Annotated in this window: 22 protein-coding genes (1 of these 22 running past the window's edge); 20 read left to right on the plus strand and 2 right to left on the minus strand. The window is 35.8% G+C overall.

The window, feature by feature from the left end; genetic code table 11:
* The 4 genes from OCV82_RS10170 to OCV82_RS10185 all read left to right on the plus strand — a co-directional run.
* On the plus strand, positions 1-1,653 hold the final stretch of the coding sequence (locus OCV82_RS10170) for a hybrid sensor histidine kinase/response regulator transcription factor (protein WP_154044273.1). It extends 2,388 nt beyond the left edge of the window; 1,653 of the gene's 4,041 nt are visible here — the last part of the coding sequence; its start codon lies beyond the left edge, outside the window; it ends in the stop codon at positions 1,651-1,653.
* 143 nt (positions 1,654-1,796) lie between these two features.
* Entirely contained in the window at positions 1,797-2,156 is a 360-nt protein-coding gene (locus OCV82_RS10175) for a cupin domain-containing protein (RefSeq protein WP_239469090.1), read from the plus strand.
* A gap of 24 nt (positions 2,157-2,180) precedes the next feature.
* Positions 2,181-4,088 (plus strand): prenyltransferase/squalene oxidase repeat-containing protein, encoded by a 1,908-nt coding sequence (locus OCV82_RS10180; RefSeq protein ID WP_154044294.1) that lies wholly within the window; start codon positions 2,181-2,183, stop codon positions 4,086-4,088.
* Positions 4,089-4,153: 65 nt separating this feature from the next.
* Positions 4,154-5,218 (plus strand): aldose epimerase family protein, encoded by a 1,065-nt coding sequence (locus OCV82_RS10185; RefSeq protein WP_262543464.1) that lies wholly within the window; start codon positions 4,154-4,156, stop codon positions 5,216-5,218.
* 44 nt (positions 5,219-5,262) lie between these two features.
* Here the strand turns inward: OCV82_RS10185 and OCV82_RS10190 are convergent, their stop codons facing one another.
* A complete protein-coding gene (locus OCV82_RS10190) occupies positions 5,263-8,256 on the minus strand; it encodes a polysaccharide lyase family 8 super-sandwich domain-containing protein (RefSeq protein WP_154044276.1) in 2,994 nt (997 codons plus the stop codon).
* 223 nt (positions 8,257-8,479) lie between these two features.
* Between OCV82_RS10190 and OCV82_RS10195 the strand changes: the two genes are divergently transcribed.
* The 13 genes from OCV82_RS10195 to OCV82_RS10255 all read left to right on the plus strand — a co-directional run bounded on the left by OCV82_RS10195 (position 8,480) and on the right by OCV82_RS10255 (position 32,426).
* The gene (locus OCV82_RS10195; RefSeq protein ID WP_154044277.1) at positions 8,480-9,577 is read left to right on the plus strand and encodes a chondroitinase family polysaccharide lyase; all 1,098 of its coding nucleotides are present in this window, start codon (positions 8,480-8,482) and stop codon (positions 9,575-9,577) included.
* Complete coding sequence (locus tag OCV82_RS10200; RefSeq protein ID WP_154044278.1) at positions 9,550-10,935, plus strand: polysaccharide lyase family 8 super-sandwich domain-containing protein; 1,386 nt, start codon at positions 9,550-9,552, stop codon at positions 10,933-10,935. The genes OCV82_RS10195 and OCV82_RS10200 overlap by 28 nt, the downstream gene beginning before the upstream one ends.
* A 288-nt stretch (positions 10,936-11,223) precedes the next feature.
* Positions 11,224-14,388 carry a SusC/RagA family TonB-linked outer membrane protein gene (locus tag OCV82_RS10205; protein WP_394802656.1) on the plus strand — a complete coding sequence of 1,055 codons (3,165 nt, stop codon included), beginning with the start codon at positions 11,224-11,226 and terminating at the stop codon, positions 14,386-14,388.
* Between the two features lie 17 nt (positions 14,389-14,405).
* On the plus strand, positions 14,406-16,103 hold the full coding sequence (locus OCV82_RS10210; RefSeq protein ID WP_154044280.1) for a RagB/SusD family nutrient uptake outer membrane protein: 1,698 nt from the start codon (positions 14,406-14,408) through the stop codon (positions 16,101-16,103).
* Positions 16,104-16,230: 127 nt separating this feature from the next.
* On the plus strand, positions 16,231-18,231 hold the full coding sequence (hepC, locus tag OCV82_RS10215; RefSeq protein ID WP_154044281.1) for a heparin-sulfate lyase HepC: 2,001 nt from the start codon (positions 16,231-16,233) through the stop codon (positions 18,229-18,231).
* A gap of 8 nt (positions 18,232-18,239) precedes the next feature.
* The gene (locus OCV82_RS10220) at positions 18,240-19,616 is read left to right on the plus strand and encodes a sulfatase family protein (protein WP_154044282.1); all 1,377 of its coding nucleotides are present in this window, start codon (positions 18,240-18,242) and stop codon (positions 19,614-19,616) included.
* 107 nt (positions 19,617-19,723) lie between these two features.
* Positions 19,724-22,645, plus strand: coding sequence for a chondroitinase family polysaccharide lyase (locus tag OCV82_RS10225; RefSeq protein WP_154044283.1), 2,922 nt, complete (start codon positions 19,724-19,726; stop codon positions 22,643-22,645).
* Complete coding sequence (locus OCV82_RS10230) at positions 22,642-25,077, plus strand: glycoside hydrolase family 95 protein (RefSeq protein ID WP_154044284.1); 2,436 nt, start codon at positions 22,642-22,644, stop codon at positions 25,075-25,077. The genes OCV82_RS10225 and OCV82_RS10230 overlap by 4 nt, the downstream gene beginning before the upstream one ends.
* 223 nt (positions 25,078-25,300) lie before the next feature.
* Positions 25,301-26,599: a DUF4995 domain-containing protein gene (locus OCV82_RS10235; RefSeq protein ID WP_154044285.1), complete on the plus strand. Its 1,299-nt coding sequence runs from the start codon at positions 25,301-25,303 to the stop codon at positions 26,597-26,599.
* A 143-nt stretch (positions 26,600-26,742) separates the two neighbouring features.
* Positions 26,743-28,359 (plus strand): sulfatase family protein, encoded by a 1,617-nt coding sequence (locus tag OCV82_RS10240; RefSeq protein WP_154044286.1) that lies wholly within the window; start codon positions 26,743-26,745, stop codon positions 28,357-28,359.
* 82 nt (positions 28,360-28,441) lie between these two features.
* Entirely contained in the window at positions 28,442-30,070 is a 1,629-nt protein-coding gene (locus OCV82_RS10245) for a CehA/McbA family metallohydrolase domain-containing protein (RefSeq protein ID WP_262543468.1), read from the plus strand.
* A gap of 11 nt (positions 30,071-30,081) precedes the next feature.
* A complete protein-coding gene (locus OCV82_RS10250; RefSeq protein WP_154044287.1) occupies positions 30,082-31,044 on the plus strand; it encodes an ROK family protein in 963 nt (320 codons plus the stop codon).
* Between the two features lie 113 nt (positions 31,045-31,157).
* Positions 31,158-32,426, plus strand: coding sequence for a sugar MFS transporter (locus tag OCV82_RS10255; protein WP_154044288.1), 1,269 nt, complete (start codon positions 31,158-31,160; stop codon positions 32,424-32,426).
* Positions 32,427-32,489: 63 nt separating this feature from the next.
* Here OCV82_RS10255 and hepB read toward each other — a convergent pair whose 3' ends face one another.
* Positions 32,490-34,832, minus strand: a complete 2,343-nt coding sequence (gene hepB, locus OCV82_RS10260; RefSeq protein ID WP_154044289.1) for a heparin/heparin-sulfate lyase HepB — start codon at positions 34,830-34,832, stop codon at positions 32,490-32,492.
* A 359-nt stretch (positions 34,833-35,191) separates the two neighbouring features.
* Between hepB and OCV82_RS10265 the strand changes: the two genes are divergently transcribed.
* Genes OCV82_RS10265 through OCV82_RS10275 form a run of 3 tightly spaced genes read left to right on the plus strand, consistent with a single transcriptional unit; the run spans position 35,192 to position 41,527 of the window.
* Positions 35,192-37,051, plus strand: a complete 1,860-nt coding sequence (locus OCV82_RS10265) for a hypothetical protein (RefSeq protein WP_154044290.1) — start codon at positions 35,192-35,194, stop codon at positions 37,049-37,051.
* 30 nt (positions 37,052-37,081) lie between these two features.
* A complete protein-coding gene (locus OCV82_RS10270) occupies positions 37,082-39,274 on the plus strand; it encodes a hypothetical protein (RefSeq protein ID WP_154044291.1) in 2,193 nt (730 codons plus the stop codon).
* A 21-nt stretch (positions 39,275-39,295) separates the two neighbouring features.
* Positions 39,296-41,527 (plus strand): FimB/Mfa2 family fimbrial subunit, encoded by a 2,232-nt coding sequence (locus OCV82_RS10275; RefSeq protein ID WP_154044292.1) that lies wholly within the window; start codon positions 39,296-39,298, stop codon positions 41,525-41,527.
* Positions 41,528-41,737: the final 210 nt, after the last annotated feature.

Raw genomic sequence — 41,737 nt, forward strand, 5'->3', positions numbered from 1 at the left:
ATAGCTCTTGTATTTCGTTATTTCTGGGTAAAAAAGCAAATGGAAAATAGATTGATTATGGAGCATAATGAAAAGCTTCATCAGGAAGAAATTAATCAAATGAAACAACGATTTTTTATTAACATTTCTCATGAATTACGTACCCCTTTGACATTAATAATATCTCCTGTTCAGGAAATGAAGATTAGAACCACAGATAAATGGATGAAGGAACAGTTAGGGTTCGTAGAGAGAAATACTAATAGATTATTACATCTTGTAAATCAGTTGATGGATTATAGACGTGCTGAGCTAGGAGTGTTTAAATTAAGAGTTTCAAAAAGAGAAATATATTCAGTCGTTAAAGATTGCTTTTCTTTTTATGAGAAATTAGCTCGTTCTAAATCGTTGAATTATAATTTTATTTCAGATTTAGAAGGTGTAGATGTTTGGGCTGATGAAAAATATGTGGAGATTATTATCAATAATCTTTTATCGAATGCATTTAAATATACAAAGGAAGGGAGTATAACTGTTAATTTGTCGTTGAATGATAATTTTCTGATATTGAATGTAACAGATACAGGTATTGGAATACCGCTTAATAAACATAAAAAGATATTTGAACGTTTTACCCAACTTGACTCTACTTGTATGGGTAGTGGTATAGGTTTGTCGTTGATTCAAAGATTGGTAGAATTGCATCATGGTAAAATTGAACTTAACAGTGAACCAGGCAAGGGTAGTTCTTTTTCTATATATATACCTCAAGATAAATCTGTTTATGCTGAAATAGAATTAGCTGAGAATACGTATGAACCAGAACAGCAATTACATTTTACTAATACAAAAGATGAATATTTTGTTGATTCAGAAATGGATGAATTAGTAATAAATGACGAATCAGATGCTTCTTCCAGAGGAACTATTCTTATAGTTGAAGATAATGAAGAAGTTAGACAATATCTTAAATCTGGTCTTTCTAAGGTTTTTAATACTTTGCAGGCCGAGAATGGAGAAGTGGCACTTGAAGTATTGAAATGTAATGATGTAGATATGATTATAACAGATCTTATGATGCCTGTTATGGATGGGGTAAAACTCTGCAAAGCTGTAAAACAGAATGTGTCAACCAGTCATATTCCTGTTATAATTTTATCAGCAAGAACTGAATTGTCTGATCAAAAAGAGGTTATGGCATTAGGAGCTGATGATTATATAGCTAAACCATTTTCTTTATCGTTACTGACAACAAAGATTCAAAATATAGTACGAACTCGTCGTCGTATGTTAGAGCATTATTCTAAAGAATTAGATGTTGAACCTGAAAAAATAACTTTTAATGCCTTGGATGAAGAATTATTGAAACGGGCTGTTGAAATAGTTAAGAATAATATGGATAATTCGAGCTTTTCTACAGAAGACTTTGCAAGTCAGATGAATATGAGTCGCTCTAATTTGCATTTAAAACTGAAAGCCATAACAGGAGAGTCTGCTATTGAATTTATAAAGAAAATAAGATTTTCTGAAGCATGTCGTTTGCTTAAGGAAGGACGATATAATATTGCAGAGATAAGTACAATGGTAGGTTTTAGTACACCATCATATTTTGCTACCAGCTTTAAGAAATATATTGGGTGCCTTCCTACTGAATATATAAAACAACAGAAATAAACTATATATTCAATATATAAAGGTTTGATATTTTAATATTATAATTCTAATAGAAAATGAAAAAGTTATTTGTTTGTTTAATGGCAACAATATTGCCAATGGTGTGTTTTTCCGCGGTCGAAAATGTAAACAATGGTAGTGATATGAAGAATAGTACAATAAAAAAGACAAGAAGTGTCGATTATATTCTGGATAAGGATAAAGAATGGGAACCTGCTGGAGAAGGTGTTACACGTAAGATTATGGGCTATGATGGTCAGGTTATGCTGGTTAAGGTTAAATTTGAAAAGGGAGCTGTAGGAACACCACATGCACATTATCATACACAAACTACTTATGTAGCAAGTGGTAAATTTGAATTCGATATAGAAGGTAAGAAAAAAATTGTGTCAGCGGGCGATGGTATATATATCGAGCCTGATGCGGTACATGGATGTGTATGTCTTGAACCAGGGATACTTATAGATTGTTTTTCTCCTATGAGAGCTGATTTTCTTAAATAAAAAACGGTTTATGTTTTCGTGATGATGAAAAGGCAGTTAACTGTAATATTGATGGTGTTAATATCTTTTGTCTTATACGGTAATAATGTAAGTAGCAATCTGACAAAAGATAAAATTAATCTTGAGGCAGAGACTCTTCTTCAAGAATGGGTGGATACATTATTGACATTACAATATGAATCAAAGTATCCGACTTTAGATGGTGGCATAATTTGTCCTGCTTGTGCTCGAATACATGGACGTATAGGCGATTTCGTACTTCCTTTAATGTATATGGCAGATAAAACAGGAGATGATAAATATCTGAATGCAGCAAAACGATTAATAAAGTGGATGGAAACGGTACGTCAGCCTGATGGATCATGGATGAATGATGTAAATGTATCTGATTGGAATGGGACAACAGTATTTTTTGCAATTGCACTTGGCGAGGCTGTAAAATATCATGGTCATTTGTTGGATGAAGCGACACTTGATACGTGGAAAAAGTATTTGGAGTCTTCTGGTGAGTTTATTCTTAATAACAGATTTATATATAGTCGCAAACGAGAAGGTATGCGTAATATGAATGTTAATTATTCAGCTTCCGCTACTTATGCCTTGTATTTGCTTGGTGATATATTTGAAAGAGAAGATTTTAAGAATAAAGCAAAAGAAATTGCATTCGATTTAAGACAGTATTTTACTAAAAATGATTGTTTCCTTTTTGGTGAAGGTCCAAATATAACAAGCGAAACGAAGAATGGATGCCGTCCCGTTGATTTGTTATATAATGTTGAGGAATCTTTACCTAATATGGCACATTATGCTCTTTTGTCAGGTGATAAAGAACTTGAGGAATTGATAGTGAAATCAATGAATACACATTTGGAGTTTATGCTGCCTGATGGGGCATGGGATAACAGTTGGGGTACACGTAGTTTCAAGTGGACTTATTGGGGTGGACGTACTAGTGATGGCTTTATGGGTGGATATGGTTTAATGTCAACAAATCATCCAGAGTATATGGAGGCGATATATAGAAATATAAAGCTTTTAAGGAATGCTACACATAATGGATTACTTTTTGGAGGACTGCATTATAATGATTTGAATATTCAACCTTGCATACATCACACTTTTGGGCATTCAAAGGCCCTTACTTCGTTTTTGGAATGTAAAGTGGGAATAAGTAATGAAGCTGTAACTTTGCCAAGAGATAAAGAATATGGGGTAAAATTTTTTAAGGATATAAGAACATGGCTTGTATCCGAAGGACAATGGAGAGCTACTGTTACCGGATATGATGCTGAATATAAGGTTAAAGGAACTCATCCTATGGGGGGAGTATTGTCAATGTTGTGGCATGAAAAATTCGGACCTATATTTGCTTCCACTACTAATATGTATAAAATGATTGAAGCGCCTAACATGCAGCATGTAAATCGTAAATATATAGTTGGTGGAAGTCCACGACTGGAATTCATAAAAGATGGGAAGCTGTATTCAAACCTGGATGATTTGGATACTGATGTTATTTATACAAAATCAGATAATAAACATATATTTAAAATTAAAACTCATCTGGTTACATGTGAACAAGAGTCTCCTTCGCAAGGAGTCACACCAGTGGATATTACTTATATATTTGATAAAGAAAATATTATAATAGAAGCAGAAAGTACGGTAGATGGTGTAAGCCTGGTATTACCAGTTATTGCTTCTAAAATAAATAAAACATCTTTGCATAATAATAGATGGATATGTAATGGTAATAATTCTGATCTGGAAATAAATGTCTTATCCGGTAGTTTATCATTAATGCCTGTTGACCCTGATGGAAGAACCTTTAATCCGGTTCCAGGTTTTGCTATGGTACCATTGAAAATCTCGTTTAACCGAGGAAGTAGTAAAATCTCTGTATCAATAAATGTATGTGATAATATAAAATGATAATAAGTATAAGAAATCATATTCTCACCTTATTTGTGATATTCTGTTCAGTAAGTACCGGATGTGTGAATTCCGATAAAGTTAGAAATGTTACGGTTTCCTGTATAGATACAGTTTTAATTGATAATGATACATTGTTCCAGTATGAAATGATAAATTCATCTGGAATGGTTATCAGGCTTACAAATTATGCAGCAGCTCTTACAGATGTTTCTGTACCAGACAGGAATGGTAAAATGGAATCTGTGGTTTTAGGTTTTGATTCTATATCTGAATATACCAAGCCTAATCCGAAGTATGGAAGTACAGTGGGACGTTATGCTAACAGAATAAAAAATGCTGAGTTTGAGTTAGATGGAAAGCATTATATATTGGAGAAGAATAATAAAGGGATACATTCTATACATGGTGGAAGCAAAGGCTTCAATCTAAGAGTATTTGATGTTTGTGATATCTCTTGTGATACAAATAAAGCTACGATTGTTTTTGCTTGTAGAAGCCCTCATTTAGATGGAGGATTTCCAGGTAATTTGGATTTTTCAATATCATATACTTTGACTGATAATAATGAAATAATCCTGAACTATGAAGCACATACAGATGCGCCAACTGTAGTAAATTTTACGAACCATAGTTATTTTAATTTATCCGGATGTAATGAAAATGTATTAAGTCATAATTTTTATATAAAGGCAGATTCGATGTTGGTCACCGACAGTGATGGTATTCCAACAGGTGAGATTGTCTCTGTAAAAAAATCAGATTATGATTTTATGCATTATCGTAAAATATCTTTTCCGTTGTCTGATGGTGAGTATAAATACGACACTTCGTATAAGTTAAGCAAGACAGATGGAGAATTATCACTTGCGGCTATAGTAGAGCATCAGAAAAGTGGTCGTCGTTTAAAAGCTTATACCACTGAACCTGGAATGCAGTTCTATATTTCAAATTCTGATATGAAACGTTGGATAGGTCATGGAAACAAAAGATATATGCAATATGCAGGATTCTGTTTGGAAATGCAGCATTTCCCTGATTCTCCTAATCATTTAAATTTTCCTTCAACTGCTCTTTATCCGAATCAAGTATATAGACAAATAACGATATATAAATTTGAGACATTTTAAAGGTCGATATATTTTATCGGCCTTTAAAATGTGTTCATTTATGTTTATTTGGGTATTTTTATTGTTATCGGTGCTGCTGCATATAAGTCTGATTGATATTTGTATTTTATTTCATCTCTTATATCCGGTATTTCAGCAATCACCTCTGTCATTTTTCCTATACGTTTTATACTTACGGTTTCCCCTTCCATCGGATATATACCACCTAGTTGATATTTATATATACCTTCAGTCAATTTCATATTTGTTATAAAACGTATCGTTTGTTTCTTTCCATCAGGTTGTGGATTGCCAATACTTAATGTCCACTCATTATTATTTTCTTTTAGCATTATCATGGCTACATCGTCTGATTTTATTTCAATACTGTTGAGCTTGACTTTTCCTGGCTTGAAAAAAGAAAATTGATATATGTTTTCTTTTGGAGAATAAAGTCCATGAATAGAGTCTGCTAATAAGAATGAGAACTCCTTTCTAGTATCATCTAATATTTTTCCCATTTCAGTTTCTTTTACATTCGGTATTTGCACGAATATATACTGATTGTCGTATCGAACTTTTCCTGGTTCACGGCCATGATCTACTGAAATTATAAAGTTTGGTGTTTCATCAGATATACTTTTGTCTGTTATGTTGATGAATTTACCTGATTGAATATTAATCTTGGTTTCTTTTCTAGGAAATATTAGATATCCTTTTCTACCTGCATGAAACCAACAAGGTTTGCTTGTATTAAGAGTCATGTTTATAGATTCGTCTGGCATTATTGTTTTAGTTTTTCCGTCTATATTCCAAGATAGTTTGTCATATAATTCTGTTTGATCTATAAAAGTATTTATATTGTTGCCTTGTCCTTCTCTTATTCTTTGTATATTGTTACCAAGAGCAACAATCCTGTCTTCTAAAAAGTAATATGATTTTAATGCAGTGGCAGAACTGTATTTTTCTTTGGGTAGATGATGATACATTGCCATACCATTATTCCCATCAGATAATACTCCGGCAATCTTGTTGTTTCCGGCTAATGAAGCTGCTGCACCTCCTGATTTTGGCATAGGATCGTTTCTCCATTCTTCGGTAAGACCTGGTAATGCATGCCAGTCCATATTTGATAAGACCTGTTGGTCGTATTCGTCTCCTTTAACTTTTACTTGTAGTATTCCATATCCGGCATGCCATGATTTTCTTATTTTACTGAAATCTTCCGCACCAACTGTCCTTTCTGATTTTAGTTTTACTGATGCGTAATAAGGCTTTTCATTTTTCCCCCTTCGATGAACTAGAAACTCATTAACCCAGTAAGCGTCTGTACCCGAATATTCGAATTGTCCCTTTTGTATGTTGGCATTTAATTGTATCAAAGAATCCATTCCTACAATTTTTGTATCTTTACTTCTAGCTATATTTAAATTATGTACAGCATCGTTATAAGTATTTGATACAAACTTAGTTAAATCACTTAAAAATGTTCTGCCTGATACAAGAAAATCCATTTGTCCTTTATAAAATAGTTTTGGATAAACATTTAATAATCTGTCAAGCTGAAACTGATAATTTTTACTGTCTATTCTATATCTTGTGTCCTTAAAGAATGAATATCCGTTGCTGCATTGTGTAAGTAATTCAAATCCATATGCAACCATGGCGGCATCAGTTCCTTTTCCTATATGATGTGATATGGTCCCATCAGGATGAAATCCTGACTGACGATAATGATGTGAAGGGATACAGAACTTTGTCATCCAATAACTTACGTCTTTAATAACTCCTGAAGGTGACCAACCTGGTGACAGACTAAAGTCTTTGAATGGTTTGTCATTATAATAGCTGGAGTACCAGTATTGTACGTATGTCATAGGACGATTATAGTCAGCCCAAATGATAGGTAATGCTAACATCGTACGTGATCTGTGACCAAGGTTTGCATCTGCCCATGCTCCAGAACTATAGTTGGGATCTATAATTTCACCCCATCTGGGATTATTTGTTATTTTTCTCCTTTCCTTGACAAGGGAAGTGAAAATTTGAAAATAATTGATTAAGTTTTCATGTAATTCAATATATTGTCTATCGCCTTTGTTTATACCTTCAATAATATCTGGCATTAAAGTAAGTATCGGAAGCAGCATAGAATCTGTGAATCTCCATTGGTGTTCAAAATTATTATTTTGTCCTAACTTATAATAAGGTAATAAACTTGCTCCATCCCCTGTATATTTACCTATTGGCTTATTATTAATTATTACTTCATTTCCTTCAATTGGCACTGCAGAAACATAATTATTGATAGTCTTAACAAGGATATCTTTAAGTAGGGCATGTCTTTCTGTATCACCATTTATTCCATATGTTTTGGAGTGATAGTATGCATATCCTAAACTTCCTATTTTATCGACAATATTTATCCATTCGTAGTCGATTGTTACATTCTCCAGTTTTTTACCCTTGTATATAGCCGAGGCATTTATATTGGGGTATTCGTAAGGCTTCGCATCATAACATTTAAACCCTTCGAATCTACCATTATTCCTTATTAATTCTTCAATAAGTTTTGCTACTTCAGCATCTTTGATTTTCTTTTCTCCGTATGTACGTGGGGTATCTGGTGCTGTTTTCATATATCTTTTATAAAAAAGATCCCATAGCGTATTATTAAGAATGTTTATGGTAATATCAAATTCATTTATGACTTTATTGTTGTCTTTCAAAGCTACTGACAAAATATATGATTTTTCTTTTTTACCTGTATTCTTTTTTTCTTTTACGAATAAAGACCCTTTTATTCGTCCTTTTTTGTCGAATGTTGTTTTAATACCAAACAAGTCGTTTTCTTGTTTTATAATTTCAAAATGATAAGATGTTGGAATCTTATTGAAAATGACATCTTTATTCCTTTCTATGTGTATTCCTCCTATAACAGGTGTACCTTCAGGACTGTTTGTCCTGATGTCAAAATAATCGGCAAAAATAGTTTCCTGTGATTTAATACATTTGACTCCTATAAATATAAATAGGAAAAATAATAAAAGTTTTTTCATGGTTTTGTGGCTTATGTTTTTTTATTGAACTTTTTGCAAATATATGAATGATGGGTATAAAATTCTTTTGTTAATTGGCTTAAAGTTGTAGATTGAACAAAATTCAGATTATTCTGTAAAAAAATGATAGTTTCATTTTTATTATTCTGTAAAATAAAATATATGTTTGAAGTATTTTTTTATTGGTATTTGTACTTTTGGAAAACATCAAACAGTTATATTTATGAAAGTTTTTAAGTTTTTATTAGTGTCAATTTGCATATTATTTGCAACAGAAAGCGTGTCTCATCCGATTGATAGTATTGCTATAAAATATCGTGATTGGATATTAGGCAGTGATAATATTGATTATACAAAGCCTTTGGTAAAAGAACGATATGATGCAATAGTCAGACAGGCTGAAAAGGCTATGTCTAATTATGAGAAAAAGGTATTGTTGGTTACAGATAAAAAGTTTGATTTTGTAAATGATAAGAAATCTTCTTCTGAATTTATTTCGCTTGTTCCTGAAACTCTTTTCCCGCTTGTTATTGCTTATAAACTTACTGATGGTGTAGATGGAACAAATCCTTATTACAAGGATAAGAACACTTTAGACAAAATCATAGAGATTTATGAAAAACTGCATAGGAAAGGATGGGTGAAAGGGCTTCCTATAAACATAGATATAAAACGTTATGAAACTGATGCATATATTGGACTGGGTGGAAGTATAGCATTGAGTTATCTCACTTACGGCATTTCTACTTTCTTGATGCAAGATGAATTAAAGGAGAAAGGTCTTTTTGAACGTGAACTGGATATGTTACATTGGATTACACGCTTTGTTGGACCGGAATTTGATAATCCTGTTATGTGGAAAGAATCCGGCTTTAATACTGATGCGGTACGTTCATTGATGAATACCAAATTATGTTACATTCTGTCATTGCCTTCTGAACATCCTGATAGAGAAAAGGAAATGATTTATTTTAAGCGTTTCCTTGATAATGCTCTGGAGATAGCACCGAGTTTTGCAGATACAATTAAACCTGATTATGTAGGTTATCACCACAAGAATATGTATGCAAATGCTTATGCTGTAAACAGTTTTCATGCAGCTGCTATATATGTTTATATATTAGATGGTACGCCTTATGCTGCAGATAGAGAGAGCATAGAAAATCTTTCTAATGCATTGCTGACTAATCGTATATACGCTCAGAAGTATGATATTCCAAGAAGTGTTTCCGGACGTTTTCCTACCAACTTGTCAACTCTAGTACAGAATATTCCCGCATATGCATTGCATATATGGCTGCCATATATGATAATCCATTAAAAGATGAACTTGAAGCTACTTTTATGAGATTATGGGAACCAGAATGTGAAGTCTTTCATAAAAACTTTGTACAAGATGTAGCAAGTAGAATAAGTTATTTTGCATCAATGGGTGCAATTGAGAGAACTCTTGAACTTGCAGGAAAATCTGTTGAACCAGAGAACGATCCAAATGGGTTTTGGTTTTTCCCTTACGGAGGTTTGACGATATATAGACAAAAAAATTGGATGGTGTCCTGGAGGGGTACAAGTAAATATATTTGGGATTTTGAGGGACCGATAAATAAAAAAAATGAGTACGGACGTTTCAATGGTACAGGTGTACTACAAATATATGCAACCGGCAAACCTGTTTCGGCTGTAGCAAGCGGATATGGAGTAAAAGGTTGGAACTGGAGCTCATTGCCAGGAACCACGACTTTGGATATTCCTCATGAAAAATTGCCATCTAAAAAGCATCGTCAATATTCTTCTGTCAATTTCTTGGGAGGAACGCGTTTGGATGATAGTTGTGGTGTGAGTTCGTTTACGTATGCTGATAATCTGAGTTCGGTGAAGGCTAATAAAAGCGTTTTTTTCTTTGATGATTATATTTATGTCCTTGGTACGGAATTAGAAAGTACGGGTGAACATTATATGTTGCAGACAACTGTTGCGCAACTTAGTGTTAAAGATGATAAATCAAAACCATATTTAAACGGTGATAAATACGTTGATCCGTATGGACACGCTTATTATTTTGTTAACTCAAAAGGGGTGATTGCTGAGCGTAAGCTGCAGACAGAACCTTTGGAGTCAAAGAGAGGTGTGAGTAAAGGATATTATGAAACGTGTAAAATAAACCATGGTATTAATCCATGTAATGAATCTTATGCATATGTTATAAACGTGAATGGAGGTATTAAAGGAGCGGATGAACTTTCTGATTCTTATTCTCAGAAATTCAAACTTATACGTTCTGATAAAATAGCACATATCTTGTTATATAAAGTTAAAGGAAAAAAAGGTTATGCAGTTCGAGAGGCTGGAATAAACTTGCAAGACGATGATATATTGAAAGTAAGTACCCCCTGTATATTGGCTACGCAGAAGAGTGTCAACGGCTACAGAATTGCTGTATCGAATCCTGACATGAATCGTTTTGATGAAAAAATTGATTATGCGCAATCATCGGAAAGAAAATATCATTTTGCCGATAGCAGATCTGCTCCTGTCATTATTTATGTTAAAGGATATTGGAAACTGAAAGAAGAACAAAAGGATGTCCATTTGATTTCGCATGACAAAAATACTACTAAAATTTGTTTTGACTGTGTTGGTGCACGTACCATAAGTACGGAGTTGATAGAATGTAAGTAAGGAAAAAGCTTTTGTTATTTCAAGTAAAATGGATTGTCGTTTTAATTGAAACGGCAATGGATTTTTGCTTGAAACTATATAGATTTAAAAGATGTAGATATTTTTGATGTTTTATTCGACAAATTTAATATTATAGAATGATAATAATCGTCTAATTGGGACAATATTAAAGTCTGTTTTGTGGTGCTGTTTGTATTTTTGCATATGACAAAATCAAAATAATTAATTTAAACCTTAAAATTATTATTTATTATGAGTTGTTTTAAAAGATTTATTTTATTATTTTTTATGGTAACTTTGGGCGTATCTTTATATGCGCAGGTTACGGTTACCGGAAAGGTAACAGATGCCGATGGCTATGAAGTTATTGGCGGTAGTGTGGTTCTAAAAGGATCGCCAACTGTTGGTACTGTTACAGATATGACAGGTGCCTATTCTTTAACTGTTGATGATGCCTCTAAAGCGGTGTTGGTGTTTTCTTATGTCGGCATGCAGACGCAGGAGGTGAAAGTTAATGGTAGGAGTGTTATTGATGTTCAATTAAAAGCAGATGCGGTTCTTCTTGATGAGGTCGTTGCAATTGGTTATGCAACAGTAAAACGTAAAGATTTGACAGGTTCTGTGTCTTCTGTAAATAGTAAAGAACTTTCAAAGGTTCCTACTAGTGATATTACTCAGGCATTGGCAGGACGTATGTCAGGTGTGCAGGTTATGCAGAGTGAAGGAACTCCAGGTGCTTCTATTTCAATTCGTGTTCGTGGTGGTATTTCAATTACTCAAAGTAATGAACCTCTTTATATTATTGATGGTTTTCCTAGTGAAGACGGTATGTCAACATTAGACCCTGCTGAGATTGAAACTATTGATATTTTGAAAGATGCCTCGGCTACAGCAATCTATGGTGCCCGCGGTGCGAATGGTGTGGTAGTGATTACTACCAAAACCGGCTCAAAAAGTGGTGGTAAAACAACTGTAACGTTTGATTCTTACGTTGGCTTTAAGAAAATTGCAAAAAAACTTGAAGTCCTGTCTCCATATGAATTTGTAAAACTTGATTATGAACGTAAGGTTTATGATCAGGCTGATACGCAAGAATCTTGGGATAATGCGGTCCAAGGTTTTGAGGAAATATATGGAAAATATAGTGACATTGAAGCTAATTATTTGAATCGTAAAGGAATTGATTGGCAAGATCAGACTTTGGGGCGTACTGCTTTAACTCAGAATTATCGTGTCGGTGTTTCTGGTGGAAATGAGAAACTTAACTATAGTATGGCTTATTCTTACTACGATGAAGAGGGTGCAATGGTTTATAGTGGAAGTACTAAGCATAATATTTCATTTAATATTAATAATAAAGTAAATGATCGCCTGTCTGTTAATGCCCGTATGAGTTTTGACCAAATGCGTATTGAAGGTATGGGTACATCTGAAGGTGGAGACAGATTTAATAAGATGCAGCACATACTTCAGTATCGTCCTACAATTGGTATTAATGGTAATGATATCGATTTGTTAGGAGACGAAGACCCTCTTTTCGTTGATGATACAGGTAATGTAATGCAGAACCCATTATTGTCAGCAGCTGAAGAAACAAAGGATCGCGAATATCGTACTTTCCAGGCTAATGGTGGTTTTACATTTAAGATAATAAAAGGACTTTCATTCCGTAATACTACAGGTATGCGTTATCAAACTCGTAGAAATGATATTTTCTATGGTGATAAATCGGTAACAGGAAAGCGTTCAAGTATTAATGGTAGCATTCAGAATGTCGAGAATGGTAGTTTCCAGACATCAAACGTTTTAACATATAATTTTAAGAAGAGTGGACATGATTTTACTGCAATGGCAGGTCATGAATTTGTTAGTAAATGGACACGTAGTTTCAAGGCAGTGGCTACAAACTTTCCAAATGATGAGATTGGCTTAGGAGATCTTTCGTTAGGTTTGCCAGGAACAGCAGAATCTTCTGTAAATTATGATGATAAATTACTTTCATTCTTCGGTCGTGTGAACTATGGCTATAAAGACAAGTATCTGTTCACAGCTTCAGTACGTGCTGATGGGTCTTCTAAATTCGGTAAGAATAATAAATGGGGATATTTCCCAGCATTCTCTGCAGCATGGCGTATGGCTGAAGAAGATTTCATTAAAGATTTGAATGTTTTCTCGGATTTGAAGTTACGAGTAGGTTATGGCTTGGCAGGTAATAACAGAATAAACAGTTATCAGAGCCTTGCAATTATGGGTTCTGTCACATATCCTAATGGAGATTCGACACAATCGGGCTATGTCTCAAATCAGGTGCCAAATCCAGATTTGAAATGGGAAGCTAATAAAACATTTAATCTTGGTTTGGATTTAGGATTTTTAGATCAGCGTATAACTATATCTCCTGAATTTTATATTAATAGAAGTAGTAATTTGTTATTGGCTGCAAAGTTGCCAGAATCATCAGGTTATTCTTCTATGGTAATAAATGCAGGTGAAACTGAAAATATGGGTGTTGATTTGACTATCAATACAACAAATATAATGACGAAGGATTTTACATGGAATACTTCTGTGACATTCTCTCATAATAAAAATTCTGTAAAAAGACTGACTGGAGAAGAAGTACAGCTCTGGGAAGCAAGCTTTGGATATGATCAGAATACACATATTATTGGGGTAAACCAGCCTCTTGGACAAATGTATGGATATGTGACTGATGGTATATATCAAGTAGAAGACTTCAATTACGATGCTGCTACAAATACTTATACTTTGAAAGACGGTATCCCATACATGGGAGAAAAAAGTAAAGTTCAGCCAGGTATGTGGAAGTTTAAAAATCTTGATGGTAGCGAGGATAATAAGATTACAGAAGATGACAAGACTGTGATTGGTAATGCTTATCCTACATTCTATGGTGGTATAAACAATAATTTTACATATAAAAATTTTGATTTGAGTATTTTCTTGACTTATAGTTTCGGAAATGATGTTTTCAATGCAACAAAATTGACTAATACAAAGACAGCACTTGATAATAAGAATGTATTGGCTGTATCAAGTAGTGAGAATCGTTGGGTATTGGTGAACGATGAAGGTCAGTTAATCTCTAATCCTGAAGAATTGGCAGCAATTAACGAAGGAAAAACTATAGCTTCTATAGTGGATAATGAAATAGGTGATACATATATTCACTCATGGGCTGTAGAAGACGGTTCTTTCTTGAAATTAAGTAATATAACATTGGGATATACATTCCCTAAAAAAATGTTGAGTAAGATTGGAGTATCCAAGTTACGTCTTTATGCTACAGGAAGTAACCTTTTGACTTGGACAAAATATTCCGGTTTCGATCCTGAAGTTTCTACAATGGGTAATGGATTGACTCCAGGAGTGGACTTTGGAGCTTATCCAAGAAGCCGTTCGTTTGTTTTTGGTATAAATCTTGCTTTCTAATATAAAAATGAATGACAATGAAAAATTATAATATAAAGTTTTTTGCACTGAGTGTGCTTGTGAGTATGGGAGCAGTATCTTGCAGCTTGACAGAAGAACCAGATTCATATTATGAAAAAGATACATTCTTTAGTTCCGAAGATAAGGCTAAACTGGCTGTAATAGGTGTGTATGACTGCTTGTCCACAGGAAATCATTATGGACAGTTTGAAATGGCAATGCCTGCTTCCGATGATACGTATTATATTCAAGGAACCGGTACGGATAATACCCGTCGTGATATAGCTCATTATATGGTTAAAACTACCAATACATGGGTAGCAGATTTGTGGAAATATAAATATCAGGGTATAGACAGAGCTAATTTTGCCATAGCTAATATAGAGGCCATGTCAGGATATAGTGAAAATGAAAGATTACAGTCATATGTGGCTGAAGCAAAATTTTTGCGTGCTTTTTTAAGTCTGGACTTAATCAAGTATTGGGGTGATGTTCCATATAAAACAACTTATACCGGAGGTTATGATGATGCTTTTCAGCCTCGTGTAAGTAGAGAAACGATATATGATTATATAATTCAAGATTTGGATTTTGCGAAGAATCATCTACCTGCAGTGGGCAGTGTGACTTCTCCTGAAACTCCTGATCAGGTTGCAGCTCATGCTCTCTTAATGCGTGTTTATTTGCAGCGTGCAGGCTATAGTTTGCAGATGGATGGAAAACTGACACGTCCTTCTGACGATTTGAGAAAATCTTATTTTGAAGCAGTGATTGATGAATGGACTGCCATAAAAGAAAAAGGTGGTCATGGTTTCTATGATGGTGGTTATGTAGAATTATTTAAATCATATTCTGCAGGTATATTGAATAATAAAGAAAGCCTATGGGAGATTGCATTTAATCCAACTGGTAATAGTTTTAAAGATAATGCTGGCTTTTGGGCTACATATAATGGTCCGCTTGTGGATGCTCCTGGATGTAAACCTACTGAGAATACAGAATTTATGGGACGTGCCAATGCATTTTTCAGAGTCATGCCAGAATGGAAATATTTCTTTGAATCTACTGATGAACGTAGTGACGTAATGGTTGTTGATTATCAGCTAAAATGGGATAAGAATTTGTATAATCATAAGAAAGTATCTAAAGGAGATGATGCAGGAGAAAAAAGAGACCCTGCCAACTGGTATCCCGGCAAATGGCGTAGAGAGTGGATGCCGCTAGGATTTATTGATCCTAATGTGACAGGAGTCAACTATTGTCCTTTGAGATATGCTGATGTAGTGCTGATGGCTGCAGAAGCTTATAATGAAACTGGAAACTCGCCTGAAGCATGGAATTTGCTTAATATGGTTCGTACACGTGCAAATGCTACTCCTGTTACATCTCTTCAAGAGTATAGGACAGTACAGCCTAACTTATATGACTTGCCTTTCTTTAATGGTGGCGGTGCTGATGATTTCCGTACAGCTCTGTATTGGGAAAGGGGGTTTGAATTGGCTTTCGAAGGACAAAGAAAATTTGATCTTATTCGTTGGGGCATCTTGGGTGATGTCTTGAAACTTTTCCAAGATAATATGGATAAAAAGTTAAAGGGAAAATATGTTGCCGGTGAGAATTTTGTGAAAGGCAAACATGAGTTATTCCCTATTCCATTGGGAGAAATACAAGCAAATCCAGCATTGGAAGGTAAAAATAATCCTGGTTATGAATAATTAATATTATAATAGTTAGGTATGTAATAATGATTAGGTGAAGCTCTGTTTTTAGGTGATTGTAATTCTTGATGAATAGAATTTATACCTTAAAAGCAGAGCTTCTAAACTTCTTAATATGTAAAAAATGAAAACTTTAAAATATATAATTGCAATATTGTTTCTATCTGTGCCTTTTTGGGCAAATTCCCAAGAATTAAGAAAAGAAGTTTTTGAAATGTTGGATTTGAATTATCCGGGGTTGGAACAAGTAAAAGCTGCATGTGATAAACAGGAATGGGAAAAAGCATCTTCAGCATTACTAGATTATTATCGTAATCGTACGTCTATAAAGCATCCTGATATAGATTTGAATAACATCAAAATAACAGCAGAAGAGCAAAAGTGGGCAGACGATGCTCTGGAACATACTTTTTTTGTTCATAAAGGATATCAGCCTTCGTATAACTATGGAAAGGATATAAATTGGGAATATTGGCCTGTTCAAGACAACGAATTACGTTGGCAGTTGCATCGTCATAAATGGTTTACTCCTATGGGTAAAGCATATAGATTATCCGGTGATGAAAAATATGCCAAGGAATGGGTATATCAATATATGGATTGGATAAAAAAGAATCCTTTGGTGGAAGTTGAAAAGGAAGTATTTGATAAAGGAAGTGCTGGTGAAATCAGAGCTGTGGAAGATAATGTAAGGTTTGCGTGGAGACCATTGGAAGTAAGTAACCGTTTGCAGGATCAAACGATTCAGTTTTTACTTTATCAAATATCTCCTTCATTTACTCCAGAATTCTTGACTGAGTTTTTGGTAAATTACCATCGTCATGCTCAGTATATAATGGGAAATTATTCAGAACAGGGAAATCATTTGCTTTTCGAGGCTCAACGTATGGTTTATGCGGGGACATTCTTTCCTGAATTTAAGGAAGCTTCTGTATGGAGACAAAGTGGTATAGATATTCTTAACCGAGAAGTAAAAAAACAGGTATATTCAGATGGCGGACAATATGAATTGGATCCTCATTATCATCTTGCCTCAATTAACATCTTTCTGAAAGCTTTACGCATGGCTGGAATGAATGGTTTCCGTAATGAATTTCCTCAAGAGTACGTTGATATAATGGAGCGCATGATTGAATTTTATGCTAATATTTGTTTCCCTGATTATTCTAATCCTTGCTTTAGTGATGCTAAATTAGGTGATCCGGAAGAGGAAAGACGTAATTATGAAGAATGGTCAAAAGTTTTTCCAGATAACGAATGGATAAAATATTATGCAACAAATGGTACAGAGGGTAAACCTCTTCCATATTTGTCACATGGTTCTTTGGCTTCAGGTTTCTTCACATTTAGAACCGGATGGGAAAATGATGCCTTAGTAATGGTTGTAAAGGCTGGACCGAAGGGAGAATGGCATTGTCAACCAGATAATGGTACATTTGAATTGTGGTTTAACGGAAGAAATTTATTCCCTGATAGTGGAGCATATGTTTATGCCGGTGACGAAGAGGTTATGAAATTACGTAATTGGTTCCGCCAGACTCAAGTACATAATACTTTAACTTTGGATGGAAGGACTATTGATACGACAGAATCTGTAACAAAACTATGGCAGCCGGAAGGTAATGTACAAATCCTGGTAACTGAAAATCCTCATTATGAAGGGTTAAAACATCGCAGAACTGTATTCTTTGTTGATGGCAGTTATTTCGTTATAGTAGATGAAGCTGTGGGAGATGCAAAAGGTACAGTTAATTTAAATTATCAGTTGTGTGAGGGCAATGTAAAGATTGATTCGAAAAATAATATTTTGACAACAGATTTTAATGATGACAGTAACGTGAAGTTGCAGTGCTTTTCAGAACATAAAATTTCTTTGAGAGAAAAGGAAGGATGGCGTTCTGTTGTTTATCGTAAAAGAGTTCCACGTACAGCTGTTGCATTTGATGTTGAAAAGAAAGATTCTAAACCGATACGTTACATTACTGTGATTACTCCATCAAAATCGAATACTGCTTATCCTGATATTAAGGCTAAATTTGTGAATAAAGCATTTAATGAAAATGGAGTAAAAGTGAAGGTAACAGTAGATGGAAAGACTAAGGTTTTGGAAAGTAATATAAAATAAGAGTCACTATGAATATTAATAATAATGTATTGTTGTTGCCATTGTTCTTGTCTGGAATAAGCTCCATGACTGCAATGGCACAACAAAGACCTAACATAATTTATATTTTTACGGATCAACAGACAGCCTCGGCCATGAGTTGTACCGGAAATCCCGATTTGAAGACTCCAAATATGGACAGGTTGGCAGCTAATGGTGTACGTTTTGAGAATGCCTATTGTTCTGCTCCGTTAAGTGGCCCTTCCAGAAGTGCCATGTTTACAGGACATTATCCAGGAACTACCGGTATGCTTCGCAATGGTGCCAATATGCCTGATTCGATTAAAAAAATAACCTTAGGAACTTTGATGTCTGAAGGAGGATATGATTGTGTATATGGAGGTAAATGGCATATACCTGTTCTGGATATACCAGACGGCGAGTTTGGATTTTCCCAACTTCATCCTCATACAGATAATGGATTAGCCGAAGCTTGTGTGAAATATATTTCCCAAAAACATGACAAACCTTTCTTCTTAGTCGCTTCTTTTGATAATCCCCATAATATATGTGAATATGCAAGAAAACAGAATTTACCTTATGGTAATATTCAAGAGCCTGATACTAGAGATTGTCCAGGATTGCCTGTCAATTTTGCCAAAAATCCTTACGATGCAGGAGTGATAGAATACGAAAAGAGGAGTAATTTTAATGTCTATCCATCAGTTGATTATACTTTAGAGGATTGGCGAAAGTATCGTTATGTTTATTATAGGTTAGTAGAAAAAATAGATAAGGAAATAGGTAAGATTATTGATGCCATTGATGATAAGAATCTATGGAAAAATACAATTGTAATTTTTTCCAGTGATCATGGTGATGGTATAGGAGCACACAGTTGGAACCAGAAATCTGCATTATATGAGGAAGTCGTAAATATTCCATTGATAGTTTCTTTGCCTGGAAAAAAACATGCAGGAACAGTTCTTCCACAGATTGTTAATAATGGAGTAGATTTTTTTGCTACAATATGTGATTTTGCCGGTATAGAGTGTCCAAAATCATCAGATGGAATATCATTCAAAACGGTTTTGGAAAACGGTACTTCATCCTTTAAACACAAAGAATATAACGTAACAGAGACTCTATTTGATGGTGGCACTACCAGAGGATGGGCATTGCGTACGGCACGTTATAAATATGTGATATATGATAAAGGTAACAATCGTGAGCAGATGTTCGATATGATTAATGATAGGGGTGAAATGCGTAATCTTGTGGTTGAAGAAGCTTATCACGAAGAATTGGAAAGTTTGCGTGATTTGATGGACCAATGGATGAGGAAGAATAATATTAAACCTTCAAGAAGACGATTGAATGACGTGCCTGAGAGGGCAGATAGATAATTTTTATATAATTTCTTCTGAGTTCACTTTTAAGTGGACTCAGAAGATTATGAATAATTTAATATTAACCTTTTATCTACTTTTGTAAGTGTACTAATGTCTTGATTATGTTGCAATTAAAATATTTATTCTGTTTTTTATTTTTTACTTTGAGTATTGTTCCGAAAGTTATGGGACAGATATATTCTTTTGAACAACAGGAATTACCTTCAAACTTTAATATTTTTAATGGTAAGCTGTTTGTCTCTAAAGATAAATTTAAATTAGGTAAACAATCATTGCGAATTGATTGGAAATCTGGAGCAAAGCTGGTTATGTGTTCACCTATAGGTATAGATAAGGCTTCAGATAATAAAAATGGCGGTGTAACAGCTTGGATATATAATACTAAGTCTATTAGTTCTACCGCCGTTTTTGTTTTTAAAGACATTGATGGTAAAGAAGTTGGACGCTCTGATTTTAAACTTGGTTTTACAGGATGGAGATGTTATTGGCAACAGTTTCATGATGATATTGGTATAGACAAGAGAGTTCAAATAAAAGATGTTGAGTTAATATTTCCTGATATCGAGGATGGCGGGACTGTTTATATTGATTTTTTAGAGTTTAGTCCAAATGTATCTTGGCAGAAAATGTCTGATGCTCAATATAATGTAAATAGAACAGATTTCAGTTTGATCCCTGATTTTATGCTTTATAGAAATTCGGAAGAAAAGGTTAATAATGTCATATATGCCAATGATAGTGATATAGAAATTATTTCTGATAGATTAACAGACTGGTATCTTGGCAATAATATACTGTCTAAAGGCTTGTTTACCGATATAAGAGAGAAGAGTGAATTTGAGTTTGTTTCGGAAGGGTTAAAATTGTCGGAAAAAATAAAAGTTAATTACTCATCAGACGGTACTCCAGTTGGATATCCATTGTATCCTATGTGTTCACCTAATAAAATTGATGGTGAAAAAATATATCAGTTCCGTAATTTCAATGAGAAAATACTTTTGCCTTTGGCATTGGATTTCAGAAAGAATAATAATGAGGAGAGCCTTAACAAAATAAAATATATTTATGACTGGTTTAATGATCAAGGTTGGGCTGATGGAAGTGGTTTAGGAACCTTGTGTTTTGAAAAGTTGAGGAGTTCTGGGTATTTTCATTCATTTTTTCTTGTTAAAGATAAATTGAATGATAATGTTTACCAACGTGAGTTAAATACTTTATATTGGTTTACTATGTTTGGAATATGTTATAACCTTCCTGATCATGCAGGTGAGGTAGCAGATAATCTTCGTGCTTTGGCAATTCCTAAACTGATATATGCATTGTCTGTTAAAGATAAGCATAAACGTCAAATAGCATTGACAGCTTATAAAGCTTATATGGATAATGCGTTAGGCATTGCTCCTGGCTTTTTCGGAACTTTGAAGGCGGACTTCTCTGGTTATCATCATCGTGGCGCTTATAATAGTGCCTATTATCCACATGCATTGTATGCTGGTGCGCTGATAGCATATTTATTGCATGATACTCCTTATGCTTTGTCGGAAACTACTGTTGATAATTTGAAGAAAGGATTACTAACTTTTCGTTTCTTTAGTGCCAACCTTGAAATTCCGTCTGGTACAGTAGGACGTTTCCCTATGAAACAAGATGTATTGCAAGATTTATTGCCTGCATTTGCTTATGTTGCATTATCTTATGATAAACCTGATACCGAATTGGTCGCGGCTCTAAAAAAAATAATGAATAATACAGAAAATAGAGGTAAGATTATGGATTATGCCCGTACTGTAAATTCTAATCTTGCTTATACTGCAACTTTAGGTGAAATGAAGCTGTTGGAAAAAGTTGTCTCATTGAATATTGAAGCAGAAGGTGATGTTAAGGGTAATCTGTTCATGCCATATTCAGGGTTAATGGTCATGAAGGAAGCCAATTTACATTTTAATGTAAAAGGTTTCAGCCGTTATATATGGGATTTTGAATCTTCTGATAAGGAGAATATTAAGGGAAGATATTTGTCTTATGGTCAATTGGAATATTTTGATTTGAAAAATAAAAAGAAATCATTTAATCCTGCAGAAGAAAAATTTAATTGGAATTATATCTCCGGGACTACGGTAAAGGTTCTTTCAGATAATGAACTCATTGATCGTGGAGGGGGAAGTTCTGGACATCGACATTTTTCTGATGAAACTTTTTTGGCAGGTGTCGATGGATTTGAAAATGTATCAATGTTTTCTTTTAGAATGCATGATATTTCCTATGATAGCTCTTTCAGAGCAAATAAATCAGTTTTTTCGATAGGTGATTATATACTTTGTTTAGGTACAGATATACAGAATAATGATGATAAGCATAATACAGTAACAACAATATTTCAGTCTTTTGATAAAGCATGGAAAGAAAAAATAGATAACGGTTGTATATTGGGTGACGCATCTTTATTATATGCAGTTAAAAGTGGAGATGTTGTACTGGATAGAGACGGTAATCATTCTTGTGCTTATATACAGCATGGGAATGCTCCTGAATTATCCGGATATGAATATTATATTATAAAAAATCAAGATAAAGCTTTAGCTGAAAAGTTACTTACACGAAAATCTCCATTAGAAATTATTTCTAAAAACAATGATGCCCATATAATCCAAGATCATAAAAGAGGTGTTGTTTGTGGAGCATTGTTTAATATAGAAAAGGAATATGTGGATCTTATTGTTAAAAAAGTAAATATTCCATTAGCTTATATTTTAAATGATGATGGCAATAATATTAATCTGTCATTATGCGAGCCTGATATGCGTAGAGCTTCAAAAGAGCACATGGGATTACTTACTGAAGATGATGTTATACAGGAGGAGAAACCTTTTGATACTAAAATCGTTTTGAATGGAATTTTTAATATAGAATGTAGTCAGAAGAAGGTTGACGTTTCATACAATAAACAGAGGAATGAAACTTATATAACAATATCTACAATACGTGGTGAAAATTATAATTTGATACTAAAAAAACAATTATGAAATTAACAGTACGAATTTTATGCTTATTTATTGCACTTTATTCACTTGAAGTAGAGGCTGATAATCTTACATTATGGTATAATACTCCGGCAAGTGCTTGGGAGGAAGCTCTTCCTGTGGGTAATGGACGTTTGGGAGCTATGGTTTTTGGATATACAGACTGCGAACGCATTCAGTTTAATGAAAATACATTATATAGTGGCGGCCCTGAAAAGTCATTTGATATATCGGTACAATCGAAACTGAATGAAGTGAGAAGATTGTTGGAATCAGGAAAAAATAATGAGGCTGACAGTATTATTCAGAATCAGTGGATAGGTAGGCTTAATGAGGCTTATCAACCTTGTGGAGATTTGTATATTGATTTTAAAGATAAAGGAAATATAACAGACTATGTGCATAGTCTTGACATGGCAAAGGCAGTTGTTAAGACTGACTATAGGATAAATAATGTACATGTAAAAAGAGAAGTTTTTGCTTCTTATCCAGCACAGGCAATTATAATTAAACTGTCGGCGGAAAAACCGATTTTAGATTTTGATGCATATATCTCTTCAGAACATCCTTATAAACTTGTATCCACCGACAATAATATTTATATCAAAGGACAGGCACCGGCTCATGCCCAGCGTAGAGATATTGCTCATATGAGGACTTTTAAAACAGAGCGTTTACATCCTGAATATTTTGATTCTGAGAAAAATGTCATCAGAGAAGAACATATAATATATGGTGACGGATTGGATGATAGAGGAACTTTGTTCGAAGCATGTTTGGATGTATTAAGTCACAATGGTAATGTTTTTATTGAGAATGATACATTGAAGGTTGATGCATGTAGTGAAATTGTGTTTATGATATATGCTGCAACAAGTTATAATGGCTTTGATAATAGCCCTATGATGGCAGGAAAAAATCCTCACAAACTAGTACAATCTGTAATGAAAAAGAATGAGGGAAAGAATTATGATGAATTATATAAAGAACACATCTCAGACTATACAGCGCTCTTTAATCGTGTTAGTCTGGAATTACCGGCATCTGATAAACAAAAATCTTTGCCTACAGATGAACGCTTAAAGAGATTTCATGAAACAGAAGATCAAATGCTATTGGCTCAATTGTTTCAATTTGGTCGTTATCTTATGATTTCAGGTTCTAGGCCTGGAGGGCAACCTTTAAATTTGCAAGGTTTATGGAATGATAAAAGATTGCCTCCATGGAACTCAGGTTATACATTAAATATAAATCTGGAAATGAATTATTGGCCTGCAGAGGTTACCAACCTTTCTGAATGTCATATGCCATTATTTAAATTTATTGAGGAAATATCAGAGAAAGGTAAAAGAATAGCACGTAATATGTATGGCCTTGATGGATGGGTCATACATCATAATATTTCAATATGGAGAGAAGGGTATCCTTCAGATGGTTATGTCTATTGGTTCTTCTGGAATACATCAGGTGCTTGGCTGTGTAGCCATATTTGGGAACATTATTTATATACTGAAGATAAAGAGTTTTTAAATAAGTATTATGATATACTTAAAGGGGCGTCTGTATTTTATTCCGAATGGCTTGTTAAAGATAAGGATGGCCGATGGGTTACTCCAGTGAGTACATCACCTGAAAATGCCTATATTATGTCTAATGGATTAGAGGCTTCTGTTTGTCCAGGTAGTACGATGGATCAGGCGCTTATTAGGAATTTGTTTGATATAACAATCAAAGCTTCTAAGATATTAGGTATTGATGAACAATTCAGGTTTTTGCTAAGAGATAAAGTTTCAAATATGGCTGGTTATAAGATAGGAAGTAAAGGACAATTGCTTGAATGGGACAAAGAATACACTGAGAAGGAACCTAATCATCGGCATGTCTCACATTTATTCGGTCTTTATCCTGGATGTGAAATAACTTCGGATAAAGAGGATATATTCAATGCAGCACGTAAATCATTATATGATAGAGGGAATAAAACAACAGGTTGGAGCATGGCTTGGAAGGTGTCTTTGTGGGCACGTTTGTATGATGCGTCAAAATCATATGAAGCATTGACTAATTTGGTTAATTATGTAGACGTAAATAAGAAGGCTGAAAACAGTGGAGGTCTTTATAGAAACATGTTGAATGCTTTGCCATTTCAAATAGATGGAAATTTCGGTGTTACAGCTGGTATTGCCGAGATGTTATTGCAGAGTCATAATAATAATATTCATTTATTGCCTGCTTTACCTAAAAGCTGGAAGAATGGTGAAGTGAAAGGTTTGAAAGCAAGAGGTGGATATACGGTAGATATTAAATGGAAAGATGGTAATCTTGAATTTGCAAAAATAAAAAGTGAAAATAATAAGAATATAAGTATATGCTATAATGGTAGGATTCAATCTCAGAAGTTTAAAAAGAATGAGGTAAAAATAATAATATTTTAAAGTAACTAATATATAGATTTTATGTACTAAAATAACTTTTTACAAGTGATTATTTGTGCTGACATGTATTAATAGGACATTATTGATATAAAATTATACATATTTACAACTGAAAATTGTTTTGAATGTGTTATCCAATACATTATTGAAACGTGCTCCTTTACAAAATAATTAGATTTGTAAAAGTTAAAATGATTACTTAAAAAAATAATAATTCATATACATGATGCGAATGAAAAGGAACTTTTTTATCGCTGCAACGGCAGCATTGGTAATGGCCTCTTGTGGAAACACACAGAAGGCAGACAATAATGAATGGATAGATAATGCTCTTGATAGAGCTACGTCACAATTGTTACTTACTGCTAAAGAAGTTAGTGGTACTGGCATGCAGCCACGTTCTATCCATGTTGGCTATGATATGGATTTTCTAATACGCCAATTGGAGAGAGATACTGCTACATTTGTTGATTCTTTACGTAAGAAACCTTCTCCTGAGATGGAAGGTAAACGTAGGTTGTGCCGTATATATGATTGGACTAGCGGCTTCTTCCCTGGGACACTGTGGTACGCATATGAACTTACAGGAAATGAAGAACTGAAAAATGAAGCTGTTCAATATACTAACCTTTTGAATCCTGTGAGATATTATAATGGAACTCACGATCTTGGATTTATGATAAACTGTAGTTATGGAAATGCACGACGTCTTGCAAAAAATGATACAATTGATGCTGTAATGATTGAAACTGCCGATAATCTTATTGGACGTTTTGATGAGAATATATCTTGTATCCGTTCTTGGGATTTTGGAACTTGGAATTTCCCTGTAATCATAGATAATATGATGAATCTTGATTTGTTATTTACGGTAAGTAAGATCACAGGAGATCCTAAATATAAGGAGGTTGCAATAAAACATGCAGATAAGACCATGGCTAACCATTTCAGGCCTGATTATACTTGCTGGCATGTGGTTAGTTATAATAATGATGGTAGTGTAGAACGCAAACAAACACATCAGGGTAAAAATGATGATTCTTCTTGGGCGCGTGGTCAAGCATGGGCTGTATATGGATATACTGCATGTTATCGTGAAACAGGTGATAAGAAATATCTTGATTTTGCAAAGAATATTGCAGATATGATAATGAACCATGTAAAAACTGAAGATGCAATACCATATTGGGATTATGATGCTCCTGTTACAAAGGAAACGCCACGTGATGCTTCGGCTGCTGCTGTTACAGCTTCAGCATTACTTGAAATGAGTACAATGCTAGATGATGGAAAGGTGTATTTTGATTATGCGGAAAAAATACTGAAAAGTCTTTCGTCAGATAATTATCTTGCAAAAAAAGGTGAGAATTGTGGCTTTATCCTTATGCATTCTACAGGTTCGTTACCTAATGGTTCTGAAATAGATGTACCATTGAATTATGCAGATTATTATTATTTGGAAGCTTTGCAGAGGTACATGAGCCTGAAAGGTATAAAGTTTGCTAACTGTAATAAATGTTGATATGTTAATTTATGGCAAGGTCAATAATTTAATTTGACCTTGACGATAACATATTTTTGTTACTTAAAATCTTTTTGATTAAATAATTCACCATTACTAATAAAAGCAGGCAAGGAGTAGGCTTGCATATTAATCATTTAAATATGGGAAATATAATATTTAAAGCTTTTTGTTTATCAGTAGCGGGTGTCACAGTGACGGGTTGTAGTAAAAAAGAACATGAAGATAACAGACCTAATATAGTTTTTATAATGACTGATGACCATACTACCCAGGCAATGTCTTGTTATGGAGGAAATCTTATACAGACCCCTAATCTTGACCGTATAGCCAATGAAGGAATACGGATGGATAGATGTTATGCAACAAATGCTTTATCTGGTCCAAGTCGTGCCTGTATTCTGACTGGAAAAATGAGTCATATAAATGGATTTACGGATAATGCAAGTCGTTTTAATTCTGATCAGCAGACTTTTATAAGCCTTTTACATGACAATGGTTATCAGACAGGTATTGTTGGTAAGTGGCATTTAATATCAGAACCAAAAGGTTTTGATTATTGGAGTATTTTGACAGGACAAGAAGAACAGGGTGATTATTATGATCCGGATTTTAATGAAAATGGTGAAAAAATAGTAGAGAAAGGTTATGTGACAGATATTATAACAGATAAAGCTATAAAATATATAGACGGAGTGGATAAGAAAAAACCATTTTGTCTTATGTTTCATCATAAGGCTCCGCATCGTAACTGGATGCCTGCTCCACGACATTTAGGTATATTCAACAATACCGTTTTTCCAGAACCTCAGACCTTGTTTGATGATTATAAAGGAAGAGGAAAGGCATCAAAAGAACAGGATATGTCTTTGGAAAAGACATTTACTGAAGATTGGGATCTTAAACTTCTTACGAGAGATGAGATGCTAAGAGATACTACTAACCGTTTATACAAGGTTTATAAGCGTATGCCTGAAGATGTTCAGAGAAAATGGGATGAAGTATATGCCAAAAGAATAGAAGAATATCGCAAAGGTAATATGAATGAACGTGAACTTGTGAGTTGGAAGTATCAGCAGTATATGCGTGATTATCTTGCTACTGCAATGTCTGTAGATGAGAGTGTTGGGCGACTGATGAAGCATCTTGAAGATATAGGAGAACTAGACAATACTATTATTGTTTATACTTCAGACCAAGGTTTTTTCTTGGGTGAACACGGATGGTTTGACAAGCGATTTATGTATGAGGAAACACGTATGCCACTGATAATCCGATATCCGCGTTCTATAGAGGCAGGAAGTGAGAGCAAGGCTTTGTGTATGAATATTGATTTTGCACCTACTTTTTTGGATTATGCAGGTGTGGAGATTCCAAAGGATATGCAGGGACGTTCCCTTCGCCCTGTAATTGATAATGCAGGAAAAGTTCCGGCTGATTGGCGTAAGAATACATATTATCATTATTATGAATATCCGGCAGAACATTCTGTAAAACGTCAGTATGGAATACGTACAGATCGTTATAAACTTATTCATTTTTATAATGATATAGATGAATGGGAATTGTATGATCTTGATGAAGATCCGGATGAAATGAATAATGTATATGAAAACTCTTCATATGGTGAAGTCAGGAAAATGATGCATAATTTACTTGAAAAATCTCAAGAAGAGTATGGTGACAATGATCCTGAAGAAAAAGAAAAAGTTCTTTTTAAGGGAGATAGAAGAGTTATGGATAGGGTAAAAACTCATTGATAGGTATTATCTTGTATTACCTATTGTTTTATAATAATTGCCGGTATATATTTATTAAATAAAAAAACTAAAATCAAATATTATGGATAGAAGAAAATTTTTAGAAGTTTCTGGATGGTCATTGCTGGGTATTGCTGCATCCGGTAGCTTGCTCGGCTCTTGTACTCCTGGTTCTAAGGAAGCAAAAAGAATAATGCCAAGCAAATCTCCTTATAAAATGTTTTGGGGAGACCTTCATAATCATTGTAATTTGACTTATGGACATGGTGATATGCGCGATGCATTCGAAGCAGCCAAGACACAGCTGGATTTTGTAAGTGTTACACCACATGCTATGTGGCCTGATATTCCTGGTGCAAATGATCCTCGTCTGAAATGGGTAATAGATTATCATACAGGTGCATTTAAACGTTTGAGGCAGGGTGGTTATGAGAAATATGTGGCTATGACCAATGAATATAATAAGGAAGGTGAATTTCTTGCATTTATTGGTTATGAGGCTCATAGTATGGAACACGGTGATCATGTAGCGCTAAATTATGATCTTGATGCTCCTTTGGTAGAATGTACTTCTATTGAAGATTGGAAACAGAAAGCTCGTGGACATAAAGTCTTTATTACTCCGCATCATATGGGGTACCAGACCGGATACAGAGGATATAACTGGGACTTCTTTACAGAAGGAAAACAAACCCCTTTTGTAGAAATGTATTCTCGCCATGGTCTTGCAGAATCAGATCAGGGAGACTATCCGTATCTTCACGATATGGGGCCACGTCAGTGGGAAGGAACAATACTATGTGGTCTGGAACGTGGTTATAAATTTGGTCTTATGGGCTCTACAGACCAACATTCCGGATATCCGGGAAGTTATGGTGATGGACGTATAGGAGTATTGGCATCATCTCTTACACGTGATGCATTGTGGGATGCTATGGCTAATCGTCATGTATGTTGTTCTACTGGTGATAAAATATTGATTGATTTCCGGCTTAATGATGCTTTTATGGGCGACGTTGTAAGAGGAAACCAACGTCGTATATATTTGAATGTTGAAGGACAGAGTTGTATAGATTATATTGATATCATTAAGAACGGTAAACTGCTTGCAAGAATGAACGGACCTATGAGTCCTATTGTATCTGCAGATGATACAGTACGTTGTAAAGTAAAAGTTGAATTCGGATGGAACCGTGAAGAAAAGTATGTTACATGGAATGGTGCATTAAGTATCAATAAAGGACGTATACTCAGTGTAACACCATGTTTCAGAGGGGCAGCATTTACATCTCCGCAGGAAGGTGAAACAGAATTCCATACTCATGTGAATCGCGTTCTTTCAGCTACGGATACTTCTGTAGAATTAAAACTTTACACCACTAAGAACCCAAATACATTAACTCCTGCAACTCAGGCTGTAATTCTGGAATTGGAGATACCTAAAGATGGAATTTTATCTGCTGATTTTAATGGGAAACATTTTGAACATTCATTGGGAGAATTGCTTGCCGGTTCGCGTAGCCATTTTATGATAGGATGGTTAAGTGAGGCTATACTCTTCAATAGGGCAATGCCTGAGGATTGTTATACCATTGAACACTATATGGAAGATAACGAACCTGAGAGAGATACAGATTATTATTATGTGAGGGTACGTCAGAAAGATCAACAATGGGCTTTCAGTACACCAATATGGGTTGAACGTGTATAAATCTATTAAATATGAAAAGATACGCTATAGGAATAGACCTAGGCGGTACATCTGTGAAATACGCCTTGATTGATGACGAAGGCGTATTTCATTTTCAGGGACGTGTACCGTCAAAAGCTGATATTTCGGCAGAAGCCGTGGTTGGACAAATCTTGTATTCTGTAAATGAAGTAAATGCTTATGCTGTTTCAAATGGTCTAAAAGTAGATGGAATAGGAATTGGCACTCCTGGTATTGTTGATGCTACATCACGTATAGTAATGGGTGGTGCTGAGAATATTAAAGGATGGGAAAATGTTTATCTTGCAGACCTGATAGAAAAAGAGACAAAACTTCCTGTTATGGTTGGAAATGATGCCAATATGATGGGACTTGGAGAAACACGTTTTGGAGCAGGTAAGGGTATGACTGATGTCGTATTTATTACTGTTGGTACTGGAATAGGTGGTGCAGTAGTTATAGATGGGAAACTCTTTGGAGGTTATGCCAATCGTGGAACAGAATTAGGTCATGTACCATTGATTGCCAATGGAGAGAAATGTGCTTGTGGAGCAACGGGATGCCTAGAACATTATGCTTCTGCATCGGCTTTAGTTAGAATGTTTATATCTGAAGCTCCTGCATATGGATACTCTATTCCTGAAGAAGGGGTTGACGGAGAGCTTATAGTTCGTCTTTATAAAGAGAGACACCCGCTTGCGGTAGATTGTCTGAATAGACATTGTCGATATCTGGGACAGGGTATAGCAGGTTTTATAAACATCTTTAGTCCACAATTGGTAGTAATAGGAGGTGGATTGTCCGATGCCGGGCAATTTTATATAGATATGGTTAAAGAGGAAGCTTTGAAAAATGCTATGCCTGACTGTGCTGTCAATACTGATATCGTTTCTGCCGGACTTGGTAATAAGGCTGGTAGCTTAGGAGCGGCATCAATGATTTTTGATAACAAATATTGTGCTTTTCAGGGATGAAATTGTATTCCATTGGCTTTTGTCTTTACTTATTTAGGCGTAGTAGATTATAATTATAATTCTATGCGCCTATATAATTTATAAAGTATATATATTTATTAAAGGATTTGATTATGAGTAAAAGGACAATTCATTTGATATTGATAATGTCGTTTTGGTTTACCATTTCTTTTATAACAAACATTCTTGGGCCTTTAATACCGGACATTATCAGTAATTTCAATTTATCTAATCTTGCTATGGCAGGTTTCATCCCGACGTCATTTTTTCTAGCTTATGCTATAATGTCAATTCCGTCTGGAATACTTATTGACAAATACGGTGAGAAACCTGTTTTGTTTTGTGGCTTTTTTATGCCATTGTTAGGCTCTGTTATTTTTGCCTCTATACATACATATCCCGCACTTCTGGTCTCATCATTTATTATAGGTCTTGGAATGGCAATGTTGCAGACTGTAATAAATCCTTTACAGCGTACGGTAGGTGGAGAAGAAAATTATGCTTTTATAGCAGAACTTGCACAGTTCGTTTTTGGAGTAGCTTCGTTTGTTAGTCCTTTGGTATATTCAGGTTTAATGTCACGTCTTTCTCCGGATGTTTATGTACCCGGCAATAGTGTTGTTGCAGATATATTGGCATCAGTTACCCCACCTGACTTACCTTGGGTCTCATTATACTGGATATTTGCATTATTGCTTGCGTTGATGGTTGTAACTGTGTTGTCTTCCCGTTTCCCTAAAATCGAGCTAAATGATGACGAACGCGGCGGAAGTAAAGACACTTACTTGTCTTTGTTTAAAAACACTTCAGTGTGGATGTTTTTTCTTGGAATATTTTGTTATGTCAGTACGGAGCAGGGGACATCCATTTTTATGACTACTTTCCTTGAAAAATATCATGGAGTGAATCCTCAAACGGATGGGGCATTTATCGTAAGTCTTTTCTGGGGATTGATGACTGCAGGATGTCTGGTAGGTATGTTATTACTTAAATTGATTGACAGTCGTTTATTATTGAAGTATTCCGGATGTCTTACAATAATTCTTCTGGCTTGTGCAATTTGGGGAGGTCGTAGTCTATCTTCATTAGCTTTCCCTGCGATAGGATTTAGTCTTTCTGTAATGTATTCTATCGTGTTTTCGTTGGCTCTTAATTCGGTTCCGTCCAATCATGGCTCTTTTGCAGGAATATTATGTACTGCTATAGTTGGAGGAGCTGCCGGACCACTTATAATTAGCAGTATTGCTGATTTGACATCATTAAGGATTGGTATGTGTGTTATTTTTATCTTTGTTGCTTATATTGTTTTTGTAGCATTTACGGCACATCCGCTTGTTAATAATAAAACAGTAAGTGTGAAAGAATTGTTAGGAATAAAATAAACATATATAATAATAAAAAGGCTGCAACAGATTTAGTTCTGAGCAGCCTTTAAAGATGTATTATTATCTGTTAAACTCATATTTACCGGCAGTTCCTTCAAAGTATAATGTCCCTTCATCTGATTTAGCTTCAAGAGTAGGGATAATTATTTTCCCGTTTTTCTTTATTTGCCAGTTGCCGGCTTTAAGATCTGTGATTACAAATGTGTATTTCCCCTCCCCGTTAATAGTGAAATCAAACTTACCTGTTATTTCGTTACTTCCTTTACTGAATGTTACAACTCTGTCTTTTATCTGGACACCGACAATGCATTCGGAATCTATACGTTTGACTTCGTAAGTCTTTTCAATGTTGTCTGTCATTTGCATGACATTCAGGAATAAGTCTTCTCCTGATGGTTGTATTGGTGATAATTCTACTCTCCATGCTCCACGTTCGTTTGCGGGATCAGGATAAGATCCTAAAGCATCATTTTTATAATTCTGGCCGAATACATAGAATTCCTTACCGGGACCACCAATTTTCTCTATTGAAGCGTTCTGTAAAACAGGTAGTAGAACATGATTTTTTAATATGCCGGAATCACCGTTTTTAGTCCGTTTTATTGTAATTGAGTTATTGTCTATTTCAGGCTCCTCTATACTGTGTAGAAGCCAGTATTTCTTGAAATCAGGATTTGAAGAAACTACTTTATCGAATACTATTAATGCGGCAGGAACTACTTCCGATTTGAAATTAAGAAAAACAAAAGAACGCTTAGCTTCCTTTACTTTGTTTGAATATGCTTTTGTAATGTCACCTTTTAAATAAGAATACTCTGGCATGTTATTGTCAGGTCCATATCCATGGGCGATTGTTTTTCCCACAGTATATTCATCGGATAACAGGTCGTTCATACTGTTGCATGTTTTCCAACCATCACCGGGCATTCTTTGTCCTCCATCATTAGCGGCAAAACTTGATTTGTTTGCTCCTCCATAATTGTGGCAGGCAAATTTCTCATCAGGGTCATAAACTAATAAAGAGTTATGCGCGATAGTGCGTTTGAAATAATTTTTGTTGTGTGGACTGTTGTAACCCCCTGAACTACCGCTATATGCTCCTGCATCAATAGCGAGAGGACCTTTATAATATATTTGAAAACTTCCACCATCCAAATGTTGATGATTACCCACAAAATGTTCGTTTATTTTCATTTCTGCTATGACGCTGTTTTCTCCCCATCCTGTTCTGGCTATCATCCATCCAAAAGGAGAACCGGAAAAACGTGTTAATGGTAAATCGTCAGGAGCCTTACCTTTTAAAGTATAGTCTCTCCATAACAGGTCAAAAATAAGGCAATGATTCATAACTTCATTTCCGGAATTTTCCAAATGTGGATTTCTCTCAAATTCGTATGCCAAATACTCATCTTTATAATAACTAGAAGCGAGGAGCATCGGTAGCGGGAAAGTAAGAGTGGTAGGGCGGTTCTGAGGGTAATCATCACCTGATGGCAAAACAACTCCATCGGGCCTTCTTCTGTATATCATATCATAGAGTACAAACTGTTGGGATGAGTTATATACACATCCTGCACCCATTTTGTCAAGAATCCATAAAGGGAATAAATCACATGCGAAACGAACGTGAATATAATTTGTACCTTGGTGGTAGTTATGTCCTTCGTAAAAAAAGTTTCTTGCAGGTATGTAATCGCGGAATAGCATTTTTATTACATGATTGTACATATCCGGGTATTCATCATATATTGCTATTCCTGCAGATAATAAGTCGCGCATAATCATCCATTCCGATGGATGACCGGAAATTGGTTGATTGTCGCGGGGAGGATAACCACATTCCATTGTTTGGGCTATTCGTATAAAGGAATTTATATATTCTTCTTTTTCGGTTTTCTTCATTTGGTCGTAACACCAGTCATAGACTATGGCTCCAACCATAAGCATAGCTCCACTTGCTCTTGAATTGTCCTTTTCTATTCCAAAATTGGTATTCTTTAATGTGTCTAACATTGCCGTAATGGCTTTTCTGGCTTGTTCTTTCTTACCATTAACGAGATAATCTAACGCTTGTAATTGTACTTCACTGGTTATACCTCTCATTTTATAATAATATCTGAAACCGCGGTTTTCTCCTTCTGCTTTTTCTTCAATGGCAGTTCTAGGTTTGGAAAGCCCTTTTAGCACAGCTATTGTTTGTTGTGCTTCAGGAGTTTGCAGTCTTTCTTTTAGTTGTGAGATTTCATTTGAACGGATGTAAAGTCTCGGATGTGTTTTAGGAGGTATTGGTACAGATACTCCGTCCATATTACACCAGGTTACTCCTTTATTCAACTCTTGACAAAAGATGTGGTTGAAAAATGAACAGATACATAGTGTTACTAATATAAATGTGTGTTTCATGTGAATTATAATTAAATTGTTATTGTTAGACAAAGATATTTTTTCGGCTTTTATAATTGTGATAATATTGTGGAAAATACTTGTGATTTTGTTTAAACTTTTATAGTGATGTCATTTTATTATTCTTCTTTCTATATCAATGTTTTTCCAGGTCTCAGGAAACAATTTCGTTTTCTGAGGATGTTCTATTTTAACATGTAACAAAATGCTTTTATAATTTATGTGATGTGAAGTTTTTACCGCCATTTTATATTGATTTAAATCAAAAAAGCTCGAAAAAGTAAAATATTTGTCGTTAATATTGAACAAACTTGCTGTTCTTTTTGTCTTGATAGACGTATAACATTTAATAATTTGAGATGAAAAGGATAACACTATTTGCACTTATAGGCTTTCTTTTTATGGTGTCGTGTACAAACGACGATATGATGAACAGTAGCAATACAGGCTCAGGACGCAGTGGCATACGTTTTCGTTTGAAAAAGTCTGAATACGTAGGCGACAGTAACTCACGTACAGAATCTGTGAGTACAGGCGTTTATGACAAGGTCTTTTTCTATATAGCCGACTCTGAAGGCGATGTAGTGACTACAGTATATGGCAAATATAATGCGCTAACCTCGGAAATATATGCCGAAGGTCTTCATGAGGGCGACTATAACCTGCTTGTTCTGGCTATAAAGGGCGATGAAACGGCCGATCGTGCCGAGATAAATAAAATATCAAGTATGGATGATGAATGGCTGGTGTTTCCTTCTGATCTCCACAAGCCTCTGGAAGCAGAGTATTTTTATTCATGTACACCGTTTACAGTCCGTTTAGATCCTGCTGAAGGAGGTAGCACTGAGGTTATCAGCATTGACAGCGAAGTTACACAGGATAGGATAGTGGGTCGTTTGGATTTCAATTTCGTATATAATAACCGATATGTGAGTAATGCAACAGTCGAGAAAAGAGTGAGACTTACTGAGTCAAAGTTCTATACATCAATAACAGGTGGAGGCTCCTTTACCGGAGAAAGTGACGGTATTATAGACGATATGGTTTTAAGAGAGGATATTCCTTATCTTTTTATGCCTACAGTAGCCGGTACTGTTTTAAAAGGAGATATATTCCATACTTCAGTAAACTATCTTGATGAGAAGACTGTTCTTGACTTCAATTTTGGCCAGCAGGAAGTGTTGCCAAATCATGCACATACGGTAAACACCGCGGTAAAGCATCCTGATGACATTTCACTGGTGATGTATATAACTGCCGATGCTTACAGAGCCGGAAATCATGCCAGGATTCTGGATGATGATGAACCTGTATCTGTTTATACGGACAGGTCTCAGCGCACTTTTAACACGGCAAAGCCATTACAGCTTTCCATTACTGATGAGGGGCAACTGCATGCGCGTTTTTATTCGCCACGTGTGCTTTATGGAGTAACGGTGAGAGCACGCATAGCAGCTGTGGATGATGAATATTTCGATTTTGCATATTTCGATTCTATTCCTGCTTTCTGCGATTTCTATGAGTCCTCTCCACTGGTAGAGAAAGGCACTATGTGTCGTACTGAGAGCGGTCGAATAATCAATGTCCCGGCACTTGACGCTGCCTCCATAGCGGGAGCGGAGTTGAAGATAATTTCATCGGATCCTTATTGGGCGAAACTTCAGGAAATAAAGCACGGATGGACACTTTACTGGGGGCTTTTCGGTGGAGACCCTTCACTCGATAATGGAGGCCCGGTAGGAAACTGGATGGGTATCCGTCCGGTACATTGTAGAGAGTCTGTGGCTTTCTTCCTTAATTTTACATATTTGATAGATATGGATGAGCACGAAGCTATCCTCCATGAGAATGCAGGTAAGTTATACGATGATAACAGAGAACCCGTGAAGGTGGAGGAAGTATTGGCCAAGATGCGGCGTGGACAGACACTTCAGGTCGGATTGGTCTATCCTGGTAACGGTGTTATAGGTTTGGGTAGTCCGAGTGTGTTTGGAGCATATCAGCGAGGATGGTTCGAACATTATTCAAACCGTTATGCGTGTAGCGTGATGTTCCATGAACTGGGACACGTTATGGGATACGGACACAATAGTTCGTTCACATACGGGCCGTGGGCAGAGGAGCTGATGAATAATTTTTATGTTGACAATATCAGCAGAATGCCTATTGATTCGCCTGTTTATCTTGACAGTTACTCAAATTCTCATATATACAATTAATATCAGAATTATCAAAAATAATATTTCAATATGGGAGTAAGACTTGTAAATATATTATCTGTATTATTATTGATTTCTCTTTACTCATGTAGTGATGACAGCATATCCTACGGGAATTCATCAGGTGATGTAGTCACTGCCAGACTGTCATTGCTCAGTACTTCTGACGCAGAAACTGATGCGGTAGAGAATGTGTCGGCATATCGTTTCGATGGTGGTATGTTAGCGGAGGTGTTTGATAAGCTTGAGCCGGGAACAGATGGAGTAGTGTCTCTTAAGCCTTCTGCCATGAGTGGTAATGTATATTTTATGATTAACGCAGGAAATCTCGTTTCCGGTCGTGGTTTTGAAGTAGGCGTGACCTCTGAATCAGATTTCCAGGCAATGACTGCCGGAGCCGATGAAATGGTATCCGGTGGAATGTTTTTGTCCGGTATGTCAGCTATAAGCCGACAGACATCGTCCGTAGCAGTGGCAATGAAACGTTCTGTAGCGCGAATAGATATCAGTTCTCCAATCAATAACCTTGAGGTGAATAGTGTAAAGGTGAAGAATGTATGCCCTGAAGGTTATGTAATAGAGGGAGGTAATGGTGGAAACATTCCCCAGCCGGTTGATATGGTGAAAGATTATGCTGACAGCCCCTTAACTGCTGCTGAAGAAACTTTGTTTTACTTTCCGCACCAAGAAGGTAAGAATTTTGAAGTGGAAATAATGGTCACATCCTCAGGCTCATGGCACAGGTTGAAAACAGTTCTGCCGGACATATTACGCAATAAGGTTTATACTCTTAAAGTATATGGTGATGGTGAGGATTTTAGTGTGAAAGTAGTTGAAGCTTCTTGGCAGGAAGGCGACGGAACAACCTCAGACGGACTTAGAAATGCTTTTGTAGATGTTGATAACTCAGTACTTAGTGATGGCATTAGAGTTAATGAGACACGCGATTCTGTTTTTATACCATCATGGGAAACAAACTTCAGTCTTGCCATAAGCGGTGAGGTAGGTTCGACTGTGAATGTGGATGGCTTGGTGAAAGGTGTTGATGTCACTGTTTCTCGTTCCGGAAATCTTGATAATTTGTGCAGCTTGAATGTGAGCAGCAGTAATAAGATTATTGGTAGTGTGGACGGATACATGTATGTTAATGTACATTACGGTGATGCATTACGCGGTAGAGTTGTTCTTGTATTTCTGGCAAATCCGGTTAAGATGCAGGGACAGTTGAATTTTGATGATAATTATGTTTGCGATTTCGGACGATATATAGACGGTGAACTGGCCGTATTGAACGTTCCTGATGATAAAGTAATAAGACTGGAATTCGACGAAAACTCACCGGAATGGATGAAACTGGAAGAAACTGCGGATGGCACATACCGTATTTTAGGTGGATGGCGCCCGAATGATGCTGATGCCGATGGAAGAATACAGGAAGGACGAATTTTGATATCCGACTTGTCGGGCGTTCATAATGAAACTTATACGGTTAAGAGACAGAATTGGGGACTTCCAGTGGTAAACATAAACGGTACATGGTGGTGTAAATACAATCTTCGTGGAAATGTGAAAGAGTTTACTGATCAGATTCTTATTTCAAACGATCCTGCCCGTGGTGGAAGTGTTGCAGACTATTTGGCCGGATGTACGGACGATGAGTTCCTTAGTGTTCTTGGCGACCAGTATCAGGCAGGCAATCGTGATGGTTTGAAATTGAAGAATGACGGAACAGGATTCCTGTTTGAAGGGTATTCGTCGAAGACTGATAATTTCGGTACATTGAATCCTGGTTATATGGCTCCTGACGGTTATGAAATACCGGATTATAACGATTACAGATTCTTCAATTGGGGTAACAACAGTAATTTAGGATATCATAATCCTGGTGCGTTCAATAATGGTTTGGGGCAGAGATTGAACTTCTCTGTAGTAGAGAGAGAAGCTATATTTCTGGGTTATGAGTATGGAAATGTAACTTTCTACGATTTTGAATATGAAGGAGAGCACCTTGTATTATACGGCCTCGGTCATCAGTGGAGTGAAACAGATATATCTAAAAAAATGATTCAGTTCGCCACATACGGCAATTCTGGCAGTACATGGCTCATCGAAGGTTACTCTAATAGTGACGGCAGAGGAAACTGGTTCAAGTTCGCGGCAAGCAATGCGCAGAAAACTAGAACTATACGATGTGTGAAAACTCCTGTTGAATATATTTATTAATAATCAGTAAATAAAAAAGACATGTCCATAAAGAACATATTTGTCATAATCGTTTCGCTTGCTGTAATGTCATGTACAGATAAAGGAGCGGTGAACGAGCATAGTGGAGCAGATTCTGTAATATTACCACGCGTGATACCATATAATTATACTTCCGGGAATGATGAAACAACCGGAATAAAAGAGATAAGAATACTTCATGCCTGTCTCTTTGAGAATGGTGTTATGACACGCGTTTATTCTGATATAGATCCTTTGACTGGTATCAAGATAGATGACAGTAAGGGACGCCTTTATATGGTAGCCAATATTGAAAGAAACAATTCCGCTTCATTTTATAATGTAGGTATGACCGAGGAAGAGTGGTTGTCAATTGCAATACCACATGCTGGAGGTGTCAACCTTACATATATGAGTGGTGTTGTTGATATGTCAGATACGTCCCATGGAGTTTTGCAACTTTACAGGGGAGTAGCACGTATAGATGTCAACGTATCCGAAGAACACGGTTTGTCTGTAACGGATATCACGTTCAGGAATGTTGCACAGCAGTCGTATCTTAACCGCCGTAATACTGTAGAATCGCCGGAAAGTACAGGTTACAACGATGTTACTCCTGTTATAGATACTCCTCTTACAGGCAGCACATACGGAGTAGCTTATCTGTGCGAACAGGCATCGGAGAATATCTCTGCAGTGTTGACTGTAAATGTAGATGGCGAAACTGTGGAAAAAGAAGTTGCTTTGCCTTCTACACTAAAGAGAAACTGTGTTTATACTATCAATGTGTTTAAAGCATCTGTACAGGCTGACGTAACCTTAAGTGTAACAGACTGGGAAAATGGAGGTGACTTTAATCTGGCACCAAACGAAAGAGGTCTGACGGTGGATGTGGAAGGGACATCATTCCCTGCAAATACAGAGGTAGATTCTGACCGCAGGGGAATAGTCTTGTCACACTGTGCTTCGGATTTCGTTCTCTCCATAGATTGCGACGATGAACTGGAGCTGATAGCCGATCCTGAACTTCCAATGACCGTGGAACGTATAGGAGGAGCTGAGAATGTTGGAAAGAATCTTTTTCGTATAACAAAGAAACTGTGGTATCCTGGTATGGAACGTGTAGAGACAAAACTGATGTTTCATCGTAAGGGACTGAATGAGAATTATGCCGACGATTATATAAATGTGGTAATGTCTGAACATCCGGTTAAACTGGAAGGACTGATACATTTTGAGGAGAGCGCGTCATTCGATTTCGGGAAATATATAGATAACGAACTAGGTGTATTTACAGTTCCGGCATCGAAGTCTATAACTGTTGAGTACGATGAAGGAGAAGACGAATGGGTGAAACTAGATGCCTCAGGTCAGAGGGTACGCGTTATTGGAGGATGGCGTCCTAACGACAGGACTGCAAACGGCAGAGTACAGAAGGCGCGCATAGTAATAAGTAACTCGGCCGATGGTTCTGAAAGAGAAGAATACGTTATTTCACGCCGTAACTGGGGGTTGCCTGTTACAAAGCTTAATGGTGTGTGGTGGTGTAAGTATAATGCCATAGGAGATGCGAAAAACTTCTCAGACCAGATTCTTTCATCTGCAGACCCTGCGGTACTGGCAGGTAAGACCGTATTCGATTATTTGAGGGACTGTACGGCTGACGAGTTCTTCAATCTTTGGAAATGGAATTACCAGGGTAAGAGTTCGCAAGGGCTTCAGGTAATAGACGATGGAGGAGTGGCGAAACTGGAAGGTTATTCATCAAGTGCCGAACATATAAATAAGATAGACGCTAAGGCTTTGGCTCCTGACGGTTATGAATTGCCATCCATGGAGAATTTTGAAAGAGTATTCAATTCTACAAGCGGAACTATTTGGCTTATGTGGGATGGCTCGCATACTACTGCCTGGAATGGAAGTACCACTATACAGCGCAGGCAACGCAGAAGAAATGATGTTACCGTAGGGACAGTGTCACTGACAGACCTTATTTATATTTCTATGTATAACCAGTCGGAGGCAGAGTACGAACCGGTTGTGTGGTATGGCTCAAGTCCGCAGTGGAATAATGACGGTATAAATCATGGCCATTATAATAATCTGTTGATTGCCGTTCATAATCCTTCAGATGGACAGGGATGGTTTTTCGTTGGTGGAATGGGCGGTCTTTATCCGTCGAAGAACTCGGCAGGTCCTAATGATACCCGTATCCTGAGATTTAAGAAGTCTGATGTGGAATACATATATTGATACTGTCAGTAAACGCTAAACGGACTGACATTATCCATAAATACAACTTGTGTTTTTATAAATAAGTAAGTGATCTAAAATATTTTTATATTCAGCATAAATTATTAATATTGTCTCATGATATTTTAGAAATTGAATCATGAAACATATAAAAGTGCTTGAATTGAGTGAGGCTGATCGCCTCAAACTTGAGAAAGGGTATCATAATGG

The organism is Bacteroides cellulolyticus, assembly GCF_025567135.1.
In the GTDB taxonomy this organism is placed as follows: Bacteria; Bacteroidota; Bacteroidia; order Bacteroidales; family Bacteroidaceae; genus Phocaeicola; species Phocaeicola cellulolyticus.

What these genes read in the sequence shown, in the direction of transcription:
- OCV82_RS10175 (WP_239469090.1), top strand. Translation starts at nt 1,797, where the DNA reads ATGAAGAATAGTACAATAAAAAAGACAAGAAGTGTCGATTATATTCTG.
- OCV82_RS10180 (WP_154044294.1), top strand. Translation starts at nt 2,181, where the DNA reads ATGAAAAGGCAGTTAACTGTAATATTGATGGTGTTAATATCTTTTGTC.
- OCV82_RS10190 (WP_154044276.1), bottom strand. Translation starts at nt 8,256, where the DNA reads ATGAAAAAACTTTTATTATTTTTCCTATTTATATTTATAGGAGTCAAA.
- OCV82_RS10195 (WP_154044277.1), top strand. Translation starts at nt 8,480, where the DNA reads ATGAAAGTTTTTAAGTTTTTATTAGTGTCAATTTGCATATTATTTGCA.
- OCV82_RS10200 (WP_154044278.1), top strand. Translation starts at nt 9,550, where the DNA reads ATGGCTGCCATATATGATAATCCATTAAAAGATGAACTTGAAGCTACT.
- OCV82_RS10205 (WP_394802656.1), top strand. Translation starts at nt 11,224, where the DNA reads ATGGTAACTTTGGGCGTATCTTTATATGCGCAGGTTACGGTTACCGGA.
- OCV82_RS10210 (WP_154044280.1), top strand. Translation starts at nt 14,406, where the DNA reads ATGAAAAATTATAATATAAAGTTTTTTGCACTGAGTGTGCTTGTGAGT.
- hepC (WP_154044281.1), top strand. Translation starts at nt 16,231, where the DNA reads ATGAAAACTTTAAAATATATAATTGCAATATTGTTTCTATCTGTGCCT.
- OCV82_RS10220 (WP_154044282.1), top strand. Translation starts at nt 18,240, where the DNA reads ATGAATATTAATAATAATGTATTGTTGTTGCCATTGTTCTTGTCTGGA.
- OCV82_RS10225 (WP_154044283.1), top strand. Translation starts at nt 19,724, where the DNA reads ATGTTGCAATTAAAATATTTATTCTGTTTTTTATTTTTTACTTTGAGT.
- OCV82_RS10230 (WP_154044284.1), top strand. Translation starts at nt 22,642, where the DNA reads ATGAAATTAACAGTACGAATTTTATGCTTATTTATTGCACTTTATTCA.
- OCV82_RS10235 (WP_154044285.1), top strand. Translation starts at nt 25,301, where the DNA reads ATGATGCGAATGAAAAGGAACTTTTTTATCGCTGCAACGGCAGCATTG.
- OCV82_RS10240 (WP_154044286.1), top strand. Translation starts at nt 26,743, where the DNA reads ATGGGAAATATAATATTTAAAGCTTTTTGTTTATCAGTAGCGGGTGTC.
- OCV82_RS10245 (WP_262543468.1), top strand. Translation starts at nt 28,442, where the DNA reads ATGGATAGAAGAAAATTTTTAGAAGTTTCTGGATGGTCATTGCTGGGT.
- OCV82_RS10250 (WP_154044287.1), top strand. Translation starts at nt 30,082, where the DNA reads ATGAAAAGATACGCTATAGGAATAGACCTAGGCGGTACATCTGTGAAA.
- OCV82_RS10255 (WP_154044288.1), top strand. Translation starts at nt 31,158, where the DNA reads ATGAGTAAAAGGACAATTCATTTGATATTGATAATGTCGTTTTGGTTT.
- hepB (WP_154044289.1), bottom strand. Translation starts at nt 34,832, where the DNA reads ATGAAACACACATTTATATTAGTAACACTATGTATCTGTTCATTTTTC.
- OCV82_RS10265 (WP_154044290.1), top strand. Translation starts at nt 35,192, where the DNA reads ATGAAAAGGATAACACTATTTGCACTTATAGGCTTTCTTTTTATGGTG.
- OCV82_RS10270 (WP_154044291.1), top strand. Translation starts at nt 37,082, where the DNA reads ATGGGAGTAAGACTTGTAAATATATTATCTGTATTATTATTGATTTCT.
- OCV82_RS10275 (WP_154044292.1), top strand. Translation starts at nt 39,296, where the DNA reads ATGTCCATAAAGAACATATTTGTCATAATCGTTTCGCTTGCTGTAATG.